This is a genomic window from Vibrio sp. Vb1755, assembly GCF_033338635.1.
Lineage (GTDB): Bacteria > Pseudomonadota > Gammaproteobacteria > Enterobacterales > Vibrionaceae > Vibrio > Vibrio alginolyticus.
In genome coordinates, this window is record NZ_JAWOTA010000007.1 from 1 (window position 1) to 57,671 (window position 57,671).

Annotated in this window: 50 protein-coding genes (1 of these 50 running past the window's edge); 24 read left to right on the forward strand and 26 right to left on the reverse strand. The window is 43.8% G+C overall.

All coding sequences use genetic code 11. The features are described from left to right. Together R7E00_RS08550 and R7E00_RS08555 are read left to right on the forward strand one after the other, a co-directional pair. The coding region (locus R7E00_RS08550) for a flagellin (protein WP_206958538.1) at window positions 1–570 on the forward strand (570 nt) is incomplete at its 5' end. Window positions 571–686: 116 nt separating this feature from the next. Beyond that, a complete protein-coding gene (locus R7E00_RS08555) occupies window positions 687–1,811 on the forward strand; it encodes a flagellin (RefSeq protein WP_262606273.1) in 1,125 nt (374 codons plus the stop codon). A gap of 96 nt (window positions 1,812–1,907) precedes the next feature. Here R7E00_RS08555 and crr read toward each other — a convergent pair whose 3' ends face one another. From crr to cysZ, 5 genes are all read right to left on the reverse strand, one after another. Then, window positions 1,908–2,417: a PTS glucose transporter subunit IIA gene (gene crr / locus R7E00_RS08560; RefSeq protein ID WP_005382041.1), complete on the reverse strand. Its 510-nt coding sequence runs from the start codon at window positions 2,415–2,417 to the stop codon at window positions 1,908–1,910. A gap of 121 nt (window positions 2,418–2,538) precedes the next feature. After that, the gene (gene ptsI, locus R7E00_RS08565; protein WP_005389298.1) at window positions 2,539–4,263 is read right to left on the reverse strand and encodes a phosphoenolpyruvate-protein phosphotransferase PtsI; all 1,725 of its coding nucleotides are present in this window, start codon (window positions 4,261–4,263) and stop codon (window positions 2,539–2,541) included. A gap of 140 nt (window positions 4,264–4,403) precedes the next feature. Further along, the gene (locus tag R7E00_RS08570; protein ID WP_005382043.1) at window positions 4,404–4,661 is read right to left on the reverse strand and encodes an HPr family phosphocarrier protein; all 258 of its coding nucleotides are present in this window, start codon (window positions 4,659–4,661) and stop codon (window positions 4,404–4,406) included. Window positions 4,662–4,961: 300 nt separating this feature from the next. Further along, window positions 4,962–5,930 carry a cysteine synthase A gene (cysK, locus tag R7E00_RS08575; protein WP_005382045.1) on the reverse strand — a complete coding sequence of 323 codons (969 nt, stop codon included), beginning with the start codon at window positions 5,928–5,930 and terminating at the stop codon, window positions 4,962–4,964. A 164-nt stretch (window positions 5,931–6,094) separates the two neighbouring features. After that, a complete protein-coding gene (gene cysZ, locus R7E00_RS08580; protein ID WP_025998633.1) occupies window positions 6,095–6,838 on the reverse strand; it encodes a sulfate transporter CysZ in 744 nt (247 codons plus the stop codon). A 251-nt stretch (window positions 6,839–7,089) separates the two neighbouring features. Between cysZ and zipA the strand changes: the two genes are divergently transcribed. The 3 genes from zipA to R7E00_RS08595 all read left to right on the forward strand — a co-directional run bounded on the left by zipA (window position 7,090) and on the right by R7E00_RS08595 (window position 12,069). After that, window positions 7,090–8,046 (forward strand): cell division protein ZipA, encoded by a 957-nt coding sequence (zipA, locus tag R7E00_RS08585; protein ID WP_042523140.1) that lies wholly within the window; start codon window positions 7,090–7,092, stop codon window positions 8,044–8,046. Between the two features lie 90 nt (window positions 8,047–8,136). Further along, window positions 8,137–10,149, forward strand: a complete 2,013-nt coding sequence (gene ligA / locus R7E00_RS08590) for an NAD-dependent DNA ligase LigA (protein WP_017819968.1) — start codon at window positions 8,137–8,139, stop codon at window positions 10,147–10,149. Between the two features lie 510 nt (window positions 10,150–10,659). Further along, window positions 10,660–12,069: a hypothetical protein gene (locus tag R7E00_RS08595; RefSeq protein ID WP_005382055.1), complete on the forward strand. Its 1,410-nt coding sequence runs from the start codon at window positions 10,660–10,662 to the stop codon at window positions 12,067–12,069. An 840-nt stretch (window positions 12,070–12,909) separates the two neighbouring features. Here the strand turns inward: R7E00_RS08595 and R7E00_RS08600 are convergent. From R7E00_RS08600 to bcsE, 5 genes are all read right to left on the reverse strand, one after another. Further along, window positions 12,910–13,371 carry an NfeD family protein gene (locus R7E00_RS08600; RefSeq protein WP_017634826.1) on the reverse strand — a complete coding sequence of 154 codons (462 nt, stop codon included), beginning with the start codon at window positions 13,369–13,371 and terminating at the stop codon, window positions 12,910–12,912. A gap of 3 nt (window positions 13,372–13,374) precedes the next feature. Then, a complete protein-coding gene (locus R7E00_RS08605) occupies window positions 13,375–14,292 on the reverse strand; it encodes an SPFH domain-containing protein (RefSeq protein WP_005382060.1) in 918 nt (305 codons plus the stop codon). Window positions 14,293–14,445: 153 nt separating this feature from the next. Beyond that, window positions 14,446–16,071, reverse strand: a complete 1,626-nt coding sequence (bcsG, locus tag R7E00_RS08610; RefSeq protein WP_262606274.1) for a cellulose biosynthesis protein BcsG — start codon at window positions 16,069–16,071, stop codon at window positions 14,446–14,448. Further along, complete coding sequence (locus R7E00_RS08615; protein WP_017819966.1) at window positions 16,071–16,247, reverse strand: hypothetical protein; 177 nt, start codon at window positions 16,245–16,247, stop codon at window positions 16,071–16,073. Before R7E00_RS08615 ends, bcsG begins: the two co-directional genes overlap by 1 nt. Continuing rightward, window positions 16,244–17,827 carry a cellulose biosynthesis protein BcsE gene (gene bcsE / locus R7E00_RS08620; protein ID WP_053303303.1) on the reverse strand — a complete coding sequence of 528 codons (1,584 nt, stop codon included), beginning with the start codon at window positions 17,825–17,827 and terminating at the stop codon, window positions 16,244–16,246. Before bcsE ends, R7E00_RS08615 begins: the two co-directional genes overlap by 4 nt. 470 nt (window positions 17,828–18,297) lie before the next feature. Here bcsE and R7E00_RS08625 point away from each other — a divergent pair, with 470 nt between their 5' ends. Genes R7E00_RS08625 through R7E00_RS08650 form a run of 6 tightly spaced genes read left to right on the forward strand, consistent with a single transcriptional unit; the run spans window position 18,298 to window position 29,044 of the window. After that, on the forward strand, window positions 18,298–18,495 hold the full coding sequence (locus R7E00_RS08625; protein ID WP_021034149.1) for a hypothetical protein: 198 nt from the start codon (window positions 18,298–18,300) through the stop codon (window positions 18,493–18,495). Further along, complete coding sequence (bcsQ, locus tag R7E00_RS08630; RefSeq protein WP_005382068.1) at window positions 18,492–19,271, forward strand: cellulose biosynthesis protein BcsQ; 780 nt, start codon at window positions 18,492–18,494, stop codon at window positions 19,269–19,271. The genes R7E00_RS08625 and bcsQ overlap by 4 nt, the downstream gene beginning before the upstream one ends. A gap of 3 nt (window positions 19,272–19,274) precedes the next feature. After that, a complete protein-coding gene (gene bcsA, locus R7E00_RS08635; protein WP_262606275.1) occupies window positions 19,275–21,908 on the forward strand; it encodes a UDP-forming cellulose synthase catalytic subunit in 2,634 nt (877 codons plus the stop codon). Then, window positions 21,898–24,183 carry a cellulose biosynthesis cyclic di-GMP-binding regulatory protein BcsB gene (bcsB, locus tag R7E00_RS08640; protein ID WP_053303301.1) on the forward strand — a complete coding sequence of 762 codons (2,286 nt, stop codon included), beginning with the start codon at window positions 21,898–21,900 and terminating at the stop codon, window positions 24,181–24,183. The genes bcsA and bcsB overlap by 11 nt, the downstream gene beginning before the upstream one ends. Then, window positions 24,183–25,289 (forward strand): cellulose synthase complex periplasmic endoglucanase BcsZ, encoded by a 1,107-nt coding sequence (bcsZ, locus tag R7E00_RS08645; RefSeq protein ID WP_161441528.1) that lies wholly within the window; start codon window positions 24,183–24,185, stop codon window positions 25,287–25,289. The genes bcsB and bcsZ overlap by 1 nt, the downstream gene beginning before the upstream one ends. After that, window positions 25,280–29,044 (forward strand): cellulose synthase subunit BcsC-related outer membrane protein, encoded by a 3,765-nt coding sequence (locus R7E00_RS08650; protein WP_161441527.1) that lies wholly within the window; start codon window positions 25,280–25,282, stop codon window positions 29,042–29,044. The genes bcsZ and R7E00_RS08650 overlap by 10 nt, the downstream gene beginning before the upstream one ends. Window positions 29,045–29,104: 60 nt before the next feature. Here R7E00_RS08650 and R7E00_RS08655 read toward each other — a convergent pair whose 3' ends face one another. The 3 genes from R7E00_RS08655 to R7E00_RS08665 form a co-directional block, all read right to left on the reverse strand. Then, window positions 29,105–29,959: a co-chaperone YbbN gene (locus R7E00_RS08655; protein ID WP_005388628.1), complete on the reverse strand. Its 855-nt coding sequence runs from the start codon at window positions 29,957–29,959 to the stop codon at window positions 29,105–29,107. Between the two features lie 472 nt (window positions 29,960–30,431). Then, window positions 30,432–31,259 carry an SDR family oxidoreductase gene (locus R7E00_RS08660; protein ID WP_064353702.1) on the reverse strand — a complete coding sequence of 276 codons (828 nt, stop codon included), beginning with the start codon at window positions 31,257–31,259 and terminating at the stop codon, window positions 30,432–30,434. A 44-nt stretch (window positions 31,260–31,303) separates the two neighbouring features. After that, the gene (locus R7E00_RS08665; RefSeq protein ID WP_047102894.1) at window positions 31,304–32,218 is read right to left on the reverse strand and encodes a TIGR01777 family oxidoreductase; all 915 of its coding nucleotides are present in this window, start codon (window positions 32,216–32,218) and stop codon (window positions 31,304–31,306) included. A gap of 255 nt (window positions 32,219–32,473) precedes the next feature. Between R7E00_RS08665 and R7E00_RS08670 the strand changes: the two genes are divergently transcribed. The 6 genes from R7E00_RS08670 to yfcE all read left to right on the forward strand — a co-directional run bounded on the left by R7E00_RS08670 (window position 32,474) and on the right by yfcE (window position 35,719). Continuing rightward, window positions 32,474–33,208, forward strand: a complete 735-nt coding sequence (locus tag R7E00_RS08670) for a DUF1538 domain-containing protein (RefSeq protein WP_017634823.1) — start codon at window positions 32,474–32,476, stop codon at window positions 33,206–33,208. Continuing rightward, on the forward strand, window positions 33,205–33,996 hold the full coding sequence (locus R7E00_RS08675) for a DUF1538 domain-containing protein (protein WP_005382078.1): 792 nt from the start codon (window positions 33,205–33,207) through the stop codon (window positions 33,994–33,996). Before R7E00_RS08670 ends, R7E00_RS08675 begins: the two co-directional genes overlap by 4 nt. After that, a complete protein-coding gene (locus R7E00_RS08680) occupies window positions 33,986–34,336 on the forward strand; it encodes a P-II family nitrogen regulator (protein WP_005382084.1) in 351 nt (116 codons plus the stop codon). Before R7E00_RS08675 ends, R7E00_RS08680 begins: the two co-directional genes overlap by 11 nt. Beyond that, on the forward strand, window positions 34,333–34,740 hold the full coding sequence (locus R7E00_RS08685; protein ID WP_031781352.1) for a CBS domain-containing protein: 408 nt from the start codon (window positions 34,333–34,335) through the stop codon (window positions 34,738–34,740). The genes R7E00_RS08680 and R7E00_RS08685 overlap by 4 nt, the downstream gene beginning before the upstream one ends. 148 nt (window positions 34,741–34,888) lie before the next feature. After that, on the forward strand, window positions 34,889–35,098 hold the full coding sequence (locus tag R7E00_RS08690; RefSeq protein ID WP_005382086.1) for a hypothetical protein: 210 nt from the start codon (window positions 34,889–34,891) through the stop codon (window positions 35,096–35,098). A 75-nt stretch (window positions 35,099–35,173) separates the two neighbouring features. Beyond that, window positions 35,174–35,719, forward strand: a complete 546-nt coding sequence (gene yfcE, locus R7E00_RS08695) for a phosphodiesterase (protein WP_017634822.1) — start codon at window positions 35,174–35,176, stop codon at window positions 35,717–35,719. 39 nt (window positions 35,720–35,758) lie between these two features. On the opposite strand, the gene R7E00_RS08700 is transcribed toward yfcE, so the two are convergent. From R7E00_RS08700 to R7E00_RS08715, 4 genes are read right to left on the reverse strand one after another with little or no spacing between them, the layout of a single operon-like run. Beyond that, a complete protein-coding gene (locus R7E00_RS08700; RefSeq protein ID WP_005382088.1) occupies window positions 35,759–36,037 on the reverse strand; it encodes a SelT/SelW/SelH family protein in 279 nt (92 codons plus the stop codon). 21 nt (window positions 36,038–36,058) lie between these two features. Further along, window positions 36,059–36,814 (reverse strand): sulfite exporter TauE/SafE family protein, encoded by a 756-nt coding sequence (locus R7E00_RS08705; protein ID WP_047102891.1) that lies wholly within the window; start codon window positions 36,812–36,814, stop codon window positions 36,059–36,061. 47 nt (window positions 36,815–36,861) lie between these two features. Continuing rightward, window positions 36,862–37,377 carry a transmembrane regulator ToxS gene (toxS, locus tag R7E00_RS08710; protein ID WP_005382091.1) on the reverse strand — a complete coding sequence of 172 codons (516 nt, stop codon included), beginning with the start codon at window positions 37,375–37,377 and terminating at the stop codon, window positions 36,862–36,864. Between the two features lie 11 nt (window positions 37,378–37,388). Then, window positions 37,389–38,267: a transcriptional regulator gene (locus tag R7E00_RS08715; RefSeq protein WP_025766992.1), complete on the reverse strand. Its 879-nt coding sequence runs from the start codon at window positions 38,265–38,267 to the stop codon at window positions 37,389–37,391. Between the two features lie 271 nt (window positions 38,268–38,538). On the opposite strand from R7E00_RS08715, the gene htpG reads away from it, so the two are divergent. From htpG to hemH, 3 genes are all read left to right on the forward strand, one after another. Continuing rightward, window positions 38,539–40,443, forward strand: a complete 1,905-nt coding sequence (gene htpG / locus R7E00_RS08720) for a molecular chaperone HtpG (protein WP_053303298.1) — start codon at window positions 38,539–38,541, stop codon at window positions 40,441–40,443. 320 nt (window positions 40,444–40,763) lie between these two features. Further along, window positions 40,764–41,408 carry an adenylate kinase gene (gene adk / locus R7E00_RS08725; protein ID WP_005382094.1) on the forward strand — a complete coding sequence of 215 codons (645 nt, stop codon included), beginning with the start codon at window positions 40,764–40,766 and terminating at the stop codon, window positions 41,406–41,408. Window positions 41,409–41,575: 167 nt separating this feature from the next. Continuing rightward, window positions 41,576–42,538, forward strand: a complete 963-nt coding sequence (hemH, locus tag R7E00_RS08730; protein WP_053303297.1) for a ferrochelatase — start codon at window positions 41,576–41,578, stop codon at window positions 42,536–42,538. 49 nt (window positions 42,539–42,587) lie between these two features. On the opposite strand, the gene R7E00_RS08735 is transcribed toward hemH, so the two are convergent. After that, window positions 42,588–43,976 (reverse strand): peptide MFS transporter, encoded by a 1,389-nt coding sequence (locus tag R7E00_RS08735; RefSeq protein ID WP_065274256.1) that lies wholly within the window; start codon window positions 43,974–43,976, stop codon window positions 42,588–42,590. 333 nt (window positions 43,977–44,309) lie between these two features. Here R7E00_RS08735 and rfaH point away from each other — a divergent pair, with 333 nt between their 5' ends. After that, window positions 44,310–44,810: a transcription/translation regulatory transformer protein RfaH gene (gene rfaH / locus R7E00_RS08740; protein WP_054576697.1), complete on the forward strand. Its 501-nt coding sequence runs from the start codon at window positions 44,310–44,312 to the stop codon at window positions 44,808–44,810. Between the two features lie 115 nt (window positions 44,811–44,925). Here the strand turns inward: rfaH and asnB are convergent, their stop codons facing one another. The 4 genes from asnB to nagA all read right to left on the reverse strand — a co-directional run bounded on the left by asnB (window position 44,926) and on the right by nagA (window position 50,845). Continuing rightward, complete coding sequence (asnB, locus tag R7E00_RS08745; RefSeq protein ID WP_005382100.1) at window positions 44,926–46,590, reverse strand: asparagine synthase B; 1,665 nt, start codon at window positions 46,588–46,590, stop codon at window positions 44,926–44,928. A gap of 230 nt (window positions 46,591–46,820) precedes the next feature. Beyond that, window positions 46,821–48,410: a cation:proton antiporter family protein gene (locus R7E00_RS08750; RefSeq protein WP_005384981.1), complete on the reverse strand. Its 1,590-nt coding sequence runs from the start codon at window positions 48,408–48,410 to the stop codon at window positions 46,821–46,823. Window positions 48,411–48,491: 81 nt separating this feature from the next. Beyond that, window positions 48,492–49,706, reverse strand: coding sequence for a DNA-binding transcriptional regulator NagC (gene nagC / locus R7E00_RS08755; protein ID WP_005382105.1), 1,215 nt, complete (start codon window positions 49,704–49,706; stop codon window positions 48,492–48,494). A gap of 2 nt (window positions 49,707–49,708) precedes the next feature. Next, on the reverse strand, window positions 49,709–50,845 hold the full coding sequence (nagA, locus tag R7E00_RS08760) for an N-acetylglucosamine-6-phosphate deacetylase (RefSeq protein WP_005384983.1): 1,137 nt from the start codon (window positions 50,843–50,845) through the stop codon (window positions 49,709–49,711). Window positions 50,846–51,334: 489 nt separating this feature from the next. On the opposite strand from nagA, the gene nagE reads away from it, so the two are divergent. Beyond that, the gene (gene nagE / locus R7E00_RS08765; protein ID WP_005384985.1) at window positions 51,335–52,828 is read left to right on the forward strand and encodes an N-acetylglucosamine-specific PTS transporter subunit IIBC; all 1,494 of its coding nucleotides are present in this window, start codon (window positions 51,335–51,337) and stop codon (window positions 52,826–52,828) included. A 276-nt stretch (window positions 52,829–53,104) separates the two neighbouring features. Further along, window positions 53,105–54,775 (forward strand): glutamine--tRNA ligase, encoded by a 1,671-nt coding sequence (gene glnS, locus R7E00_RS08770; protein ID WP_005382124.1) that lies wholly within the window; start codon window positions 53,105–53,107, stop codon window positions 54,773–54,775. Window positions 54,776–54,997: 222 nt separating this feature from the next. Here glnS and fcrX read toward each other — a convergent pair whose 3' ends face one another. Continuing rightward, window positions 54,998–55,447 carry a ferric iron uptake transcriptional regulator FcrX gene (gene fcrX / locus R7E00_RS08775; RefSeq protein ID WP_005382141.1) on the reverse strand — a complete coding sequence of 150 codons (450 nt, stop codon included), beginning with the start codon at window positions 55,445–55,447 and terminating at the stop codon, window positions 54,998–55,000. A gap of 200 nt (window positions 55,448–55,647) precedes the next feature. Between fcrX and R7E00_RS08780 the strand changes: the two genes are divergently transcribed. After that, window positions 55,648–56,151, forward strand: a complete 504-nt coding sequence (locus R7E00_RS08780) for a DUF4442 domain-containing protein (protein WP_005382144.1) — start codon at window positions 55,648–55,650, stop codon at window positions 56,149–56,151. A gap of 52 nt (window positions 56,152–56,203) precedes the next feature. On the opposite strand, the gene fldA is transcribed toward R7E00_RS08780, so the two are convergent. The 3 genes from fldA to R7E00_RS08795 form a co-directional block, all read right to left on the reverse strand. Beyond that, window positions 56,204–56,737, reverse strand: coding sequence for a flavodoxin FldA (fldA, locus tag R7E00_RS08785; RefSeq protein WP_005382146.1), 534 nt, complete (start codon window positions 56,735–56,737; stop codon window positions 56,204–56,206). Between the two features lie 48 nt (window positions 56,738–56,785). Then, window positions 56,786–57,007 (reverse strand): DUF2788 domain-containing protein, encoded by a 222-nt coding sequence (locus tag R7E00_RS08790; protein ID WP_005393038.1) that lies wholly within the window; start codon window positions 57,005–57,007, stop codon window positions 56,786–56,788. A 112-nt stretch (window positions 57,008–57,119) separates the two neighbouring features. After that, window positions 57,120–57,671 carry the 3' portion of an alpha/beta fold hydrolase gene (locus R7E00_RS08795; RefSeq protein WP_017819953.1) on the reverse strand. It continues 216 nt past the right edge of the window, so only the last 552 of its 768 coding nucleotides appear in the window; its start codon lies beyond the right edge, outside the window — the gene reads right to left on this strand; it ends in the stop codon at window positions 57,120–57,122.

Here is a 57,671-nt window from a genome sequence, read left to right on the forward strand (position 1 = left end):
GCTGAAGGTAAGAACGACCTAAAAATCAACCTAACGGACAGCTACGGCCAAGAGCAAGAAATCAACATCAGCGCAAAGGCGGGTGACGATATCGAAGAGCTTGCGACTTACATTAACGGCCAAACTGACCTAGTGAAAGCCTCAGTAGACCAAGACGGTAAACTGCAAATCTTCGCTGGCAACAACAAAGTTGAGGGCGAGGTCGAGTTTTCAGGCGGTCTATCTGGTGAACTAGGCTTAGGCGAAGGCAAAAAAGTAACAGTAGATACTATCGACGTAACCTCAGTTGGTGGCGCACAAGAATCTGTTGCTATCATCGATGCGGCACTGAAATACGTAGACAGCCACCGCGCAGAGCTAGGTGCATTCCAGAACCGTTTCAACCACGCAATCAGCAACTTGGACAACATTAACGAGAACGTGAATGCGTCGAAGAGCCGTATCAAAGATACAGATTTCGCGAAAGAAACGACGGCAATGACCAAATCACAAATTCTATCGCAAGCGTCAAGCTCAATCCTTGCGCAAGCGAAACAAGCGCCTAACTCAGCGCTAAGTCTGCTAGGTTAATCAATTTAACAAAGCAAGAAACCAAAGCCAGGCTCATCCCTGGCTTTTTGCTTATTGGCTATAACGATTCAGATGTGTCCTGACAGTATGTTCGATAAGGCATTCATATCGATTAGATGATCTCTTTAAATTCCAATGTTTCTGCGATGGTGGCGCAGAGACACCTGAGTCAAGCAGCTGCGCAAAATGTTGAGTCACAACGCAACCTAACTTCGGGGTTTCGAATCAACTCGGCGAGCGATGATGCGGCAGGTTTACAGATATCGAATACTCTCCATGTACAAACGAGAGGGCTTGATGTCGCCTTAAGAAATGCGCACGACGCTTTTTCTGTTGCTCAAACAGCGGAGGGAGCATTGCACGAAAGCAGTGACATATTGCAACGCTTACGCTCTCTGGGGCTTCAAGCAGCAAACGGCAGTTATGACTCAAGTGATCGGCAAAGTATTCAATATGAGGTCGTAGCGCTGCAAGATGAGCTTGATCGTGTCGCGATCACGACAACATTTGCGGATAAAAACCTGTTTGATGGATCTTACGGTTCACAAAGTTTCCATATTGGCGCGAACGCTAATTCAATCTCTTTGACGTTACGTAACATGCGTAGCCATATCCCAGAGATGGGAGGGCAGCATTATGTTGGTGATGCGGTCGATAAAGATTGGCGAGTCACTAAAGATAACCAAACCCTAAAAGTCGAATACCAAGACAGTAAAGGGCAAACCCAAACGGAATCCATTGGACTCAAATTGGGTGACCGCATAGAACAGGTCGCCACTTACATCAATGCTCAACAATCGATAGTGAATGCTTCAGTAACGGAAAACAACGAACTGCAATTCTTCGCTTCTACGATGAAGGCGCCAGAGGGTGTGGTTCTCGAAGGGAGTTTAGCGGATGAGCTTGATGTGAGCGCTGGTCAATTAGTCACAATGGATGACATCGATATGTCGACGGCAGGTAAGGCGCAGCTTTCAATTGGGGTGATTGATGCAGCAATTAAGTATGTTGATTCGCACCGGAGTGAAATTGGCAGCTTTCAGAACCGTGTAAATGGTTCGGTGGATAACTTAAATACTGTGAATCGGAGTGTTACAGAATCCAAGAGTCGAATAAGAGATACAGACTTCGCAAGAGAATCTACGGAAATGGTGCGTTCTCAAGTGCTCCAAGATGCGACAACTGCATTACTCGCTCAAGCGAAGCAAAGGCAGAGTTCGGCACTTGGATTACTTAGCTGAGCGGATTTCATTGATGTAAGTCGATCAGAAACAAAATTTCAGGTAATAAAAAACGCTGCCAATGGCAGCGTTTTTTCGTGTTCGATTAAGTAAAAATTACTTAGTTACACGTAGAACTGGAGTTTCACCAACAGTTACAGAACCAGAAAGCTTGTTTAGCTCTTTGATTTCGTCCATGTTAGAGATAACAACTGGAGTTAGCGTTGACTTCGCTTTCTCTTCTAGAAGAGCTAGATCGAATTCAATTACAGTGTCGCCAGCTTTAACAGTTTGACCTTCTTCAGCGATACGCGTGAAGCCTTCGCCTTTTAGTTCAACTGTGTCGATACCGAAGTGAACGAAAAGCTCAACACCGTCGTCAGACTCGATAGAGAACGCGTGATTAGTTTCGAAGATCTTACCGATAGTACCGTTTACAGGAGCTACCATTTTGTTGCCTGCTGGCTTGATAGCAATACCGTCACCAACGATTTTCTCAGCGAAAACAACATCTGGCACGTCTTCGATGTTTACAATCTCACCAGAAAGTGGCGCGATGATTTCGATAGCACCAGCGTCAGCGCTGTCATCAGATACAAGCTTCTTAAGTTTGTCAAACAGACCCATTGTGTCATGCTCCTAAGGTTTGGTTTTATTCTGTCGAATTATAGTATACCAATATAGCTCATTAGACGACTTTTTTCGCCGTCTAATGGCCATTAAGTATTGAATTACTTGGTACTACCGATTACTGAGCTTTCTCAGCAATAAACTTTTCTACCACGGCTTCGATTTCTTCTGCTGTCGGTAGAGAAAGGGCTTCTTCAGCCATTGCTTTCACTTCTGCGAAGTTAGAGTTACGAACAACTTTCTTCACTTTAGGGATTGAAATGCCGCTCATTGAGAACTCGTCCAGACCCATACCTAGAAGTAGAAGTGTTGCACGCTCGTCACCTGCAAGTTCACCACACATACCAGTCCATTTACCTTCTGCGTGAGAAGCGTCGATAACTTGCTTGATCACTGTAAGTACAGCTGGTGATAGTGGGTTGTATAGGTGAGAAATCATCTCGTTACCACGGTCAACCGCTAGCGTGTACTGAGTTAGGTCGTTTGTACCGATAGAGAAGAAAGACACTTCCTTCGCTAAGTGGTGTGCGATCGCAGCAGCAGCAGGAGTTTCAACCATAACACCGATTTCGATGTTTTCGTCGAACGCGTGGCCTTCAGCGCGTAGCTCTTCTTTGTACTCTTCGATCGCTTTCTTAAGCTCACGGATTTCTTCGACAGAGATGATCATTGGGAACATGATACGCAGTTTGCCGTGTGCAGAAGCACGTAGGATGCCACGTAGCTGATCACGAAGGATTTCACGACGATCTAGACTGATACGTACAGCACGCCAACCTAGGAATGGGTTCATCTCTTTTGGAAGATCCATGTATGGGAGATCTTTATCGCCGCCGATATCCATAGTACGGATGATCACAGCTTGGCCGTTCATTGCTTCCGCAACTTCTTTGTACGCTTGGTACTGTTCTTCTTCAGTTGGTAGCGCAGTACGGTCCATAAATAGGAATTCAGTACGGTACAGACCAACACCTTCACCGCCGTTACGAAGGATACCGTCACAGTCTTTCACTGTACCGATGTTACCGCAAACTTCTACACGGTGACCGTCAGTCGTTTCTGCGTGTAGGTCTTTCAGTTTCGCTAGCTCTTCTTTTTCAGCTAGGAATGCTGCTTTAACCGCTTTCGCTTCTTCTAGCTCAGCTTCTGATGGGTTAACAACAATCTTGTTGTTCATTGCGTCAAGAATCAGCATGTCGCCATTCTTAACTTTCTTCGTGATGTCGTTAGTACCAACGATAGCTGGAAGCTCAAGTGAGCGAGCCATGATTGAAGTGTGAGATGTACGACCGCCGATATCACAAGCAAAACCAAGCACGTAGTCTAGGTTGATTTGTGCAGTTTCAGATGGCGTTAGGTCGTAAGCAACAAGAATTACTTCTTCGTTGATATCGCTAAGCGAAACAATGTTGATGCCTAGTGCGTTCTTAACAAAACGAGAACCGATATCGCGGATGTCAGTTGCACGCTCTTTTAAGTATTCGTCGTCTAGAGACTCAAGAGCACATGCTTGCTCTTCGATCACTGAGTGGATAGCGTGATCAGCAGTCATCTTGTCGTTTTTGATAAGTGCTAGGATTTCCTCTTCTAGCTCTTCGTCTTCAAGAAGCATGATGTGACCTTCAAAGATCGCTTCTTTTTCTTCGCCAAACGTTTCAAGCGCTTTTTGCTTGATAGTTTCTAGCTGAGCTGCAGATTTGTTACGAGCGTCAAAGAAACGCTGAACTTCAGCTTCTACTTGATCGTCAGAAATAGTGTTTGTGTTTAGGACAATTTCATCTTCTTGAAGTAGTAGTGCTTTACCGATTGCAATACCAGGAGATGCTAGGATGCCTGAAATCATAGCCTTACCTTAAGTTTGGTCAACTTTATAAAACGGGAGAATAATGGGTGCGCTAACGAATAGTTTTAGCTTAGTTTTGAGCCTATTTCCAACGAAGCCATTTTGCTTTCACAAAATGGCTTCTGGAGTAGGAGACCGGATTAGTGTAGTTGGTCCATTAGAGCAACTAGGTGGTCAACTGCTTGCTGAGCTTGTGGGCCTTCAGCAGAAATAGTAACTTGAGTACCTTTTACTAGGCCTAGTGTTTGTAGTTTGAACAGGCTCTTAGCGCTAGCGCTTTTACCGTTAGAAGTCACAGTGATGTCTGCGTCGAATGCTTTTGCTTCTTTAACAAACTGTGCAGCTGGACGAGTGTGAAGGCCGTTTTCTGCTGTGATTTCTACTTGCTTCTCGTACATGTGATATACCCCAATAAATGTATTTTTTTGTTAGTTTGTGACCAGATTTTAGCTTAACTGCTTTACATCTTGTGCGCTAGCACGGGAAGAGTTCAAAGCGCGTCAGTTCTGATACTAGTCAAAAGTTTGGTAACTACGCAACTGTTTGCGTGCGTAATCACTTTGAAACCTTTTTGTGTTCTGCTTCTTTATTTTGAAGCTAGAAATAAAACACCCTGATATTACCAAAGGTAGGGCAGGGATCAACAAAAAAGCCCCTAAACGGGGCTTTTTTAAACTAAAAATTGATTTGAACACATATTATTGTTGGTTCTCTTTTTCGGTAAAGATACCTGCAAAGAGTGCTGTACTTAGGTAACGCTCACCGGAACTTGGCAAGACAGTTACAATTGTTTTTCCTTCAAATTCAGGTAGTTCCGCAAGTCGGTTCGCTGCAACAACCGCTGCGCCAGATGAGATACCAGCTAGGATACCTTCCTCTTCCATTAGGCGACGAGCCATCTCAATCGCTTCTTCTGAGGTAACTTGCTCAACACGGTCAATAATGTCTAAATCGAGGTTACCAGGGATGAAACCAGCACCGATACCTTGAATTTTGTGTGGGGCAGGTTGGATTTCTTCGCCAGCAAGTGCTTGTGCAATAACCGGAGACTCTGCTGGCTCAACTGCAACAGAAGTGATGGCTTTGCCTTTTTCACCTTTGATGTAACGGCTAGTACCTGTGATAGTACCGCCCGTACCAACACCAGCAACGAATACGTCGATTTCACCGTCTGTCGCTTCCCAAATCTCAGGGCCCGTAGTCTTTTCGTGGATTTCTGGGTTCGCTGGGTTGTCAAATTGTTGAAGAAGTAGGTACTTCTCAGGGTTGCTTGCTACGATTTCTTCTGCTTTAGCAATCGCCCCTTTCATGCCTTTCGCCGCTTCAGTCAGCTCAAGGTTCGCGCCTAGTGCTTTTAGTAGCTTACGGCGTTCTAGGCTCATTGATTCAGGCATGGTTAATGTTAGCTTGTAACCGCGAGCAGCCGCTACGAATGCTAGAGCAACACCAGTGTTACCACTGGTAGGTTCTACAAGCTCTACACCTGGCTTAAGAAGGCCCGCTTTCTCTGCTTCCCAAATCATGTTTGCACCGATACGGCACTTAACACTGAAGCTAGGGTTACGCGCTTCAATTTTTGCGAGAACTTTGCCTTTACTTACTTTGTTTAGACGAACGAGAGGTGTATTACCAATAGTAAGAGAGTTATCTTCGTAGATTTTGCTCATAGTGATGTTCCTTCATTACACGTTGTGTGAATATGGATAGAAGAATATGCGGTATGAAAAAAAGGGAAAAGGATTAAAAAGTTATATCTTATTAGGTTGGCCCAGAACTTGATAAAAGAAAAGGGAAAAGCTGGCGCTGATCCCTTTCCTTAATCTCTAATCGACTATCGTTGGTGCTTAAACTCCGCGACCCACATAGCGGTTGCACCACATATTGCTACAGGCATGACAATGAGGTTCAAAATTGGGATCGTCGTAAACACAGACACCAATACCCCAAAGCCATAGGCCTTACCTTGCTTTTGTTTCAATTTGTAACGCATGTCGTTAAATGGGATTTTATGGTTATCAAACGGGTAGTCACAATATTGAATCGCGAGCATCCAGGCGGTAAAGATAAACCATAAAAATGGGCCTACTGTTTGTCCAAGGGCAGGGATGAGCAATAACAGGAATAGGCCTATTGCTTTAGGTAAAATGTAAAGGAGCTTTCTCCACTCACGAGCTAAAACGCGAGGAACATCTTTCAGGACGGCAGTGAAACCATCATCATTTACCTTTTGTCCCGTTAAGTACTCTTCCACTTTTTCAGCCAAGAGGCCATTGAATGGCGCGGCGATAAAGTTCGCGAGCGTGCTGAAAAAATAGGAGAAGGTAGCGAGTATCGTCAGAGCGAGTAAAGGCCAAAGAATGTAAGTTAACCAGGATAAAAACTCAGGCAGCTGCCCAATCCAGCCTTCTATCCATATATTAAGGTTTGAAAATAGATAGAAGATGGCACCACCTACAAGCAAGATATTTGCAAGTAGAGGTAAGATGACAAAGCGCCTGATTTTAGGGGCAAGTGCCAATTGTATCCCGTATAGAAAATAACCGAACCCGGTTCTCTGCTGATTGTTTTGCTTCATGTCTATTTTGGCTTCGTGTAAATGAAAACTCATTGTACCTGTGAGGACTTTTCTTTCAATGCCCTGACAAATGACGTCTTGTTAAGTGGAATCGTGGCAAGAATCACAACAAAAAACGGAACTTCTTGCATTAAGTTGTTCTAAATCTACATATAGTTTTGGTAAAGTAAACGTATCATTCAGATTTATTGCACTTGGGTTGCTGCTCAAGGAACTGCGAGTAGTAAAAACAAGTATATTGAGAGTAAATAATGCAGGAATTGCGATTCGTACTCATTGTTGTTGGCGCATTAGCCATCGCGGCATTACTGTTTCATGGTTTATGGAGCAGTAAAAAAGAAGGCAAAGCAAAGTTTGGTAACAAGCCACTTGGTAAGCTGGATGTTGACCAAGAAGACAAAAATGATCTTGTTGAGAAAGAACGAGACTTCGCTCCCGCTCCTGAAGATGACTTTGAGATCATTCGCAAAGATCGCAAAGAACCAGATTTTGGGATGGCGAGCTCTTTCGACAACAAGTTTGAATCTGACCCGTTATTCGGTGGTCCATCTGAAGTCAAACAGACGCAGCAGGAGCCGGATGACATCCCTTCATTTGTTGCAGAAAAAGATAAAGAAGAGGACGTTGAGCCTGTTGTTCAAGCAACAGTAGCTGAAGAGCCATTCCAGCCTGCTGTGGAAGAAGACGTTATTCCCGCCGCGTTTGATATTACGGAGAAAGAACAGCAAGTCGAAACGGTTAGTGAGCCTGTCGTTGCAGAGCCTAAGGAAGAGCCAAAGCCAGAACCTGAAATGCAAGTGATTGTATTGAATGTGCACTGTGCTGGTGAAGAGCCATTTGTTGGTACTGCTTTATTTGAAAGTATGCAACAAAACGGTCTAATTTATGGCGAGATGGATATTTTCCATCGTCATGTTGACTTGTCCGGTAACGGCAAAGTGCTGTTTAGCGTCGCTAATATGATGCACCCTGGTACGTTTGAGCATGCTGATCCTGCTGAGTTTACAACGAAGGGTATTTCATTCTTCATGACATTGCCTTGTTATGGCGAGGCTGAACAGAACTTCAACTTAATGCTCCGAACTGCGCAGCAAATTGCTGATGACTTAGGTGGTAACGTACTTGATGACCAGCGCAACTTAATGACGCCAGATCGTTTAGCATCTTATCGACGTCAAATAGTTGAGTTTAATGCCGCTAACGCATAATCTTAACAGCAAATAATAATAGGGCTCCGGATGGAGCCCTTTTTCTTGGATTTCCCAACCTCACCGATTGAAAATACACGGGGCTTTACTATGTCTGAATCAGTACTTCAGCGACTAGAAGAACTAAAAGAGTCGTTGCATTACCACGCTGTGCGTTACTACGTGGAAGATAACCCAGAGATCCCTGATGCCGAGTACGACCGTTTAATGCGAGAGTTACTGGATATTGAAGCTGAGAACCCTGACTTAATAACCGTAGACTCGCCAAGCCAACGTGTCGGTGGACAACCTCTCTCTGCGTTTAGCCAAGTGACACATGAAGTACCGATGCTTTCGCTTGATAACGCGTTTGATGATAGTGAACTTGATAGTTTCCACAAGCGCGCACAAGAGCGCGTGGGCAGCCAGAGTGTGAAAGAATACTGTTGTGAGCCTAAATTGGATGGACTCGCCGTAAGTTTGTTATATGAGAATGGCGTATTAGTTCAGGCGGCCACTCGAGGCGATGGTACTACGGGTGAAAACATCACAGAGAATGTGCGTACGATTAAAGCCATTCCTTTAAAACTCAGAGGTAATGACTGGCCAAATCGTCTTGAAGTTCGTGGTGAAGTCTTTATGCCGAAAGCTGGGTTTGAAAAGCTCAATGAATTAGCAAGGAAGAAAGGCGAGAAAATCTTTGTTAATCCACGTAACGCTGCGGCAGGTAGCTTACGACAATTGGATTCACGTATTACGGCTTCTCGTCCGCTTAGCTTCTATGCATACAGTGTAGGCGTGGTGCAAGGCGCAGAATTGGCAGCAAGTCATTACGAACGCTTTTTGCAAATCAAATCTTGGGGACTGCCAATGTGTCCGGAAACTAAGCGAGTTGAAAGCTTGGCGGATGTAAAAGCTTACTACCAAGATATATTGCAGCGTCGTGATGCCCTCCCTTATGAGATCGATGGTGTCGTTATTAAAATTGACGATATTGCCGTGCAAGAGCGTCTGGGGTTTGTTGCTCGCGCTCCACGTTGGGCGATTGCCTACAAGTTCCCAGCACAGGAAGAAATGACGACACTGAATGAAGTGGAGTTCCAAGTCGGTCGCACTGGTGCGATTACACCTGTTGCTAAACTAGAGCCTGTATTTGTTGGCGGGGTAACGGTAAGTAATGCGACGCTTCATAACGCAGATGAGATAGAACGTCTGCAGGTCAAGATTGGTGATCACGTTGTGATCCGCCGTGCTGGCGATGTTATTCCGCAAGTCGTATCTGTCATCAAAGAGCGTCGACCAGAAACAGCTCGAGATATTGTTTTCCCAACTCAGTGTCCTGTTTGTGGTTCGCATGTTGAGCGGATCGAAGGAGAAGCGGTAACACGTTGTATGGGGGGCTTAGTTTGCCAAGCCCAACGCAAACAAGCGCTAAAACACTTTGTTTCTCGTAAAGCGTTAGACGTTGACGGTTTAGGCGATAAAGTGATCGAGCAGCTTGTTGATCGTGAGATGGTGAAAACTCCTGCTGACTTATTTAAGTTATCAGCGGGGATTTTAACCGTACTAGATCGCATGGGGCCAAAGTCTGCGCAGAATATTGTGAATGCGTTAGAAAAATCCAAAGAAACAACTTTACCTCGGTTTTTGTATTCACTGGGGATCCGTGAAGTTGGCGAGGCAACCGCAGCAAACTTAGCAATGCACTTTAAAACGTTGGGAGCGATCCAAAATGCTACCGAAGAGCAGTTGATTGAAGTGCAAGACATCGGTGCTGTGGTTGCTCAACATATTACGACTTTCTTTAGTGAAGAACAGAACCAAGCGGTGGTTAAAGATTTGCTTGAACAAGGAATTCATTGGCCAGAGATTAATACTACTGAGCAGGTGGGGGAATTACCATTAGAAGGTAAAACAGTAGTATTAACGGGAACACTTTCTCAACTGGGGCGTACAGAAGCCAAAGAAGCCCTCCAAGCACTGGGGGCTAAAGTGACGGGTAGTGTTTCTAAGAAAACCGATATTTTGTTTGCTGGTGAAAATGCAGGTTCGAAGCTCGCAAAGGCACAAGAACTGGGTATCGAAATTAAAACAGAACAAGACTTACTCGAACTGATGAATTAAGTCTTCTCAAAAAAGCTAAAAAATAACTAAAAGCCCCGTATGGTAAGCATGCGGGGCTTTTTATTGTTCATAATTAAGTGTTTTTTTATTGAGTAATTGATGCCTTTGTTCTTTTCAGTGATCAAGATCGAACCTTGGGTTATTGGTTTTTTTGGCTTTTTTAGTCTGCGAGTGACTTCAAGTTGATACTTTTAAGTTCAATTTAAGTGTTTGATTTTAAATGACAATTTGTTGTGTTGTGTTGCTGTTGTTAAAAATAAGATCTGGATCAATAAGTTATATGGAACTTTGGAGTGGCTCATATTTTTTTAGAAAAAAAATAAGTTCCATTTGGATGTTTTTAGCTGCGAAGTTAGTCTTAATCACGTGGATACACGGTGTGTATGCAGGAACTAAAAAAAGCCAAATTAGAAATAATGAGGTTTGATCAGGAATTTACTTCTCTCCTTCGGCGGCCAACTAAAGGTGAGATAGAAAAATACAGCTATATCCATTTTTAGGAGTTTTTCCATGGACAAATTTTTTAAGGTTTCAGCGTTAACCGCAGCAATGTTTGGTGTTGTTGCTGTCGCTCCAGCTACAGCGTCTACTGAAAGTGCAGCAGGTGGCGAGTACGTAGAGAAAGTGAACGAATTTATGCAAGACTCAAGTCTGAATGCATTATTCATAGTTGATACTCGTTCACGAACTCGTACAACAGGTAAGCCCGGCGGTGAAAATGGTGACCGTTGGAGTCGTCTAAACTACTCTTCTTACAACGCAATTTTAGACTTCACTTCTGGCTACCACGATGGTTGGGTGGGCGCAGATGTTGCGGCTTACTACTCTGGCGATCTTTACAACGATAGTCTTTACAATTCAAACGAAGGCTACCTATGTAACGAAATCTCAACTTGTAACAACCTAGACTGGGGTGCAGGTGATGGTCAGCAGCTTAAAGTTTACAAAGCAGCGCTGAAATTCAAAGCAAACGAAAACTTTAATGCTCGTTTCGGTATGTTACAGGCTGGTGGTAACGGTACAATCGGTAACGTTTGGAGCTTTGTACCTGGTACTTACCGTGGTTTCGAACTAAACGCTAAACTTGGTGATTTCAACCTAAGCTACTTTGGCGCAGACCAATTTACAGCACCTTGGCTGCTTCACGAAGATGATTACGCACCAGCGCTTTGGTCTGACACTTCATGGAGCTACCTACACTCTCTAGGCCTAAACGGTAACCTAACTGACAGCTTGTTTATGCAACTTGGTTTGGGTCAAGCTACTGGCGTTCAATATGCAAATGGTGTTGACTGGGGTGCAGGTCAAGTAACTAGCTACCACAACGAAACTGACAACACTTCTTACAAGGCTTACTTGAAGTACACTGTTAGTGACCGTACAACTCTAGCATTTGATTTCTACGGTGTTGACGATGATGTGAAATACGATGGTCTAGGTTTCCACACTGGTCTATCTTTGAATCAATCTTTCGGCAAGCTAGCTTGGATGTCTGAGTTGCGCTACACAGACACAGATAACCGTGCGGACTTCGTTCCTCGTACTATTCATACATATGGTATGAACAATGGTACTTGGTCTCAGTGGTGGGACGCGCTGTCTGACTGGAACAAAGCGGGTGAGCTAGCATGGTACAACCGTCTATCTTACAACCAAGGTAACGGCTGGAACTACTACCTAGGCTTTGGTTACGGTACTGGCGCTGACTCTGCAGCAAGCGGAGCATCAGGTGACTGGGATTACGAAAGCGAATACGCAGTTAACGCAACAGTATCTTACTCACTACAAAGTGGCGCGCTTAAAGGTTCTACCATTCGTTTACACGGTACAATCCTAGAACGTGATGAGTACGCAGGTGCTGGCGATGCGGATGAAACAGACTTACGTCTACAAGTTCTTATCCCTTACAGCTTCCACTAATACTTAATGAGATAATAAAAGGAGCCGCTAGGCTCCTTTTCTATTTCACTTCTCGGCCGTCGTATATTTTGCAATATAACGGTGGCAACATATGTACATTACCGTTTGGCAACTCACACTTTATCTCTGGGCCTAACGTACGACCACCGGATGCACCATTAGCATGAGTGGTTAACGGAATTATGGCAAAAGATATTACTAATAGACCAGATAAAAATCTCATAATAATCACCTTAATATAAACTTTAAATATCTACGTGCTTGTATAAACCGTGACTACGCAGAAAGGCAAGGTTGAATAGGGCTATTATATCAAACTAAGCTCTTACTTCTTTACTATTCCCATTCCCCACCTCTAAATCGACACATTTCACTTGGAATATTCGTAACGTCGCCACTTGGCATCTTACATTCGACTATAGGTCCCAAATTAGTTGTACCGCCGTTTCCGTTGTTGTAGGCAAAGGAAGAAAAAGAAAAAATACCGCACAACATTAAAAAGAGAAGCTTATTCATAGTACATCCTCTTACTTACCAAATAAAAAGCACTCAACTTAAATGCTTATGCGTTAAGTATGTATCCGAGGATAAAAAGATCAAAAAATAATTCAATAAAGTTTTATTTTTTAAAATAAATTTAGATCGATAATTTACCTAGATATATTTCTATCTTATTGATTGTCGTGTGTTGAATAATTAAATAATAGGAAATGGTAGGTAGGGTATTAATAATATTACTAATACTTATTTTTTTCTCGATTTTAATTAAGGTAATGAAATGAAAGCAGTTGTTTAGATTAAAGTAATGGAGCATGATTTGCCCCATTACTTTGGCATAAATTAATTAGAATCAGGCTCAATGATTAAAATAATACCTTCAACATCGGTGATTCTTACGCGGGTACCGGCTGGAAGTGCTTGATCCGATTGTGCGGACCATGTGGTATCGGCTACCTTGATGCGATTGAGCCCGACGGAAAAGTCTTCTTCAAGGATAAGAGTACGCCCAATTAACTGCTTGTACTTTTGGTTCAGATCTCTTTCTTGGTCTTCTTGCTTGTCTTTAGACCATTGTCGTCGCCACCAAAGCCAGGTGGTGATTAAGCTGAAGCTTGCAAAGCAAAGCCATTGCAATTGCCAGCTCATTGGCAAAACGGTCATGAGTGCTCCAACGATAAGTGCAGACATCCCGAGCCAGAGAAAATACCCTGCGGTACCAAGTAGCTCAACTGCTAAAAGAGCAAAGCCAAACGCTAGCCAATGCCAGAAAGAGATACCTTCCAACAAACTAAAAAAGTCCATAAATTATTCTTTATCTTGCTGTTTAAACATTTCTGCTATCCCTGCAACCGAGCCCATTAGTCCGGTTGCTTCTAATGGAAGCATAATGATTTTACCATTTTCGGCTTGACCAATGCTCTTGATCGCTTCGGTATAACCCTGTGCAATGAAGTAATTGACGGCTTGCATGTCACCTTTTGCAATGGCTTCGGAAACCATGTAAGTCGCTTTTGCTTCTGCTTGCGCGGCACGCTCACGTGCTTCTGCATGGAGAATAGCAGACTGCTTTTCGCCTTCAGCTTTTAATATCTCTGATTGTTTATGACCTTCGGCCTTTAATATCTCAGCTTGGCGAACCCCTTCTGCTTCAAGAATTTCCGCACGCTTATTACGCTCGGCTTTCATTTGCGCATTCATTGCAGCGGTCAGATCGGCTGGTGGCTGGACATCTTTAATCTCAATTCGTGTGACTTTTACGCCCCAAGGGTTTGTTGCTTGGTCAACAATCGCCAACAGCTTAGAGTTGATCATGTCGCGTTGGCTCAGCATTTCGTCCAGTTCCATTGAACCTAAAACGGTACGAATGTTCGTAAGGGTCAAGTTTCTAATAGCGTGTTCTAAGTCGTTGACTTCATAAGCCGCTTTTGCAGCATCGATCACTTGAACAAATCCGACAGCGTCAATAACCACGTTAGCGTTATCTTTTGAAATGACCTCTTGCGCAGGAATATCGAGAACGCGCTCCATCATGTTTACTTTTTGACCAACTTTATCAACGAATGGAATGATCAAGTTTAAACCCGGCTTTAATGTGTGGGTGTAGCGTCCGAAGCGTTCAACTGTCCAGTTGTTTCCTTGCGGAACCGTTTTAATGGCTGAAGATAAGATAACGACAGCAAGAACGACGAAAATACCGATGGTGATCAGTGAATCAATTGGCATGAGTTATTCCCTTAAGTGCATAATATTCGATCCATTTTTACCTATTTATAGACAATAGACAATTGAAGTTCTGAGACCTTTGAGAGGTTATTGGTTTTTTATATGACAAAGGCCGGAAACACCGGCCTTTGTCATTGCATGGTTTTACTCTCGCTATTTTGCGGGGTATTCAATCCAACTTGAACCATCAAGAGAAACATAATATTTCCCTTGTACTTCAATCACAGTAGAGCCTGAGTTCTGCGCGACAACTCGTGTTTCTGGTAGGTTCTCTGTCAATATTGAAGGGCTAAACGTCTTACTTTGATAAATGTTTTTATCCAGGATATTCGAAACGAGCTGCGACAATGCCAGATAGCTAGATGGCTCGCTTACGTGTTCGGTGTCGCCCTGACGCTGAATTCCTTCTCCGAAGATTTTAATTCCTACCGGTGTATGAATGATTGTCGGTGCAGGAATTTCTCGCATACCCGAAATTTGCATGCGGTCTCCTCGCATTCCACCACCATGTTCTGGTACCAAAGCGACAACGATGTTGCGTTTTGAGGACTCTAAGGTTTTAAAGAACGCGTGGAGATCATCAAGCAAATTCTTAAGGCGCATTTGGTAGCTAGCAATAGATGTGCTTGAATTCGCATTGATGATCCTGTTGCCATCATGTAGTGAAATTGAGTTGTAGAGTGCCACGACTTTGTCGTCACTACTGTTAAGTCTTTGCTGCCACCAGTTATCCAATACTTGCTTATCGCGGAAGATCGAAGAGCCATCAAAAGATTTTTGGTAAGGAGTTAAGTCTTCTTGAGACATAAGAGCCGCTTGTAAGTCGCCGTCTTTTTTGATCAATTCAAGGAAGCTATCAAAGACACCATTGTGGTTCATCAGTAAATTTTCTGTGAAGCCTAGCTCTTTCAAACTTTCGAACAAGTAGCACTGCTTTGATGGTGCTGGCTGGAACAGTTGACTGTGTTCCTGTTGACCACAATTGGCTCGTAACAGACGAATGACCGCAGGCCCGCTGTATGACGTTGCAGAGCTAAAGTTGTCGAACATGATGTCAAATTCTTTGAATAGAGGATGATCGGCCAGTCCTGCAATTTCGATGTCATCCCACGCGACCGAGCAAATACTCAAGAACAACAAATCGAAAGGAGCATCCATTGCGCTGTTGGTATCGAATGCCACACGTCGAGAAGCTTCTTTAGAAAAGAAATCTGCAGTTAACGTGTTGAAACTGGCATCATTAATTTCCGTTATTTGAGGTTGTTTGCTAGCAGTAACCTCGGTTGTCGGCTGTTGTTGAGCTACTTCTGCAGCCACTGTTGTCTGGGGTTCAGTCGTCATAGGAATACTTATATAGACCATCGCAATAACCACAAAGACTGAAACTCTAACGAACTTGCTCAAAATAAAGTACGCACCACACAAAGCGAGCAATCCGAGTATTGCTTGGAATGATAAAAATCGTCCCAAAAGCTCGACCAGATAACTCAATTCAAACTGCATTAACTGTCCCGCTTGAGCCCAAAGACGGTCTAGAGGAGGTAGGTAAGAATCGTAATGCAAGAGCCACGCTGCGGCGACAAATACAACGATATGACGTACCGCATTTAGGCTTTTCATCGAGATAGGAAGCAGGATGAAGATCAACAGCGCAAAGTTTTCTATTGGATGGAAATCGATGATTCCTTGAAAATAGAGCGCTGTTTTTGCGATAAAGTAAATATTCCACCAGCCCAATCCTATAGTAGAGGGGGTAGAGTCATGAGAATGCGATATCATTACTTAAGCTTCTTAGTATTAGTGGCTGATGTATCTAGCTCAAAATAGCGCGAGCGTTTTAAGTGCTTGTGGTAAAAGCGTCGGGTAGCGTTTACTAGGTCACGGATAAAGTATCCTAGGAGTAGGCCAATACCTGAGCTGATAATCACGGTCAGTAAAAAATCGTTAATATTCATGAACGCTCCTTGAGCTCGATGGTTTTTTTCACAGCAAACAAAGGAGGAACATCAGTAATGGAGTTAGTGGCGGTATGGAATATTTTCCTCTCTGTCGCCAGAGCTGAAACGTCGTCGGATATGACGGCTTCATCTTGAACGATGAATTTTAACTCTGTTTCGATATCTAATTGAGTATCAAACGTGTGAGTTGAATGAAATAAGTCTCTCACTGGGAACTCAAATATATTGTTGAGTGCAATATCAATATCGCTATGTCGAATAGCACTGAACAAGACATATAGAGCTTTGTTGCAGGCTGTCACAACGTCGCCATCTCTTCGAATATGGCAAAGACGTAAACATTCCTCTGCCGTCATACCTGGTAATAAGTTCAGCTTGATAAGCGCAAAGTTCACATTTGAGTGTGTTGAGTGGGAAATGACGTCAATACAGTATTGGCTAAAGTCCTGGTTTTGTAAGTAGCCTTTGCTACCAAACTTAAGGTCATACTTTAAGAGCGCCTCTAAACTGTCAGGAATTGGGCGTGTAAGCATCTGGCCTTGAATTGCTTCAACCTGAGTCATAAAGCGCATTGGGGGGATTTGCGCGTGAGAAATGAAGTTTGCCCCCGAGCGAAGTAAGAACTTTTCATCTGCATATCTCAGACATTGTTGGGTCTCCCTGACAATAATCTTTAGCTGACGGCCATACGCGGACCTTAAACGGTAGCAATCTAACGCGATCTGTTGAACTTCGCTTTGGTTATCACAGCTGAAAACAATAGTTGAAGAGCGAGGGTTGTCTAGCATCGCTATGAGTCCTTGATTGCTCTCTGCCACACGCATCCCTTTTGGGGCTTTCACGCTTTCTCTGAAAGCTCTTCTGCTGACATAGATTCTATCGCTATCCGATTTGTCTTCTGGCATGACATGAGATTGATGCGTTTCGTAAGACGTTGCTTTTAGTGTTTTATCTTTAGTTTTAGTGAGAATGTATTCGTGTTGGGTAATTACACCGTGTTTATTGGACCAAAAATCCACAAGATAGCAGTAGCGAGCGTCATCTAATGATGTCATGGTCGCCAAACCTGCAATGTGTCTATTATGAGAAATAAGAATGGGCTTTAATAGTGAAGTCGTCAGATGCCCATATATACAAACACTAATAGTGATTTTTTTATTATTTGCCAGCTCATTTAAGCTTTGTAGAAAGACACTTATAAAATCATCATTAGTTGATGATAGTAGCGAGTCTGGAACAACTAATAGACATGTAGAAAACTTCTTTATGTTCGTTTGGTGAATGTCTTTAGCAAGATTTATAGCTTTGGGTGTTTTTTTTGTGAATTTATGACTAAGAAAAAAACACTGTTCAAGGTGGGTTTTAGATAAGTCATTGAATTTCATTAAGGCTTCATCATTCAATGTGGACAAAAAAGTTTCTTTGTCTGTAAAGCTTGTAAGTGAAGTGTTGTCATTTTCCGGTAGTGTACTGAACAAATAATCAATAAGCATCTGTTTATGAGTAAATAAGTTTACATAAACAGAGTTTATCTCTCGTTCGTTTTTAATAGCAGATGATTCAGAGAGTGATGACATAAAGAGCCTTAAATCAATAACTTAATGTGTTTTGTGAAGCTCACAATCCGTTGTATGCTAATCGTTACAATTTTGATTTTCTTAGTGACAAGAAAATGACGCTAAGATATTAAACGAAATTGATCAGAAATTAAAATAGTTATAGCATGTGCTTCACATGATGTTTATGAGTTTAAAATCAATAGTCTCTAAGTCTATGATTCTCATTTAAAATATTTAAATTTCTTATGTGTATTAAATGGATGGTAACAATTCATTATTGTAATCCTTTTTTCTGAAGTTAAATATTATTTAGGCCTTTGTTATTTATATGGGCTATAAATAAACTTATTCACATTCATCATCGTTCTATAAATATGAGACGCATAGGTCGATGCGTCAATTTTTTAACAATGGAATTTATACTGAAAATGATAGTGGCGGGATTGCTGTTATCTCAGTTTAAGCTCCGTTACATTGTGAAAAATTCTATGACTGAGTCTGCAAAAGATATTAATTCGATCTACTCTTCTTATAACTTAACTCAATACACGTATATTGAAACAACAGAAAACGAGTCTTACGTACAAGTTAAAAATAAGTGGCAAGTCTTCAAAGCCAACGGTGCTCGTAATGTTCTATCTTTGGTACGTAATACGCAGAAAAATTCAGAAACGGAAGCGATATGAAGCGCCTTCTATTTGTTAGTTTAAAAGGCGGCTGTGGCTCAACGACCGTCGCTGCGAATTTGGCACAAGCGTTAGTTAAGATAAATAAACAGGTACTGGCCATTGAGGTGGTGCCTAATAGTTTACTGCAAGCTCATCTTGGCTTGCCGAGGGAAGAGCAAGGAGGCTGGGCGAAACAACTTCTTTTAGATAAGCCTTGGACCCAGGCTGGTTATGAAAGCCCACAAGGTGCACTTTTTTTACCGTTTGGCCATCTGAATTCTGAGCAGTTAAAAGCGTTTTTTAATGAGCGTTCTCACTATCTATCAATGCTAGGTGAAATGACGTTGCAAGTGAGCGAAAACCGTGGTGAGCAGTGGCTGCTTTTTCACGCCGACTTAGCAGAGCTTACTGATCCTGAAGTGCGATCTTTTGTCGACTCAATGGATATGATTGTGGTGGTGGTAACGGCAGACGCCCTGAGTTATCTCACTCTTCAATCTTGGCTACAACATGAAGAGCTATCGAGATTGCTTCGCTCTGACAAATTACGTTTTTTGGTGAATAAGTATCAGCCAGAAACCGAAATTGGTCGTGATTTCATGTTGGTGCTGAAAAAGGAACTTAGCGAATCCTTGATTCCTGTTTCGATTCATCGAGATACGGCATTGCTTGAATGTGTGGCAAACCTGACGACCGTTCAACACTATTCGCCATCGAGCCAAGCCGCAAAAGATTTTCAGTCTTTTGCTTTTTGGTGTGTATCAGCGTTATCAAGCGCTCAGGACCAAAGCTAATTTATGCGAAGTCTTAATCTGATTTTCCAACGTTGGGTAGTGGATCAATTCAGACTGCAGAAGAACGCTTACGAGCAAGCCTGGAATTGTAAAACAAACTGGGTTGGTGAGTGTGCTTTGTCTTTTTGGTTTTCATTGAGTTTTGTATTTTTAAAGCCGGTTATTTCGGGTGTTCCCTCATGGAAACTGCCTTTGGTTTACTATCCAAACGTTAATTTTGCTGCGCCAAGATGGTTTGATCCTGTACGTTTTATTATCCAAAGCGTGTGGTTGCTTTGCTTCAGGCAAAACGTAAATACAGCATGGTCCAAAAAAACCAGCAGCTTAGCGATGACTTTAGCCGAGCAAATTCGCAATGCGTTCTACTTGCCATTTGAAGTGGTTGCAAAAGGCGTCCGCTGGTTAGAACAGACAGCGAACAACATCAAAGATCCACAAGTTCGAGAGCGTATTAAAGCAAGTAAGTCCGCGATGGCGTTGAACTACACTTTGCTGTTTTTCGTGGTGTTAATCGCTTTGCTTTGTTTTACGGTGCCATTTGGTTATCAGGCTCAGACTGTCTTTGTGCTGTTACTCTGGGCATTAGCGATGATGGTCCGTCGCATGCCGGGTCGTTTTCCTACCATGCTTTTGATCATCTTGTCGGTTACGGCCTCATGTCGATACTTGTGGTGGCGTTATTCGTCTACCCTGAACTGGGACGATCCTGTTGCTTTGTTTCTAGGGGGCGTTTTACTTCTAGCTGAGACGTATTCTTGGATTGTGCTGATGCTTGGCTATTTCCAAAATATCTGGCCATTGAATCGCAAACCAGTATCGATGCCACCGGATCAGTCAACTTGGCCAACCATTGACTTGATGATCCCTACTTACAACGAAGATCTCGATGTTGTGAAAGCGACGGTTTATGCCTCGTTAGGTGTCGATTGGCCGAAAGACAAACTTAACATCCACATTCTGGATGACGGCAAGCGTGATAGCTTCCGAGATTTCGCCAAAAGTGTAGGGGTGAACTACATCCGCCGCCCAACGAATGAACATGCGAAAGCCGGTAACATTAACTATGCGTTGAAGCAGACCAACGGTGAGTTTGTTGCGATTTTTGACTGTGACCATATTCCTACACGAGCATTTTTTCAGCTCACAATGGGGATGTTCCTGAAAGATCCAAAGTTGGCGCTTATTCAGACGCCGCACCATTTTTTCTCACCGGATCCTTTTGAGCGTAACTTATCGAACTTTCGTAACGTGCCAAACGAAGGCAACTTGTTTTACGGCCTGATTCAAGATGGTAACGACTTATGGGATGCGACTTTCTTCTGTGGCTCGTGCGCTATTTTACGTCGAGAGCCTTTAGAGGAAGTCGGTGGTATTGCAGTCGAAACCGTGACGGAAGATGCGCACACGTCTCTGCGCATGCACCGTTTAGGCTATCGTTCTGCATATCTTAAGCAGCCGATTTCTGCTGGTTTGGCGACAGAAACATTGTCTGCACATGTTGGGCAACGCATTCGTTGGGCTCGCGGGATGGCGCAGATATTTAGGGTAGATAATCCATTGACTGGAAAGGGGCTTAAGCTCTCTCAACGGCTTTGTTACGTCAATGCCATGCTGCACTTTCTATCTGGTATCCCGAGGATTGTATTCCTGATCGCACCCTTGGCTTATTTGTTGCTGCATTCCTACGTGATTTATGCACCAGCGCTGGCGATCATTTTGTACGTATTACCCCACATGATTCACGCCAGCATGACCAACTCTCGTATGCAGGGTGACTACCGTTATTCGTTTTGGGGTGAGGTATACGAAACCGTGCTTGCTTGGTATATCGCAAGGCCAACAACGGTGGCTTTGTTTGCGCCCCATAAAGGGACATTCAACGTAACGGCAAAAGGCGGTTTGGTTGAAAAGTCTCACTACGATTGGGTGATCTCTCGACCATATTTGGTTTTGGTTGCACTCAACATTTTGGGCTTCGCTGTAGGGATTTACCGAATGGGGTGGGGGCCTCAAAATGAAATCGGTACAGTTATCGTGAATCTCGTATGGACGATGTACAACCTGTTGATTTTAGGTGCTGCCGTTGCGGTTGCAGTAGAAGCTAAACAAGTGCGAAAAGATCACCGAGTAGAGGTGGCGATTCCTGTCGCGGTTAGGCTTAATTCTGGGCATTTAATACAAGCGCAGATGAAGGATTTCTCTTTGGGGGGCGTGCGCATAGAAATTGACGGGGTCGATGAACCAACCTGTGCTTACTTACTCGGTCAAACCTTAGAAGTGATCCTCAATCGAGGTGGCCAAGAATTCGTGTTCCCTATGACGGTTGCCTATGCTCATAAGGGGATATTTGGTTTACAACTCAACGAATTGTCTCATCAACAACGAATCCAATACGTCCAATGTACATTTGCACGTGCAGATACATGGGCGAAATGGCAACAAGGTTATCAATCAGATAAACCTCTATCGAGTATGCAGGCTGTACTGCAAGTCGGCTTTAATGGATACAAACGCTTGCTGCAACATTGTCCTAAGTTTGTTCAGGTCAGTGTGAATGCACTTTTATTTTGTATCGAATTTATTTGGTCACTAAGACCTCGTTATGTCCCAATCAGGACCTCAAGTCATGCTAAATAATAAAAAACTAACAGCGTTGACAACGGCTATCACTCTCATGTGTATGTCGTGCAGTCTCGCGGCACAAGAAGTAAGTCAGCAACAAGCAACGCCTTTGGCACAGCAAGATGCTGAAGATTCGACCGTGTTTAAGCGCGTCATCCCATTTAGTCAATTAGGTTACAGTGGTTCAATTGCTATCCAAGGTAGTGAGGCCAGTGCTTATATTGGTTTCGGTTCGCGACTCGATGAGGTGGTATCTAAAGCAACGTTGCACTTTGATATCACACCTTCGCCAGCGTTGCTCTCTTTGGTTTCTCACGTCAAAGTGTATTTGAACAACGAACTTATGGGAGTAGCGTCAATCGTCGATGGCCAGCAAGGCAAAAAGTTGAGCTTATCTATGCCGCTGGACACTCGTTACTTTAGTAATTACAACCAAATTCGCTTTGAGTTAATAGGGAATACTCAGAAAGACTGTGCTAATCCCAATGACTCGAGCATTTGGGCTGAGATTAGCCAAAGTAGTCGAATTGAGATGCTTGCTCAAAAGACAGTGCTGGAAAGTGACTTGAGTTTGTTACCGGCTCCTTTTTTTGATGTCCGTGATTTCAGCCAGTTAAATCTGCCTGTCGTGATGGGTAGCAAATACGATTTAGATGATGTCAAGGCTGCCGGTGTCTTGAGCTCTTACTTTGGTGCTCTTGCGGGTTGGCGTGGTGCTCAATTCCCTTTTAGTGTCGACACGTTACCTAAGCGCAACGCCATTGTCTTTGTTACCAATGACAACAAACCTGAGTTTCTGAGAGATTTTCCAGACACGGATGGCCCTCGTCTTCAAGTCATCACTCATCCAACAGACCCGTACGTGAAGTTTCTTCTGGTGACAGGCCGTGACAGTAAGGATCTTAACATTGCGGTGCAAGGTTTGGCGTTGGGAAACCAACTTCTTACTGGACCAATCGCGAAGATTAATGAAGTCAAACAAATCAAACCACGAGTCCCGTACGATGCGCCAAACTGGGTGAGTACGGCTCGTCCTGTTGCATTGTCTGAGTTAGTCGAACAAAAAAGCATGCTGCAAGTGGAAGGCCGAACGCCTCCACCAATCAACGTAAGTTTGCGTTTACCACCCGATCTCTTTACTTGGCAAAGCCGTGGTATACCGATGGATCTTAACTATCGTTATTCACCGCCTGCTGCGGATCATTCCGGCTCTCGTCTGACTTTGAGTATTAATGACCAATTCATTGAGGCGTTCAACCTAACCACAAAAGGTCAAGGTGGAGAATCTAACCGTATACGTGTTCCTTTGTTAGATGATGGCATTCTAAGTGGTGATACGTTTGTTCGCATTCCGGCTTTTAAGGTGGGTAGTCAAAACCGAATCGAGTTCGAATTTGGCTTTGCTTCGGTGACCGATGGGCAGTGCCAGGTAACGCAGCCAAGTAAGCAATACGCGGTTATTGATGGTGACTCTACGGTTGATTTTAGTGGTTTCCCCCACTACATCGAAATGCCAAATATGCGCGCTTTTGCTACATCCGGTTTTCCTTACACTCGCATGGCTGATTTGTCAGAAACTGCTATTGTTGTTCCAGAGAGTGCTCCAAAAGAAGTGTTGCAAACCTTCTTAAACGTCATGGGGTCATTGGGACGTGACTCTGGGTACCCAGGTATTCAGGTGCTTTTGACAGATAAATGGAATGCTGAGCAACTAAAAAATAAAGATATCCTGACGATTGGTGTTGTGGATGCATTAGAAGAAGCCGCTAATAATCCTGACCAAGTTAACTTAGTGGTTAAAGAGGGTCAGAGACAAATTCGCCTACCAAGCAAAAATGAAAAGCAGCTCGGAATGAACTGGATGAGTCCAAGTGATGCTCGTCAAGCCGCCGCAGATTATGTTTCTGTCGAGGCAGAAGGCTCTTTTGCTGCTATTTATGGTGCAGAATCGCCATTTACGAAAAAACGCAGCGTCATTTCTATTATGGCGGCTCACCCGTCAGATTTTTCGTCGGTTGATCGCGCGTTGGCTGACTCCGGTAAAGTGGAGCACATGTTTGGCTCGGTGGTGACGTTGAGAAATAACGAAGTAGCAAGCTACAACGTGGGTTCGCACTACTATGTCGGTAAGCTTCCTGTGTGGCAGCTCGTTTGGTATCACTTCTCTAATCACCCAGTCATCGTTGCGTGCTTTGCCGCCTTGCTAGTGGTGATCGTAACCATTGTGCTTTGGCGCGTATTACGTCAAGTCGCGTCTAGACGTTTAGAAAAAACTGAGGAAGAGGAATAATGAAAAAACTCATCTCGTTCCTTATGTTGTTCGTGTCTCCTTACTTGTGGGCTAACACCTGCGAGTGGCCACAATGGGAAACATTTAAGTCGGTATACATGGAGCAAGGCCGAGTCGTTGATGGCAGTGACGAGCGTATGATTACAACCTCGGAAGGCCAATCTTACGCATTGTTCTTTGCCTTGGTTGCCAATGACCCTAAAACCTTCGATCAGGTTTTAAAATGGACTCAATCACATTTGGCTGGTGGGGATTTGACGGCAAGGCTTCCTGCTTGGTTGTGGGGAAGAAAAGAAAATGGTCAGTTCGGAGTCTTGGATTCTAACCCAGCGTCAGATTCAGATTTGTGGATAGCTTACTCCCTTGTTGAGGCGGGGAGATTATGGAATAACTACTACTATCAGACCCTTGGACATCTGATCGCGAGTCGTATTTTACGTGAAGAAACCGTCAACATAGCGGGAGTTGGAACGGTATTGTTGCCAGCTCCAACGGGCTTTGATGCCGACGGCCAGTACCGTGTGAATCCGAGTTATGTTCCGTTACAACTGATTGCTCGTATGCAGTCGCTGTACCCGCAATACAACTGGGATTCAATGTACAAGGCAAGTGTTCACATGCTAGAGAAAACGATGCCAGCTGGCTTTAGCCCAGACTGGGCAGCATTGAGAAATGGTCGTTATAGCTCAGATGTGGTTACAGGGCCGATGGGCAGTTACAACGCGATCCGCACTTATCTTTGGGCGGGTATGCTAAATGACCAAGTTTCAGAAAAAGCAGTATTAGTACAAAAAATGCAGCCGTTTGTCGCGGCAACCAAAGCCCTTGGTGCGCCAGCGAGAGAAGTAAATACTGAAACGGGTAAATATACCCAAGCAGGAAGCGCAGGTTTTTCTGCTGCGGCTCTTCCGTTACTCGCGGCTTCTGGTGAATCTACGCTGTTGGAGACGCAGTTTCGTCGTGCTCAAAATGAACTTGTGGTGGACAAAAACGATCATTATTACGACAACGTATTAAGTCTATTTGGGCTTGGTTGGCATGAAGAACGTTACCGTTTTGGTGTGCAAGGTGAATTGCTTCCTGTATGGAGCGAGAGATGTCAGTAACAGGACGCGTGTTATGGTGGATTCCACTGGTTGCTTTGGCGGCTGGTGGCGTCGGCACTGTGCATGCAGAAAGCTTTAGCTCAAAACCTCTGACAAAGTCGCAGCTCGCACAGGTCTACAAGCCTATCGAGCTGGTTCAATTTTCCACATCATTAGCACGAGTTGACTCGGTTGAGTGGTTGGTTGAGCAGCTAAAACTGGCGGATGCGATTGGCCGAGATGATATTGTCGAGAGTACTCTGGAGAGGCTGTTCGCGATTGAAGAAAGCAATCCAACGGGGCTTTTCTATCAAGCGAATATGTATCTGAAACGTAAGCAGCCAGAATTAGCAAAACCGGTATTTGAGCGCTTAATCAGACAGGCGCCTCATTCGACTCAAGCGAAAAACTTGTCATCGATTATGGCTATTCAGGGAGAGAAAAGAGCGGATTATCAGCGCGCTCAGTTGCTTGCAAAATCTGGTCGTTACGATGAAGCGATTCAAGCTTACAAAGCCCTTTTCCCAAATGGAATGCCATCACCAGCGTTACAACTGGAATTCCTACAGTTGCAAAGTAATTTGCCAGGCAGTTGGAGCTCGGTAAAACAGGGACTGGAACGTTTAAATGCAAATTATCCTAGTGTTCCGTCTTTTCAACTCGCGTTAGCCAACCACATTCGCAAAGAGAATCCTGCTGATCCATGGATTCTCGATACCTATAAAAAGTTAGCGCTTGCTCCTTCGGTTGGAACAAATGCGGCAACGTCGTGGTTGCGTGCATTGGATCAATTGCCTATTTCAGATCAAGTTGTTCAGCAATATGCCATCTTAGCTAGCTACTACCCGTCTGACATGGAGATACAAAGAGCGAATCAAAGCGCGAAAGATCGCTGGAAAAAGGAAAAGGAACTACGCAAAGACCCCACTTATCTCGCCAAGCTCAAAGGGTTAGCGTTGCTCGAGGAAGATAAAACCGGCCAAGCAGAAGCTCAGCTGCGTTATGCGTTGACGACTCGTCCGCAAGATCCTGAATTGCTTGGTGCTATGGGTAAGGTTTATCTACGTAGAGGGCAGCAACAAAAAGCGCTCGGATACTTTAAACAGGCTCAGCACTTAGATCATAATCCTGACTCGGCCTCAAAATGGGCAGCGCTAATCGAGACTTCTCAATATTGGGCGTATCTTGATCAAGGTGATGCCTTGGTCGAAAAAGGCCAGTTTAAGCAAGCAGAAAGCGCTTATCAAAAAGCGATTCAAGTAGATAAATCCCAACCTTATGCTTATTCATCATTAGGCTCTTTGTATCTGGTACAAGAAAATTATGCCGCGGCAGAGAAGGTTTTCAAACAAGCTTTGCAACTGGATAGCAGCAATAGCTCTGCATTGCGTGGTCGCTTAGATGTTCGTATTCAGCAGCAAGATTGGTCTGGCGCGGAAGCACTCGCGCGCAGTTACTCAGCCCCACAGCAGAAAGTGGTCGCTGAAAAAATAGCGAGCATCAAGTCGGAAGTTATTTTGACTCGTCTGCGGATCGCAATCGCTCAAAATGATCAGGCAACGATGAAAGCGTCCGTAGAGGAATTGATTGCGCTACAGCCAACCTCCCCATGGTTAAGGCTTGATATTGCTGACGTGGTTCATTCAATGGGCGACAAAGTACGCGCGGATACGCTGATGTCCGATTGGGCTACATCTAGTAATGACCCTGAAATGAAATTTGCTTACGCGCTTTATCTCGCGCAGGACTTCAACGTGAATGAGGCCATCGCTGAGCTAGAGAGTATCGCACAACATGACATGACAGACGCAATGCAGCGCAATTTAACCCGCTTGAAGCTTGATGCTCAGTTGAGAGACATTCAAACGCGTTACTTAGCTTCTCCCGAATCAGTAATGGCGATATTACGTGCGCTAGAGTCTGATTATCAAGGTCAAATTCAACCGCTCGCTCGTCTAGTGAGTGCGTGGTTAGACATTGATGAAGTTAAGGAAGCTGAGAGGATTTTCCAAAACATTTCGCTTTCAGAAGATTGGTCAACCGATGACAAACTGGCTTACGGCAGCATGATGGTAAGCTTGAATCACTTTGAAGATTTTGATCGTTGGTACGCGGACTTAGCATTAAATTCCGCAACACAAGATTTAAGTGCTTCGGAAGCATTACAGCTTGATGAACTCAAAACCCGTCGACTGTTGAGTCAAGCGGATCTGATGCTGGTTAATCAACAGCCTAAGCTTGCGTTGGATTTGTATGAACAAGTTTCTTTAAAGCCTGAGCCATTTAAAACTCAAGCAGAAATTGGCATGTTGCAAGCTAGTGCTTTGACTGGGTATGAAGCGACGTATCACGACATGCACCTCATTTTGAATAAAAAGCGCGATAGCTTAACTGCGGCACAGTTGATGACAGTGGCCGCGGTGTTTAATCAACAAGGCTATCGAAATGACGCTAATGCGCTAAATCAGTTGTTGGATGCGATGCCTGATGCTGACGCATTAGCATTTCGCAATAGCATGTCTATAGCAATGGAAAATCAACAGTGGGCGTTAGCTGAAACACGCGCCTATCAAGCCTTAAATCGTGACCGAATGGATAAAAATCGTGAACCTGAAGAGGCGAAAAAAGAACCCCTAAGCTTACGCGAGCTATATGATACTGCTGACGACTACTGGTTGACTCGTAACGTCAAATCGGACATCGATAAACTGCATGATCGGAGTGATGGGCATGTCATGATTGGCTGGGATTACAGTGCACGAGATGGCCGTAATACTTCGAATCAAGTGCCCATAGAAGCCCGAATCCCGATAGAGAGCTGGGATGGGCACCTGTTGCTAAAAGCCGATTATGTTTCTATCGATTCAGGTCAGTTGGACTATTATGAAAAAACCACCGATTCTGACAGCACTTCGTTCCAAAATGACGCATCAGGTATGGCATTTGGAGTGGGCTGGCAGGCTGAAGATTGGTTGGTCGATATCGGCACGACACCAATTGGTTTCGACCATACCACATGGGTTGGTGGTGTGCGCATCAATGGGGACCTGGGTGAGTTCGGTTGGACGGCAGAAGCTTCGCGTCGCCCTGAGACCAGTAGCGCGCTTTCTTATGCTGGAATGTCTGTCCCTAGCGGCACGACTGACCCTCAAGGGACTAAATGGGGCGGAGTTGCTCGTACTGGTGTGAAGTTGAGCTCAAGTTGGGACATTGGTGGCCCTTACGGTTTTTGGAGTAGCTTGCAGTATCATGTTTTGACTGGTGAAAAGGTTGAGGACAACACTCGTTTAGGCGTGCTAGGTGGAGCGTACTACAAGTTAATTGCAACGGATGACCAGCGTTTAAGTATAGGTACGAACTTAATGTACCTTGATTACGACAAAAATCTGGGTGAGTACACGCTAGGTCACGGTGGCTACTACAGCCCGCAAAGTTACTTCTCGGTGTCTTTACCTATCAACTTTTATGGCCGATACAACAGTTCTTGGTCATATCAATTGAGTGCATCCGTCTCTAACTCTTGGACTAAGGAAGACGCGCCATACTTATCGACAGTAGCGGAGTCAGACAAGGGTGGTGGTTTTGGTACGTCGTTGCAAGCGGCGGTGGAAAAGCGAGTCAGCAAACGTTGGTATCTTGGTGCGTTAGTCGATGTACAACGTTCTGAGTTTTATACACCAAACCATTTCATGCTTTATGCCAAGTACACCTTTAATGATCGTTGGCAACCAATAGAGTATCCGCCAGCAGCACCAACGTTGTATAGCGACTTCTAACAAAAAACAAAGGCCGGAAATCCCGGCCTTTGTTGTCTTATTCTTAGAAGAATGCGGCGCTTAGTACAAAATTGAGTAAAGCTGGCGACGATATTTGCTTGCTAATGCGTTACCTTGACCTAGTGCACTGAGAATATCCATAAAAGTCTTCTTCACGTCACCGTCTTGGGCGCCCAAGTCTTTTTTAAGAATATTCCACAGCAGTTCCAACGCTTCTTCATCCCGACCAACTTGGTTGTATTGTACCGCCAATTCACAAGCGAGTTCGAAGTTTGCCATGTCTGCTGCGTATGCTTGTTCTAGTCGCTGTAACTCAGGGCTATCTGCAGCCTGCAAATGCAGCTCGAGCTTGGCTATTAGGCTCTTGTAGTAGTTATCTTGATACTCGAGAGGGATAGCGTTCAGTAGTTCTTGGGCAATATCAAATTGTTTGGTTTCTAGCAAACAATCAGCCATCGCGAGTTTCACATCACCACGCTCTTGCAGCTCTGGCGGCAAAGTGTGGATGATGCTCAAAGCCTGAGCATGCTCACCTTGCTGAAGAAGTTCACTGACTTGTTTTAATAGTTGTTCATCTGGGCTTGGCAAATGCTTTTGTAGCATGGTAGCAATGGCATCAATTGGCTGGGGGCCTCCTAGACCATCGACGGCTTGACCATTTATAAACAGCGCGATAGTTGGCAATACTTGCACGCCAAATTGAGACGCTAAAGCGGGCTGATCTTCACAATTTAGTAGAGCAAGCGTAAATGCACCGTTGTACTGTTGAGCAAGAGATTGCAACTCAGGGAGTATCTGTGCGCTTTCTGGTTGAGCGTTGGCCCAAAAGTGGATCAAAACGGGCGTGTTCATTGATCCTTCAAGCGTTTCGCGAAAGTTCTGTTCTGTTATCTCAACGATAAATGGGGATTGCATCAGAGTATCCTTGCCTTGTGTCTTGTCGTTGATATTAGATATGGAGTTGATTTAGGTGAAATTCAAGCGACATTCACCATCAATAATGAATCATTCTATTTTGAGAAAACGTGAGGTAATAGAGTGAGGTTATTGCTGCTCAGGTGTTAGATAAAAAGAAAACGCTGCCGAAGCAGCGCAATTCTAATGCTATTTGTTAGTGCGGTATCAAAATAGGATGAACATGGTCAACACTACACCCACACTAAGCCAGTTAAGCTGATTTAATGTCATTGTTGCCTCGCAGTAGTATAAACATTGCTACAAAACGTAATGGGTGGCGATACCAAATCTAAGCAACTCAATCACTTTGGGCGAAAGAATCCCCGCTGAATTGCGTAGAAATTGATTCGTTTAGTTGAGGTTTTTTTAACCTACATGTTCATAATGACATCACATTGTTACGGTGAAATTACATTTCGACAAAACTTTTTTATGCAGCCTGTCGCAAAATTTTATCAAGTACACGGGTTGGTAATAGTCTTTTCAAGACTGCGAATAATTTAGTCGGTGTAGTAATTCGATAACGAATTTTCGGTGAAACGCTAGTTAATGCATGAAGAACTGGTGCGATGCAAGACTCTGCAGGCAAAACAAATCGATTATTAGACTTGTCGTTGTTGAGTCGCTCTCTTTGTCCTTCATAAGCATGACGATGGGGGCTAGATTCAATATCAACCCACTTCTCAAAGGCTCGTAATGCATTGTTTCTAAATTGAGTTTCGATCGGTCCTGGTTCTATCAATGCCACTTTGATATTCGTATCCGCAAGCTCTAGCCTGAGCGTATCTGTCCAGCCTTCTAAGGCAAATTTTGATGAATTATAGGCGCCACGGTATTTCATTGCGGCAAAACCAAGAACAGAGCTGTTTTGTATGATGCGTCCTTCGCCTTGCTGGCGCATATGAGGAAGCACCTCTCTGACCAACTGGTGCCAACCAAAAAAGTTGGTCTGAAATTGATCTTGAAGAGCCTCGGTGGGTAAGTCTTCCAGTGCTCCGGGCTGACCATAGGCACCATTATTGAACACTGCGTAAAGCTTACCTTCTGCTAACTCTAGCGCTTGCTTCACGCCCGAAGAAATGCTTTCTGGGCTATTTAGGTCTAGATTGATGCAGGTTAGCCCTTCATTAATTAGGCGCTGGACATCTTGTTCTTTCCTACAAGATGCAATGACATTAAATCCCTTGTTTTGTAGGGCGTGAGCGCACACGTAACCGATGCCGGTTGAACAACCCGTAATAAGAATCGACTTTTTCATAATTTAATTTAAGACTCAGAAACATTGATTGGAGCCATCATTCATCAGCTCCGGTCATGAAGCAAGTGCTTGAGTGCTGGCTCTATTCTGGAGTAGCTAAATTTAAAGCCCAGTTCGGTGAGTTTTTTGGGTTTGGCTCTCATGCTATCAAACAATAAGCAGGAAGATTCTCCCATTAGGAGTTCCATCGCCCATTTAGGCGTGAACAAGATATGCGGACGTTTTAGCGTTTTAGCTAGTGTGCCGCTGAATATACGATTAGTCACAGGATGGGGGGCGCACATATTGAATGCACCGTGAGCATGTGGTGTTTCAAGCAAGTACATGATGGCGCGGACCATATCTAGGATGTGAATCCAAGGCATGTACTGATTACCGTTCCCAAGTGGGCCGCCTACGCCAAGCTTGTAAGGTAATAGCATCTTTGCCAACGCACCACCATTAAGGCCGAGTACCACGCCAGTTCTCATTAGACAAACCCGTGTTTGTTCCGACTCTGCGCGCTTAGCTATTTGCTCCCACTTTGCACAAACCTCGTGAGGAAAGTCGTCGCTATTAACATGTAAGCACTCATCAAACGGATGATCTTGTTGATCACCATAGTAGCCAACTGCCGAGCCACTAATAAAAACAGAGGGAGGTTCGGTACTTGCGTGGATCAGCTCAACAATTTGCTCGGTAATTTTCCAACGACTTTTGCAGATTTTTTCTTTTTGCTCGCTGGTCCACCTTTTATCCGCAATAGGCTCACCTGCAAGATTAATGACGGCATCAACGTGATTGAGATCGGCGAACGATTCGAGCGAGTCAAGGTATTCGATATTACCCAGATCAGCATGCTGTAGGCGTTGTTTTGCTCGCTCTGGAGAGCGTGTAAGTAGCATAACTTGGTGAGTTGATAGCAGCTTGAGCAACTCCGAGCCAATAAACCCAGTGCCACCTGTGAGTAATATCTTCATGTTATCTCTTTGAATGTACACGTATTAGAACATTATAGTCGTTTTGTGCTTAGCTTGATCATCTCAACACCATTATTTCTAGGATAGTGACAAGCTGACAGAGAGGCTATTAACTTCACATATTAGTAAATATGTAACTAAATGTTATAGATGGCGCTAGTGTATTCACGGTAGAAGAGTGAAATCTATGCCAGACTAGAAGTTATCGCTCATTGGAACGAGCGTAATCAGTTTGCACAATCAAGGAGGATAGGCATGGAAGCATTTGTTGCGCTTTTTCGAGCGCTCCTCAATAGTGCTCGTGACTTATTACCCATCATCATTGTTATCACTTTTTTCCAATTAGTCGTTTTGCAAGAGCCGCTGCCCAACCTGGTCTCCATTCTTTTTGGCTTGTTGCTTGTCGTTTTAGGATTAACCTTTTTTATCTTTGGCCTAGAACTTGGTCTTTTTCCTATCGGAGAGAGTATGGCTCAAGCCTTTGCAAAAAAAGGCAGCGTGTTTTGGTTATTAGTCTTTGCGTTTTGTTTGGGGTTTGGCACCACGATAGCTGAACCTGCATTAACCGCGGTAGCAGAAGAAGCATCAGAAGTTGCGGCAGAAGGAGGGATGATCACAAACTCAGAGCAATCCATGCAGGATTATGGACAAGGGCTACGAGTAACGGTGGCACTTTCTGTGGGGATCGCTATCGTTATTGGCGTTCTGCGCATCTTAAAAGGGTGGCCAATTCATTACATGATCATTGGTGGCTATGTAGGCGTTGTAATACTGACGTGGTTTGCACCTGAAGCCATTATTGGCGTCGCTTACGATTCCGGAGGTGTAACCACGTCCACCATAACAGTACCTTTGGTCACTGCTCTGGGCGTCGGTTTAGCGTCTTCTATTAAAGGGCGCAACCCTATGGTGGATGGCTTTGGTTTAATTGCTTTTGCCTCGCTGTTACCGATGATGTTTGTGATGGTTTACGGAATGGTCGTAACATGATTTCAATTGATCATTTCCTAGACACTTTATTATCGACCGTTAGAGACGTCGTTCCCATCGCCAGCATTATTTTTGGTTTTCAGTTAGCCGTGTTAAGGCGTCCTGTTAGCAACCTTAAGAAAGTTTTGCTTGGGTTCGTTTATGTGATTTTCGGGTTAGCTCTTTTTTTACTTGGATTAGAAATGGCGTTGTTTCCACTTGGGGAGACGATGGCTGTGCAATTAACGGCGCCGGAGTTTTTACAAGAGTTCAAAGTATCGGTAGGGAAAGCCTTAATGTGGGTCGACTATTATTGGGTTTACACCTTCGCCTTTTTTATAGGCTTTAGTACCACGATTGCAGAGCCTTCTTTAATCGCTGTAGCGATAAAAGCAAACCAAGTCTCTGGAGGCAGTATCAGTATTAACGGCTTGCGCGTAGCCGTTGCGTTTGGGGTGGCAATTGGTATTGCATTAGGGAGTTACCGGATTGTCGTGGGCGATCCCATTCATTATTACATCATCGCGGGTTACATCGTCGTTGTGATTCAAACGTTTTACGCTCCTAAGCTTATTGTTCCACTCGCCTACGATTCTGGAGGCGTAACAACTTCTACCGTCACTGTCCCACTTGTAACTGCATTAGGGTTAGGGCTTGCTTCGACCGTCCCTGGAAGAAACCCAATGATTGATGGCTTTGGCTTGATCGCGTTTGCCAGTCTATTTCCTATGATCTCTGTGATGGGCTATGCGCAAATAACCCAGTGGCTGAATAAAAACGTCTCGGAGGAAGAAGAAAATGCGCTTTAAATTGATACTTGCGTTTGTTGAAGACAGCAAAACAGACAAGGTGCTGGACGCTGCACGCGATGCTGGTGCGACCGGTGCAACAGTGATTAACAATGCTCGCGGGCAAGGTTTAAATCAAAAGCGAACGTTTTTTGGTTTAACGCTAGAAGTGCAAAAAGATGTGCTGCTGTTTGTGGTCGAGGAACATCTCTCTCGACACATATTAGAAACCATTAATGAGGTTGGTGAATTCGACAGAGAGTCGGGGCAGGGCATTGCTATTCAGATCGATATTGAAGATGCAGTCGGTGTCGCGCATCAAGTAGAAACGTTGACCAAAGTGGTTGAGGATGAGTTATGAGCAGTCAAACGATAATTAGAGTTCGAGATGTTATGGCGGCAACGTATGTGATGGTTGATGGACTGATGACCGTATACGAAGGCATAACGCTAGCGAAAAAATACCAAGTCAAAGCGCTGGTGGTGAAAAAGCGAGATGATAATGATGAATATGGCATCGTGTTGATGAATGATATCGCCAAAAAGGTGCTGGCGAATAATCGTTCTCCTCAGCGCACAAATATTTATGAAATCATGACCAAGCCCGCTTTGTGTGTCGAACCAGATATGAACGTAAAATATTGTGCCCGTTTGTTTGAGCGATTTGGCATAAGCAGAGCGCCGGTCATTGAAAGTGGCGAGGTCATTGGGATGGTGAGTTATAACAATATTGTCATCAATGGTATGGTGCGAGAAGAAGTGTAATAGGTTGATATAAATGAAAAATCAACGATTTTTTCTCAAGTCAGCGACTGTTACAAAGAACTAAAATATTTAATATATGTTAGGTTGCATATGTGTTGATTCACCATTATTCTTTGCGCCCTAAGCCTAATGTCGAGGAATCTGTATCATGCCTTTAGTCTCTTGCCCCGTGTGTGAGAAACAAATCTCAAAACGCGCTCATGCATGTCCAGGATGCGGAGAGCCCGATCCGCTGCACCATCTAGCCAAATCAAAATTTATGTCGATGGTGTTTTGGATACTGGTGTTGGTTGGAACAGCGTATGCAGCATGGTTCTATGTTTTGCCTATGGTCATTGAATCATTGCGCTATCAGTAGTATTCAAACCGTCGTAGGTTGAGCTGCTAAAAAAATGCCGTAGAATGACCTCATACTTTTTGAGGAGACAATGTCGTGAAACTATTTTTTGCCTCAGACCTGCATGGCTCTTTGCCAGCAACTAAAGAAACCATTGAGCTATTTCTGGCCTCTGGTGCGCACCACCTGATTTTGCTAGGAGATACGCTAAACCATGGGCCGCGAAACCCTATTCCGGAAGGCTACAACCCTCCACAGGTAGCAGACTTATTGAACCAATACAGTGATCAAATTATTTCTGTACGTGGCAACTGTGATAGTGAAGTGGACCAAATGCTATTGAAGTTTCCAATGATGATGGATTACTCATGGGTGCTACTTGAATCTGGCAAGAGAATCTTTTTGACTCATGGTCACTTGTACAACTCTGAAAAACGGCCGCCACTGCGCGAAGGTGATATCATCGCCCACGGGCATACACATGTTCCCGTCGCAGAGATGCAAGATGGAGCCATTATATTCAACCCAGGCTCGATGACATTCCCACGTAATGGCTTACCGAGAAGCTTTGGTACTCTAGAAGACAATAAGCTAACGGTAAAAACGCCAGAAGGCGAAGTATTAGCACAAACCATGATTTAACGGTTTTACTAAGTAAAAAAATAGGGAGCGAATTGCTCCCTATTTTGTGTCTGAATGTCCTAAATCGCGTTCTGGGTCGATAATGTCTCTAACGCGCTGTTTTAGCACCTTGGCTTCAGGAAAGCCGCTGTCTTTTTTCCGTTCCCAAATTTGCTGGCCATTACAGAAAATTTCGAAGCGACCACCTGTGTCTGGGTGTAAGCTGATTGTTTCTATTTCTTCACTAAAAGTATGCAGTAATTCTTGCGATAGCCAAGTTGAACGCAACATCCAGTTGCACTGGCGGCAGTAATAAATATCAATGATTGCTTTATCCATGAAACTTTCCTTTTAATCTTTTTAAACCAGCAACTTGATGCCCACCGCAAACGTGAGAATTTCGAATGCAACTTTAATCACTCTGTTACTGTATCGAGTCGCGGCCCATGCGCCTAAACTGCCGCCTAGAAAAGAGCTTAACAATAAAACAGGTAACCAAGCCCAGTGAATAGGCGCCCCTGCCTGTACGACGGCAATGCCTCCAATGCCATTCCAAAACAGGCCGACACAAATCATGGTGTAAGCAACGGCTTGTTTGTAGTCGTAACCAAACCAGCGCACCAAAAATAGTGTCACGAGCAAACCAGAACCTGCGGTAAGAGATCCGTTAATGATGCCGATGAACAGCAAGCCAATTCCACCAATAACCCAACCAATAGGATGACGGTTGCGTATTACTTCAGCTTGGCCTAGCGATGTCTTAAATCGCGAGTAGATACCCAGCGCTAGGATCATCGTACCGAGCATCTTTTCCGCGATACCATCAGGGATCTGTACAATTAAGTTAGCCCCTAAAATCACGCCAATACTACCGGACAAGATAAGGTAGAGCGCGATTTTCCATTTAATAGTGCCTGATCTTAAATGCGTGCTTGCTGCGCCTAAGCCTAAAGCGACCGAAGCCACCTTATGTGTGCCTAGCGCAACGGAGAACGGTAAGCCGAGAAAGATGAGTAAAGGGAATTGAAGCAAGCCTGCTCCGCCACCGGAAAGTGAAGCCAGCGTGTTGGCGATTAGTGAACCGAAAAAGAGAGTAGTGGTATCTAGCCAATCCATAAGCAAAACAAAGGGGGCGTCTTGCCCCCCTTATCATCCAATCAAAATTAGTTTTTAAACAGTACCGAAGAACCGTGGTTCAAGCTAGTGAGCAAGAGTGTTTTTTCGTTCACGACGTCAATACGACGACTTTGCTCCGCATCTAGCTTAAAAATTTGAGTAATTAAACGTAGCTGTGCTTCGGAAAAGTCTTTTGATTGAGAAGATGAAATATCTTTAAACTCCGAAGGCGAGACCAACAAATAGTTGTCACTTACTTCCCAGCGGCCTTTTTCCGAGATATTTATCGTTGATTCTGCGGTTGAACCTTGAGCGAATAGTTTTATATTTGCTACGCGAATATAGTCACCATTAGGGAGATATTTCACGTTTGATTCAACATTAACTCGGCGTAGTGGGCCGACAGTATCGTCAGGCAAGCTGTCTGTAATGACTGTCACCATGGTCGACTGCCATTCGTTTGCTGTGAGGAGCTGCTCCACTTTTAGGTCACTTCCCCAATACAACCAACTACTGAAAAGAACGGATACGGCCAAAACCGCAGATGCTAATTTAATCTTCATATTGGCCTCCTTTATTTGCAGATGTCTGTTGGATCGTTTTGACCTGCGAAAATACGCAGTGTTACGTTCTCGTAAGAGTGGTTACTGTCATGAATGTAGTTCAGAATCAGCTGGTTATTTTGTCCACCAGTGGCAATCACTTCCACTGGCAACGAGTCTTCTGCATGGTGCTTCACGTAGCGCTCAATGCATTGCTCTATTGAAGGCAACCAGTTGTTGATTTGAGGGTGATTTACAGGTGTCATCACCGGTACACTTTGATACTCACCAATCTGACGGAATTGGGATTCCGCAGGGTTCGTGAATAACAATACGCAAACAGGAAGCAGCAGAGACAAAAAGATAATGACACGCGGTAGCCAGTTAATCGTGTTAGATGCTGGCTTCGGCTGAGTTTTAGTCGGCTCTACTTGAGGCTCAAGATCAGCAGTAGTATCGGTCACTATCTCTGTTGGTGGTGTATCGCTCGCTTCTAACTCCACTGCTGGCGCTTCGTGTTCAGAAGCGGTTTCTTCAACGTCAGTGTTAGAGTCAGTAGAAAATGGGCTCAAGCGTTCCACTGAACAAATGAGTTGGTAGCCACGTTTAGGTACCGTTTTAACAAACTCTGGAGATTTTGTTGAATCCTTCAACATCTTACGCAGAGTAGAAATCGCTTGAGTCAGGCTTGAGTCATCCACCTCAAAACCTTGCTCACGCCAAACAAACTCGTGAAGCTCGTTACGGGTTAAAACTTCGTTTGGTCTCTCTGCCAACATCAGAAGTATACGGCTTTCGTTGCTTCCTAATCGTACAACGTCGTTGCCGTTTTGTTGGTCAGCGAGCGAATTACTATTTGGATCAAAGGTGAACCTTTGAGCAAGTAGAAATTTGGTGCCAATGTTAGTCATTTAGTTCTTCTTAGATGGATGATGTTGTAATTATGGTGATTTATGTCACAAAATTACCGGGGCGCTTGGAGTGCGCACGACATTTTAGATGCTTTTAGACGGGTAGGATAATTAAAATTTTCTAAAAAAACACCGTTTTTAGCAATATTGACCTTGAATTTACATTTGTCAGCCACATGTTAAATGACATCTCGGTAAGGTGATTTCAAGGGGAAAGTCACAAACTTGTCCCTATGAAAAAGCCAATTAGTTTAGATGTTATGGAGCACACATGAGCGAAACCGTATCTCAAAATAAAGAAACTCGTGGTTTTCAATCAGAAGTAAAACAACTACTGCATTTAATGATCCATTCTCTTTATTCAAATAAAGAGATCTTTTTGCGCGAGCTGATCTCTAACGCATCAGATGCATCAGACAAACTGCGCTTTCAGGCGTTATCTAACCCAGATCTATACGAAGGTAATGCAGACCTTTGCGTGAAACTGTCGTTTGATGAAAGCGCAAATACCTTAACCATTTCTGATAACGGTATCGGTATGAGCCGTGATGATGTGATTGAGCACTTAGGAACAATCGCAAAATCTGGAACAGCCGAGTTTTTCTCAAAGCTATCTGAAGAGCAGAGCAAAGACTCTCAGCTTATTGGTCAGTTTGGTGTTGGTTTCTACTCGGCATTTATCGTTGCTGACGCCGTTACCGTGCGCACTCGCGCTGCGGGTCTAGCCGCTGATGAAGCGGTACAATGGCACTCAGCGGGTGAAGGTGAGTACACCATCGAAAACATTACCAAAGAGTCACGTGGTACCGACATCATTCTTCATATGCGTGAAGAGGGTAAAGAGTTTTTGAATGAGTGGCGTCTACGTGACGTTATCAGTAAGTACTCTGATCACATCGGCATTCCTGTTTCAATCCAAACTGTCGTTCGTGATGACGAAGGCAAGGAAACAGATGAGAAAAAGTGGGAGCAAATCAACAAAGCCCAAGCACTGTGGACGCGTAACAAATCTGATATTTCAGAAGAAGAGTATCAAGAGTTCTACAAGCACGTATCACATGACTTTGCCGATCCATTGGTCTGGAGTCATAACCGTGTAGAAGGTAAAAACGACTACACGAGCTTACTATACATCCCATCGAAAGCACCTTGGGATATGATGAACCGCGACCACAAATCAGGCTTAAAACTTTACGTACAGCGCGTATTCATTATGGACGATGCAGAGCAATTTATGCCGTCATACTTACGCTTCGTACGTGGTTTAATAGACTCAAACGATTTACCGCTAAACGTATCGCGTGAGATTTTACAAGACAATAAAGTGACTCAGTCTCTACGTAATGCTTGTACTAAGCGCGTGCTAACGATGCTCGAGCGTATGGCCAAGAATGACGAAGAGAAATACCAATCATTCTGGAAAGAGTTTGGTCTTGTGATGAAAGAGGGCCCTGCGGAGGACTTTGCAAACAAAGAGAAAGTTGCAGGTTTATTGCGCTTTGCTTCAACTGAAGTGGACTCTTCTGAGCAAACTGTGGGCTTGGCGTCTTACGTTGAGCGCATGAAAGAAGGTCAAGATAAGATCTACTACTTGACGGCAGACAGCTATGCAGCTGCGAAAAACAGCCCTCACTTAGAACAGTTCAAAGCGAAAGGCATTGAAGTTATCTTGATGTACGACCGCATTGATGAGTGGCTGATGAACTACTTAACTGAGTTTGATGGTAAACAGTTCCAGTCAATCACTAAAGCTGGGCTTGATCTAAGTCAGTTTGAAGATGAAGCAGAAAAAGAGAAGCAAAAAGAAACCGAAGAAGAGTTTAAGTCGGTTGTAGAGCGCACGAAGTCTTACCTAGGCGATCGTGTGAAAGAAGTTCGTACCACCTTCAAACTCGCATCTACGCCTGCTGTTGTGGTAACGGACGATTACGAAATGGGTACTCAAATGGCGAAGCTTCTTGCGGCAGCTGGTCAAGCTGTGCCGGAAGTGAAATACATCTTTGAGCTAAACCCTGAGCACAAATTGGTTAAGCGTATGGCTGACGAAGCCGATGAAGAAGCGTTTGGTCGCTGGGTTGAAGTTCTGCTTGGTCAGGCAATGCTAGCGGAGCGAGGCTCTATTGAGGATCCAACAGAGTTCTTAGGAGCCGTTAATCAACTTTTGACTAAGGTGTAATAACCTCTGCAAATCAAAAAGCTCGCATTTCGCGAGCTTTTTGTTTGTTGTCGCAAAATTTTGCATCTCAAGTGCTGAGTTAATAATCAATAGGGCGTGAAAGAGGGTACTGTTAACATTCTTTAGTCTTAATACACTCTTTGCTCAGAGAACCTGTGATAGAATCTGCGACTTGAATGTGAGTAATAAGGCGTGTATTTTTGCTCGCCTATATACGTTATACCGAAACTTATCGTTGCAGGTGCTTCTCAGGTTTGATGTCTAAGAGGTCAGCTATTGTGAGCTTCGGTATAAATCTTAAATATTAAAGAGGATAAATCATGCGCATCATTCTTCTAGGTGCTCCAGGTGCAGGTAAAGGCACACAAGCAAACTTCATCATGGAAAAATACGGTATTCCACAAATCTCTACTGGTGATATGCTTCGTGCTGCTATCAAAGCAGGTACAGAGCTTGGTAAACAAGCTAAAGCTGTTATTGACGCTGGTCAGCTAGTTTCTGATGAAATCATCCTTGGTCTTATCAAAGAGCGTATCGCTCAAGAAGACTGTGCAAACGGTTTCCTACTAGATGGTTTCCCACGTACTATCCCTCAAGCTGACGGCCTAAAAGAAATGGGCGTAGACGTAGACTACGTTATCGAATTTGACGTTGCAGACGATGTAATTGTTGAGCGTATGGCTGGTCGTCGTGCTCACCTTCCTTCTGGTCGTACTTACCACGTGGTTTACAACCCGCCTAAAGTGGAAGGTAAAGATGATGTAACTGGTGAAGATCTTGTTGTTCGTGATGACGACAAAGAAGAAACAGTACGTGCTCGTCTAGGTGTTTACCACGAGCAAACTGCGCCGCTAATCAACTACTACGGCAAAGAAGCTGAAGCAGGCAAGACTAAGTACCTTAAGTTTGATGGTACTAAGCAAGTAGCTGAAGTTAGTGCGGATATCGAGAAAGCACTATCTTAATTTGCTGAAGTCAAAAATTTAATATTTTGATATATTGAAAGCGGCCCAAGTGGTCGCTTTTTTTAGTTTACTCGTAAACATATATCTAATTAACTTCAGCTCGGCTATTCGTTACTTCGAGGTTACTTAAATATATGAACCAAGCCGTTTACCATGAATAGGATGTTATGAAAGAGAATAATAAACAGGGTGTACTCCTAGTTAACCTGGGAACTCCTGACGCACCAACCGCTCCTGCCGTAAAGCGCTTTTTAAGTCAGTTTCTTCATGATCACCGAGTGGTAGACATGACTCGATGGCTTTGGTGTCCACTATTGCACGGCGTTATCCTTCCTATCCGAGCTCCTAAAGTTGCCAAACTCTATCAATCAGTATGGATGGAAGAGGGCTCGCCGTTGATGGTGTACTCTAAACGCCAAACGGAAAAGTTAGCACAAAAGCTTGATATACCTGTAGAGCTTGGTATGACGTATGGTAACCCAAGTTTGCAATCAGGCTTTGAAGCCCTATTGGCGCAAGGCGTTGATGAAGTCATTGTTTTACCTTTGTATCCGCAATACTCGGGCACAACAACGGCAGCGGTTTCTGACGGAATCACTAAAGCATTTAAAAACCTGCCGGTGATGCCAGGCTTTAGCTTTATTCGTGATTATTACAATCACCCGAAATATATTGAAGCGTTAGCGCATTCAGTTCGTGAACATTGGCAAAAGAATGGTCAGGGAGATTACCTGCTGTGTTCTTATCATGGTATTCCAAAACGCTATGCTGACAATGGTGATGTTTACCCACAGCATTGTGAAGAGACGACTCGCTTGCTTGGGGAAGCGTTAGGTTTAAGCGACCAACAAATTGGCATGACGTATCAGTCCCGATTTGGGAGAGAAGAGTGGCTTCAACCTTATACCGATAAGACCCTAGAGGCACTTCCTGCAAAGGGTGTGAAAAATATTAATGTTGTGACCCCTGCATTTTCGTCAGATTGTTTAGAGACGTTGGAAGAGATCTCGGAAGAGTGTAAAGAGATTTTCCTTGAAGCTGGTGGCGAAAACTTTACCTACATCCCTTGTTTGAACGATAGTGAACTTCATATCGAGATGATGGTTGAGTTAGTTCAATCTAAACTTTAGATACAAAAAAGGGTCGCAATAGCGACCCTTTCTACGTTTAGTTTAGCGATCAAGCAACTTGTACTTGCTGCTCTTCTACTTGCTCTGCCGTGCTGTGCGTATTTTCAGCGCCATGCATCCAGCGAACGAGTGTATTAGAGAATAGGAGCAAAATTACGCCACTTACGGTTGCGCTGACCGCAATACCACTAAAGATAGCCATAGCGCCTAACTCGCCTACGTGAGAGCCCACATAGCCCGCAACATAGTTAGCAACCGCATTACAGCCAAACCATGCACCCATCATAAGTGAAGCTAAGCGAAGCGGTGCTAATTTAGTCACCAATGAAAGACCAATTGGTGATAAACACAGCTCGCCTAATGTGTGGAAGAAGAAAGCGCCGACCAACCATAACATCGATGTTTTTACTGTTGTATCTCCACCTTGTTCTAGCACTGCGCCAACCATACAAAGGAAACCAATCGCCAAGAAAAATAGTGCCATCGCAAATTTCACTGGCGAAGTAGGTTCACGTTTACCCAATTTTACCCAAAGGACAGCCAGAACTGGCGCTAGAGTAATAATGAAAAATGGGTTTAGTGATTGGAACCACGCAGCAGGAACTTCGAAGCCACCAATCATGCGATCAGTATATTGTTGAGTGTAGATGTTCATCAGACCACCAGCTTGTTCAAAGCCTGCCCAGAAGACAATAGTGAATAAGCTCATGACCAGAATTACTTTTAGTCGATTCACTTCTTCTTTGGTGAGTGGCTGCTTCGTGGTGGCGTTTTTGTTGTTTAGATCTCGTTTCGCCGCTGGTTCGCGACCAATATCACCAAGCCATGATTGAGCCAGTACCATTTGCATCACTAGGCTAACCAGCATACCCACACCAGCGGCAACAAAGCCAGCTTTCCAACCGTAAGAGGTTGTCACAGAGCCAGAAACGACGCCGGCAAGTAATGCACCTAAGTTGATACCCATATAAAAGATAGTGAATGCGCCGTCACGACGGTTGTCACCTTCTTGATAAAGGTCGCCAACCATGGTTGAGATATTTGGCTTAAAGAGACCGTTACCAGTGATAAGTAGGCCAAGACCTAAATAGAAACTGTGTAGCGAACCAATACCTAAAGCATCAGCAGGAAGTGCAAGAGTAAACTGGCCGATGGCCATTAACGCGCCACCAAGCAAAATTGAGCGACGTTGACCTAAATAGTTATCTGCTAGGTAACCACCGATAAGAGGCGTGATATACACAAGCCCTGTGTATATGCCGTATAGGTCTAATGCGTCTTTGGTTGACCAGCCAAGGCCGCCATTCATTGTTGTATCAGTAAGGTAAAGCACGAGAATGGCACGCATTGCGTAGTAAGAAAAGCGTTCCCACAGTTCAGTACCGAACAATAAGAACAGGCCACGTGGATGACCAAAATATTGATGTTGGTTTGACATAAGCTCTTCTAATAATAGTTATTACATTTTTTAACGACTTCTACGTATACAATGCAATTCAATGAGTGACAAATAATAAAATTTTGCCATTCGACTATTTTTGTTTGTTAAGTAGCTGTTTTTGATTGGATTTGCAGATTATATGATGGTGTATTGGTTGTGTTACAAACTTAATTTCCATTTTTGCCTATGGACTTCTTTATCGTAAGTTGCTGAAAAATGTCGTTAATGCGAGCGATGTATAATCATACTTTTATAGATAAACTGAATATCAATGACTCAACTTTGGCTTAATGCTAGGATAAAAACAAAATAGAATTGGCTAGTAAAAAGATGAAACGTTGGTATCTACTTTATTGTAAACGTGGGGAGCAGGTTAGGGCGAAACAACACCTTGAAAATCAAGGTGTAGAGTGCTTTTATCCAACTGTAGGAGTTGAGAAGATTTTGCGCGGGAAAAGACAAAAAGTCGAGGAACCGCTGTTTCCTTGTTACGTATTCGCTTACTTTGATTATGAGCAAGGGCCAAACTTCACCTCAGTCCGCTCTACTCGAGGTGTTGTTGACTTTGTGCGTTTTGGTGCTCAACCGAAAGAAGTTCAAGGTGACTTGGTCTTCGAATTGATGCAGCTAGAAAAGTGTTGTAATGACAATACCGTTTCTGAATGTATGCCAAAACCAGGCGATCAAATTAGAGTTAAAAGCGGTCAATTTGCGGGCATAGATGCCATCTTCCAAGAACAAGATGGTGAGAAACGCTCAATTATGCTAGTTCAGATGATCACCAAGCGTGTGCCTGTCAGCATAGACAATAGTGATTTAGATTTAAAATAGCCTAATTCCATCAAACATAAAAAGAGGTGCAAAAGCACCTCTTTTTGATCGTATCTAATTTTTTGTCTGTTTTAAAAGGGTTGGACGAACCAACCCTTATCTTTATCGTAGAGAATTAGTATGAGTCGTTGTGAACGGTCTGTACTGCACGACCTGATGGGTCAACACAGTTTTGGAACGATTCATCCCATTCAATCGCCTTCGCTGAAGAACACGCTACTGAAGGGCCTCCTGGTACACACTCTGCTGCTGATGGAAGTGGGAATAACTCTTCAAAGATTTCACGGTACACGTAGCCTTCTTTTGTCGTTGGCGTGTTGTATGGGAATCGATATTGAGCTGTTTCCATCTGCTGGTCTGTCACTTTCTGTTCTGCTACTTCTTTCAGCGTATCGATCCAGCTGTAGCCAACGCCATCAGAGAACTGCTCTTTTTGACGCCATGCGATCGATTCTGGCAGGTAGTGCTCGAAGCACTCACGAAGGATGTGTTTCTCCATTTTACCGTTGCCACACATCTTGTCTGCTGGGTTCAAGCGCATTGCTACATCAATGAACTCTTTATCTAGGAAAGGTACGCGTCCTTCAACTCCCCATGCTGCCAGCGACTTGTTAGCACGAGCACAGTCGAACATGTTCAGAGCAAGCAGTTTACGCACAGTCTCCTCGTGGAACTCTTTCGCGTTTGGCGCTTTGTGGAAGTAAAGGTAGCCACCAAAGATTTCGTCAGCGCCCTCACCAGACAATACCATCTTGATACCCATCGCTTTGATCTTACGACCCATTAAGAACATAGGTGTTGATGCGCGGATAGTCGTCACGTCATACGTTTCAATGTGGTAAATCACGTCACGAATCGCGTCCAAACCTTCTTGAATCGTGTACGTCATTTCGTGGTGAACGGTACCAATTTGGTCGGCAACTTCGCGAGCGGCTTTCAGGTCAGGCGCGCCTTCTAGGCCAACAGCAAAAGAGTGCAGTTGAGGCCACCAAGCTTCAGACTTTTCATCATCTTCAATACGCATCGCTGCAAAGCGTTTTGCTACCGCAGATGTAATAGAAGAATCTAGACCGCCTGAAAGAAGTACACCGTAAGGCACGTCAGTCATTAGTTGGCGTTTAACAGCCGCTTCTAGCGCTTCCGTCAATTCTTCTTTGCTAGTGCTGTTACCTTGTACTGCTGCGTACTCGTTCCAGTCACGAACATAGTAACGTGTTGGCTGAGTATCTTTAGAGCTGTAGTAGCTACCAGGAGGGAATTCACTTACTGTTTTACATACTGGAACAAGAGCCTTCATCTCTGATGCCACATAGTAGTTACCATGCTCATCGTGACCTTGATAAAGAGGGATAATACCAATATGGTCACGGCCGACTAAATACTCATCTTTTTCTTCGTCGTAGAGCACAAAAGCGAAAATACCGTTTAGTTCTTCAAGGAGATCTGCACCCATATCTTGGTAAAGTGCAAGAATGACTTCACAGTCTGAATCGGTTTGAAATTCGTACTTTCCTTCGTAACGAGCACGAATTTCTTTATGGTTGTAGATTTCACCATTGACGGCAAGGATGAGCTTCTTATCAGGGCTGTATAGCGGCTGTGCACCACTATTTAGACCAACAATCGCCAAGCGCTCGTGCGCTAAAATAGCACGCTCTGAAGAGTAAATCCCAGACCAGTCTGGGCCACGGTGACGAAGTTTTTTCGACATCTCTAATGCGATAGGGCGCAATGCGGCTGCATCGCTTTTAATGTCTAAAATGCCAAATACTGAACACATACTACATCCTTACTAAACTAAACAATTTCTAATCGGTATGGTTTAAATTTGCCATTACTAATAAAAAAAGCAACGTTTTGTGATTAAAAAAATGATAAAAGGCCTTGTTGTATGGAAAATATTTAACTCAACCGTTGTTTTGGTGAATGAGATCAAGGTTTGGTATAAAAACTATACAAAAAAGGCTTTCTATCAATAGAAAGCCTTCCGAAAAATATCAGTGCTGTTGCTTATTTAATTGGTGTGAATTTAGGTTGAAGTTGTTTACAGACGTGTCGAGCAAAACCGCTACCAGCTTCACTATAAATATTGAATGCTGCGTCAACGCCATTTTCAAGTAAGCCTTCCAATTGATCTGGGTATTCGGCGATAGCGGCAATTTGCCCCTTATATTTTCTGCGTTTAAGCTGCTCAAGTGCTGTTTGGTTACCTTGATGATGTGGCATTGCAAGCAGAACCAGTTTTACATGACCTGTATCTAAAATTCGCTCCCAGAAATCCGGGTCGGTGGCATCACCAGAAATCACATTTCTTCCTTCTGAACGATGATGATGTGCAGCGTCTTCACGAATTTCTATACCCAATGAAATTTTGCCATAGCGTGAACGTAGCTCATCATAAGCGCCCGTTCCAATACGCCCCATACCTAAGATCAATACTTGGGCATGACCTGGGTTGATGAGTTGGTCGCGTTGATTGAGCTTTTCTACCGCTGTCTCTTGCAGCCACTTACCTGAATGTTGATAAATTTTATGGCTAAGGCGGTTAAGTGGCGCGGAAATTACAAAGGATACCGACACCGCAACCGCAATCGCAGCAAGCATATCACTTGGCATCCAGCCCATTTTATAGGCCAACCCAGCAACAATAAGACCAAACTCACTGTAGTTAAATAGTGATAAAGAGGCGAGCAAAGAGGTACGTACTCGAAACTTAAAATGATTAATAGTGACGAAGTACAAGAGTCCTTTGATTGGTAGCAGTAAGATAAATAGCAGGGCGAGAACGACGCCATTCACGCTCAATGAGGCGGATAAACCAATGTTCAAAAAGAAGCAGACTAAAAAGAGCTCCTTCATATTGAATAATGACTTGGATAGTTCTGAGGCTTTTGGGTGACCTGCGAGTAGCATGCCTAAAATTAGCGCGCCCAAGTCTGGTTTCATCCCGACCAACTCGAATAGCCCAGCACCGACAACAAGCGCGAAGAAAATACCGAATAGCACCAGCATTTCGCCGTGGCCAACTTTATCGAGCAGCTTATAGAATAGGGGACGAAGGAAAGGCAGTGCGAACAAACCGATGGCATACCATTCTGGGACTTTTCCGGTTGAAGCAGTCAGGAATACTACGGCAAAAATATCTTGCATAACCAAGATACCGATCGCGAGTGTGCCGTAGGTCGCGTTCATTTCGCCTTTTTCTTGCAATGCTTTTACGGCAAAAACGGTACTAGAGAACGATAGTGCAAAAGCTAAAAGCAGGATTTGGCTGCCGTCCATACTGGCTAGCGAAGTCAAGCCCAGTAGTTTTAAGCCGGATAACGCTAGGGCAAAAAAAGCGGTAGAGAGTATGTTGTGGGCGGTTGCCCCTCCCCATATTTCTTTGGACAGCAGGGTTTTTACATCGAGTTTGAGTCCAATAGTAAACAGAAGAAGAGTAACACCAAGATCTGCGAGAGTGACAATAACGTCATTGCTTTGGTAACCAAATGCATGCAAGCCAAATCCAGCTAGTAGAAAACCAACGAGGGGAGGGAGGCTGCATTTAAGCGCAATAAAACCAGCTAAAAAAGCGGCTGTAATTAGAATAATTTCCATACTGTTGAGCTGTATTCCTGATATACAAAAACGGGCTGTGAAAACACAGCCCGAGATTGTAACTCAATTGGTTGTATAAACTTAGTCTTCCAGTAACTTTTGTAACAAAACTCCGTTTAGCATAGCGCGTTTAATCATCGCAAATGCGCCCATCGTTGGCTGCTTATCAATGTGAGAAGCCACGATAGGGAGGTCGTTATGGAAAGTTTTAAGAGATTGATTCTCTACGTTGCGTTGAATTGCAGGGAAAACAATATCTTGTGCTGCAGTAATATCGCCAGCAATTACAATTTTCTGTGGATTAAATAAGTTAACCGTAATCGCAATCGCTTTACCTAGCTGGTTGCCCACTCGCACTAAACTCTGTTTCGCAAGTTCATCACCATTCATTGCGTGCTGACATACCGCTTCAATTGTGATGTTTTCAAGGTCGGTTAAGCTTGATTCGTATCCTTGAGTAATCAGTTGCTTCACTCGTTGAATAATCGCTGGGTTTGCAGCTACGGTTTCTAAACAGCCAAAGTTTCCACATTGGCATTGCTCACCAAGCGGGTCAATTTGGATATGACCAATTTCACCGACGTTGCGGTTAAAACCAAGAAAAACCTGGCCGTTAACGATAATACCTGCGCCAGTACCGCGGTGGACGCTAACCAAAATAGAATCCTGGCAGTCTTGGCTTGCTCCAAAGTAGTGCTCAGCCAACGCCATGCCACGTACGTCGTTGCCAACAAAGCATGCTGTATTAAACTTCTCTCCAACAATTTCACCGAGAGCAAGATTATCGATATCGGTATTAGGCATGTATTCGACCACGCCAGTTGTTGGGTTAACAAGGCCCGGTAAAGTGATGCCGATAGCGATGAGTTGATCAATTTTGTCTTCGCATCGGCTTACGAAATCTTTTAATAAATCGATAAGTCCTGCGATTAAGTCTGCTTGGTTAGTGTAGTGCAGTTCATGCTGATCTTCTGCCAGCGCGGTACCACCTAAATCGTATAAACTGAACTGTACGTAATCTCGACCTAAGCGAACGGCAATCGAATGAAAAGGTTTGACTTCAGTAGTCAAAGAGATCGCACGACGACCACCAGTTGAAGCTTGTTGGGCGACCTCCTTAATAAGGCCGCGCTCTAAAAGTTGGCGGGTTATTTTGGTAACACTAGCAGGCGCGAGCTGACTCACGTCCGCGACTTGAATACGGGAGATAGGACCTTGCTGATCAATCAGCCTATATACCGCAGCGCTGTTAAGCTGTTTTACTAAATCTACATTACCAATCTGTCCGCCATTCATGCTTAATTTTGCTCGTATTGTCCGTTAACAACCGTCGCTTTTACTTTAAAGTCACGATCGAAAATAGTCAGGTTTGCAACCATCCCTTTTCGAACTCGGCCAAGGCGATCCTCAACACCAATTGCTGTTGCTGGGTATAACGTGGCCATTCGTAGAGCTTCGTCTAAAGCGATCCCCGCGTGCTCAACTGAATTCTGAACTGCTTCAATCATTGTCAAAGCTGAGCCGCCTAGCGTGCCATTTTCATCAACACACTTACCATCTCGGTAATATACTTTCTTACCGACAAAAATAAAGTGATCAATGTTAGCACCTGCTGGAGCTGTGGCATCCGTCACCAAAACAAGCTTTTCACCTTTGATTTTATGAGCAATTCGGATGTTTGCGTAGTCGACGTGAAAACCATCAGCAATAATGCCAGCATAAACGTCAGGAGTATCGTAAATTGCACCAACAACTCCTGGTTCACGACCAACCATTGGTGTCATTGCATTAAAGAGGTGTGTAGCAAAAGTAATGCCTGCTTCAAAGCTTTTACGTGCTTCGGCGTAGGTTGCATTTGTGTGGCCAATTGAAACCACGATGCCAGCAGCCTTTAATCGCGCAATATGCTCTGGGTCGTTATGCTCAGGTGCTAGTGTTACTTTCGCTACGATATCGGCGTTTGCGCAGATAAGGTCGATCATGCTTTCGTCTGATGGGCGAATAAAATCGACGTTATGGATGCCTTTTTTCGCGACGTTAAGGTAAGGACCTTCGAGGTGTAAACCAAGCGATTGATTTTGATATTTGTTGTGGTACTCACGAGCTGCGGCAATTGCAGTTCGCATATCTTCATCAGATGATGTAATGAGTGTTGGCAGGAAGCTAGTACAGCCAGATTTGAGGTTTGCCTGGTGCATGATTTGCATGGTTTCAGGGGTAATTGCATCGTTTAGCATTACACCGCCACAACCGTTCAACTGCAGATCGATAAAGCCTGGACTTAGATTAGCGCCTGCAAGGTCTTTTACTTCGATGCTTTGAGGTAGCTCAGAAACCGGCACAATAGATTGAATAAGATCGTTTTCGATGATGACCGCATGATCGGTAAGAACATCACTACCGGTATAAATTTTACAGTTACTTAGCGCGTACATAGTCAGCTAGTCCTTATAGATGAGAATTCAATTTCTATATCGTTATCTAAGTAGAGACTGCTTCAGTCATATGGGTACTTAGTTTGTATCACTGAATTAGATAACGAGTCACATACAGCAAGTCGCGTTTTATCGATGTTATTGTCATAGTAACTAACTGAAAAGTAATAATTGTATGGTTTTTTATGATTCTTTTTCAGAGCAAAGTTACAGTGATTTACCCGCCTAGATACCAAAATAACACTGATTCTGCCTTGCATAAAGTGCGAGAATATTATCTTTAAAACGCCATTTTTTCGTATAATAAAATAAGTTTTATGATCTCGCTAGCAAAAACCTTCCGAAAGGGCAAATTGTGGTGATTATGATCACAAACGGTGAGCTTTTAATTTGCGGAGCAAAATTAATATCATAAACTTAGGATGACTAAATTGGACGGCTGAAATAAGTCATTCAACATAACATCTAATCCTATAGGGGGAACTTAAGGTGAACATTCTCGGATACTTCCAGAAGGTGGGTAAGGCGCTTATGGTGCCGGTTGCCACACTTCCTGCAGCAGCAATACTCATGGGTATTGGCTACTGGATCGACCCAAATGGCTGGGGCGCAAACAGTGCACTTGCTGCATTTCTTATTAAAGCTGGTGCAGCGATCATTGACAACATGTCAGTATTGTTCGCTGTTGGTGTTGCTTATGGAATGTCTAAAGACAAAGATGGCGCCGCTGCACTTTCAGGCTTCGTGGGCTTCTTAGTTGTCACAACGCTTTTGGCCCCTGGTGCAGTATCACAAATTCAAGGCATTGACCCAAGTGAAGTACCTGCTGCATTTGGTAAAATCAATAACCAGTTCGTCGGTATCTTGGTTGGTATTGTTTCTGCTGAGTTGTACAACCGTTTTTCTCACGTAGAGCTGCACAAAGCACTGGCGTTTTTCTCTGGCAAGCGTCTTGTACCTATCCTAACGTCTTTTGCTGGTATCGTTATTGCGTTCATCCTGATGTACGTTTGGCCATCAGTTTACGGCGGTCTGGTAAGTTTTGGTGAAAGCATTCAAGGTATGGGTGAAGCAGGTGCAGGTGTTTACGCATTCTTCAACCGTCTTCTAATTCCTGTTGGTCTGCACCATGCACTAAACTCAGTGTTCTGGTTTGATGTCGCTGGTATTAATGACATTCCAAACTTCCTTGGCGGTGCGAAATCATTAGCTGAAGGCACGGCAACGGTAGGTGTTACGGGGATGTACCAAGCGGGCTTCTTCCCAATCATGATGTTTGGTTTACCAGGCGCTGCTCTAGCGATGTACCATACTGCGAAATCAAAGAATAAAGAGAAAGTGGCATCTATCATGATTGCAGCTGCGTTTGCTTCATTCTTTACAGGTGTAACAGAACCACTTGAATTTGCATTCATGTTCCTTGCTCCAGGACTGTACGTTCTTCACGCAGCGCTGACTGGTCTATCAGTTTATATCGCGGCATCAATGCAGTGGATTGCAGGTTTCGGTTTCTCTGCTGGTTTAGTCGACTTAGTATTGTCGACTCGTAACCCGCTAGCGGTAAACTGGTACATGCTCATTGTACAAGGTCTTGGTTTCTTTGCGGTTTACTACTTCGTGTTCCGTACCGTGATTGTTAAGTTTGGCCTTAAAACACCGGGACGTGAAGATGATGAAGAAGCTTCATCTAACGTGGCTGGATCAAGCAATTCTTCAGAGCTTGCTCGTCAGTACTTGAAAGCACTTGGCGGTCATGACAACCTAAGTTCTATCGATGCCTGTATTACTCGTTTGCGCCTTTCTGTGAAAGATATGAGCGTTATCAATGAGAAAACTCTGAAAGATCTTGGAGCTATGGGAGTTGTGAAGCTAGGTACAAACAACCTACAAGTTATTCTTGGTCCACTAGCAGAGATTGTTGCTGGTGAGATGAAGAATGTATCTAAAGATGAAGACTTAAGTGGTGTTCAGCTACCAGCTTAACTGTTTAATAGTGGTGTGATTGTTTGTTATTGGTATTGCAAACAATTGATACTACAACATCGCAAAAGGCCTCCGCAGGAGGCCTTTTTTCGTTTAGGCCCTTTGAATCTGCTTTGCTTTCACGCTAACTCGATAAATATTGTCGTTTTAGAGCGAGTTCTTGTTGTCTAATTGCTTAGAATTGTGGATCATTAGGAACAATGTACTCTGTGAAACCATACTTGGATACAGGGTTCCGTTTTCTCTGACAATACTAATATTTTTGAGGTGCTATAGATGAGTGAAGCTGATGCTCGTCCATCAAACTTTATTCGCCAGATCATTGATAAAGATCTAGCGGATGGTAAACACACTAGCGTGCATACTCGATTCCCGCCGGAGCCAAATGGCTACCTGCATATCGGTCATGCTAAGTCTATCTGTTTGAACTTCGGTATTGCTCAGGACTACCAGGGTCAATGTAATCTGCGTTTCGACGATACAAACCCTGAAAAAGAAGACATCGAATACGTTGAGTCTATCAAGAAAGATGTAAACTGGTTGGGCTTTGAGTGGAGTGGTGAAGTATGTTACTCATCAAACTACTTCGATAAGCTTTACGAATATGCAATTGAATTGATTAACAAAGGCTTAGCGTACGTAGATGAGCTAAGTCCAGAGCAAATTCGTGAATACCGCGGCACACTAAAGGCGCCAGGTAAACCAAGTCCATACCGTGACCGTTCTGTTGAAGAGAACTTGGCGTTGTTTGAAAAAATGCGCGCTGGTGAATTTGAAGAAGGTAAAGCGTGTCTTCGTGCTAAAATCGACATGGGTTCTTCATTCATGGTCATGCGCGATCCAGTTTTATACCGTGTGCGTTTTGCTACGCACCACCAAACTGGTGATAAGTGGTGCATTTACCCAATGTACGACTTTACGCACTGTATTTCTGATGCATTAGAAGGCATTACGCACTCTATTTGTACGCTTGAATTCATGGATAACCGTCGTCTGTACGATTGGGTTCTAGACAACATCACGATCGAAAGCCGTCCACATCAATACGAGTTCAGTCGTTTAAACCTTGAATATACAGTGATGTCTAAGCGTAAGCTTAACCAGCTAGTTACTGAAAAACTGGTTAATGGTTGGGATGATCCACGTATGCCGACTGTCTCAGGTCTGCGTCGTCGTGGCTTCACACCTGCATCTATTCGTGAGTTTTGTAAGCGTATTGGTGTAACGAAGCAAGAAAATATGATCGAGTTTAGTTCATTAGAATCTTGTATTCGTGATGACCTAAACGAGAACGCTCCGCGTGCAATGGCTGTACTGGATCCTGTTAAAGTTGTTATCGAAAACTTTGAAGCAGGCGCAGTAGAAAACTTGACAGTTGCCAACCACCCAAATAAACCAGAAATGGGCGTGCGTGAAGTGCCATTCACGCGTGAATTGTGGATTGAGCGTGAAGACTTCCGTGAAGAAGCGAACAAAAAGTACAAGCGTTTAGTGCTAGGTAAAGAAGTTCGTTTACGTGGTGCTTACGTGATCAAAGCTGAGCGCGTTGAGAAAGATGCCGAAGGCAACATCACAACGATCTTCTGTTCTTACGATGCAGATACGCTAGGTAAAAACCCAGCAGATGGTCGTAAAGTGAAAGGCGTTATTCATTGGGTGTCAGCTGATAAAGCTCTTCCAGCGGAAATTCGCCTGTACGATCGTTTATTTACGGTGCCAAACCCAGGCGCAGCGGAAGATTTTGCTTCTACTATCAATCCTGAATCATTAGTTGTGATCAATGGCTTCGTCGAGCCTAGCCTAGCTTCTGCAGAAGCAGAAAAAGGTTACCAGTTTGAACGTATGGGTTACTTCTGTGCAGACTCGAAAGACTCTTCAGCAGATAATCTAGTATTCAACCGCACGGTTGGTCTACGTGATACCTGGGCAAAAATTGAGAATCAATAATCTCAATTAATGCTGAGAACGATGAAAAAATGCCAGCAAACGCTGGCATTTTTTATACCTAATCCCACAGAGTGCTATATAGATGTGCAAAACTGTGGAGAAAAAAGATGGGTGTTTAGTAGCTTTTGTTCTGTAACCAAAGTACTGACGTCTAAGGTACTGACTTCTAGAAACAAAAAACGCCAGCATGTGCTGACGTTTACTTTTTAAATTAACAAACCCTTATTTTTTCGGTTTGTGTGCATCTGGATTGTCTTTACAACCACCATCGCTACACTTGCCGTACAAGTATAAGCTGTGGTTTGTTAGTGTGACATTGTACTTAGCTGCAATCTCTTTTTGACGTTCTTCAATAAGATCGTCAGAAAATTCAATTACCTCACCACAGTCTAGGCACACTAGGTGGTCGTGGTGATGTTGAGTCGATAATTCGAAGACTGACTTTCCACCTTCAAAGTGGTGACGAGTTACAATACCAGCATCGTCGAACTGGTTTAGAACTCGGTAAACAGTTGCTAGGCCAATTTCTTCACCTAGATCAATCAACTTTTTGTACAAATCTTCAGCACTGATGTGCTGGCAGTCTGGCTGCTGAAGTACTTCTAGAATTTTTAGCCTCGGAAGGGTTACTTTTAAACCCGCATCCTTCAGCGCCTGATTATTATCTGACATATACTTTCCCGTTGGATCATCTGCAGCGATTTAACAGAATTCAATCTTCCTACCATTATAGGATAAGCGTTCGGAACATTAAACCACGAACTTCAAAGGGTTAATAGAATCTTTTTGTAAATTAGAAACAGGTCCATTATATTACAGCTCTGACCAGTTACAATTGTGTAACATTAAGCTTGGAGAGGGCAGGGATAGCGATGAATAGGCGACTAGCGAAGATATACAAACCAGGAATTGTAAAGTTCGCACTCAATATTTGGCCTCCTTTTTGGGGGGCGGGTATTAAAATCTTACATATTTCTCAAGACTTCCGTACTGTAAAGGTACGTTTAAAGCTTCGCTGGTGGAATAAAAATGCCAATCGCACCCAATATGGCGGCAGTATTTTCTCTTTAACTGATCCTATTTACTCGTTGATGCTGATGGGGATTCTACGAGAGGAATATTATGTGTGGGATAAAGAGGCAAGCATTAACTTTATTAAGCCGGGGCAAAGTGATTTGTTTGCAGAATTTGAGGTCACTGAAGGGATGCTGGAAAACATTTATCAAATGACACGGAATGGAGAAAAGTGTTTTCCTGAGTTTATTACTCATGTAAAAGATAAACAGGGGAATGTGGTTTCAGAGGTTCAACGCAAGCTTTATGTAAGAAAGAAACCTCAGTATCGCGAAGAGGAAGTACTTACCGATGCTGTGTGACAATACATACAAAAAGACCTCCAAGTGGAGGTCTTTGCATCATTCAATTTGATTAGCCTTCTAGCTCAGCTAAACACATCTCTTCATAGATCTGTTTAACCCAGCTTTCAACACGCTCGTCAGTCAATTCTGGTTGGCGGTCTTCATCAATACATAGACCTACGAATTGGCTTTCGTCACCTTCAACAAGTGCTTTAGACGCTTCAAATTCGTAGCCTTCTGTCGAGGTATGGCCAAGAATTGTGCCGCCTTTAGATTCAACGATATCACGGACTGTGCCCATCGCGTCACAGAAGTATTCTGCGTAGTCTTCTTGGTCGCCACAGCCAAAGATAGCCACTAGCTTAGTAGAGAAGTCGATTTGCTCAAGCTCAGGGAAGAAGTCATCCCAATCACATTGTGCTTCGCCGTAGTACCAAGTTGGGATACCTAGAAGAAGAAGATCGAAGTTATCAATGTCTTCTTTGCTGCTTTTCGCGATGTCTTGAACGTGAACTAGATGTTTACCTAGTTGCTTTTGAATCATCTTTGCAACGGCTTCAGTATTACCTGTGTCGCTACCGAAGAAGATACCTACACTTGCCATAGAGTCTATACCTTTACATTGTTTGTTATTGGCGATGTTACTAAGGGTTTAACCTAACCCTGAGCCTTCCCAAGTTAGCTGAATTACACCTTTTGCAATAAAGCCAGCACAGCCTAGGAAAAGGACTAACCACACAATACGACGACCAAAAACAGGTACATTGCCTTGCTTTAGCACATCTTTTATCGCCATCCCGATGAAAAAAAAGATAGCAGCAAAAAGAAGATCGAGCCCAATAGACTCGAGCATATCCATATAGTCGTAAAGCATTTTAGCCCTTCATGCCGAAAAATCTTGGGCGCACTATACCACTGTTAAACGGTAAAGTTAATGCACTACAAGAAGGGTTATTTCAATAATCTAGTGTTGCTTTTCGAATTTGTTAACTCGAAATGTATTTTCGAATGACTCTCATTACTTCTGTCGGTTTCTCGGCGTGTAACCAGTGACCAGTGCCAGCGATAATGTGTGCTTTAGCATGGTTAAATTGTCGCTTCACTGCCGGCTGATGTTCTGGCATTAAGTAGTCAGAGTCGCCGCCTTTGATAAATAAAGTTGGGATATCTGTTGGTGTGATTTCTTGCCAGCCAATAATTTGGTCATAATTCTCAAAAAGGCTCGGTACGTTAAACCGCCAATCCATCTTATCGCCATTTTTGTACAGTGATTTAGAGAGAAATTGTCTTACACCATCGAGTTCAATATGTTGAGCTAGGATATCCATGGCTTGCTGTCGATTTGCTGGTTTTTCATTAATAACAGCATGTAAGCCGTTAAAAACATTATCGTGGCGGTTCGTAGTGTAGGCTACAGGCGCCATGTCGAGAACGACTAACTGCTTGACTACATTTGGAGCAATGTCCACAAGAGCCATCGCGACTTTTCCGCCCATGGAGTGACCAATAACAATAGATGGCTCAACGTTTAAGTGCTG

Coding starts and splice junctions, on each gene's coding strand:
- R7E00_RS08715 (WP_025766992.1), bottom strand. CDS start 38,267: ATGACTAACATTGGCACCAAATTTCTACTTGCTCAAAGGTTCACCTTT.
- fcrX (WP_005382141.1), bottom strand. CDS start 55,447: ATGTCAGATAATAATCAGGCGCTGAAGGATGCGGGTTTAAAAGTAACC.
- R7E00_RS08780 (WP_005382144.1), top strand. CDS start 55,648: ATGAATAGGCGACTAGCGAAGATATACAAACCAGGAATTGTAAAGTTC.
- R7E00_RS08660 (WP_064353702.1), bottom strand. CDS start 31,259: ATGAAAAAGTCGATTCTTATTACGGGTTGTTCAACCGGCATCGGTTAC.
- R7E00_RS08555 (WP_262606273.1), top strand. CDS start 687: ATGATCTCTTTAAATTCCAATGTTTCTGCGATGGTGGCGCAGAGACAC.
- crr (WP_005382041.1), bottom strand. CDS start 2,417: ATGGGTCTGTTTGACAAACTTAAGAAGCTTGTATCTGATGACAGCGCT.
- R7E00_RS08670 (WP_017634823.1), top strand. CDS start 32,474: ATGGAAGCATTTGTTGCGCTTTTTCGAGCGCTCCTCAATAGTGCTCGT.
- fldA (WP_005382146.1), bottom strand. CDS start 56,737: ATGGCAAGTGTAGGTATCTTCTTCGGTAGCGACACAGGTAATACTGAA.
- R7E00_RS08790 (WP_005393038.1), bottom strand. CDS start 57,007: ATGCTTTACGACTATATGGATATGCTCGAGTCTATTGGGCTCGATCTT.
- toxS (WP_005382091.1), bottom strand. CDS start 37,377: ATGAAGATTAAATTAGCATCTGCGGTTTTGGCCGTATCCGTTCTTTTC.
- adk (WP_005382094.1), top strand. CDS start 40,764: ATGCGCATCATTCTTCTAGGTGCTCCAGGTGCAGGTAAAGGCACACAA.
- R7E00_RS08705 (WP_047102891.1), bottom strand. CDS start 36,814: ATGGATTGGCTAGATACCACTACTCTCTTTTTCGGTTCACTAATCGCC.
- R7E00_RS08595 (WP_005382055.1), top strand. CDS start 10,660: ATGGACAAATTTTTTAAGGTTTCAGCGTTAACCGCAGCAATGTTTGGT.
- R7E00_RS08675 (WP_005382078.1), top strand. CDS start 33,205: ATGATTTCAATTGATCATTTCCTAGACACTTTATTATCGACCGTTAGA.
- ligA (WP_017819968.1), top strand. CDS start 8,137: ATGTCTGAATCAGTACTTCAGCGACTAGAAGAACTAAAAGAGTCGTTG.
- bcsG (WP_262606274.1), bottom strand. CDS start 16,071: ATGATATCGCATTCTCATGACTCTACCCCCTCTACTATAGGATTGGGC.
- bcsQ (WP_005382068.1), top strand. CDS start 18,492: ATGAAGCGCCTTCTATTTGTTAGTTTAAAAGGCGGCTGTGGCTCAACG.
- nagA (WP_005384983.1), bottom strand. CDS start 50,845: ATGTACGCGCTAAGTAACTGTAAAATTTATACCGGTAGTGATGTTCTT.
- glnS (WP_005382124.1), top strand. CDS start 53,105: ATGAGTGAAGCTGATGCTCGTCCATCAAACTTTATTCGCCAGATCATT.
- R7E00_RS08750 (WP_005384981.1), bottom strand. CDS start 48,410: ATGGAAATTATTCTAATTACAGCCGCTTTTTTAGCTGGTTTTATTGCG.
- bcsB (WP_053303301.1), top strand. CDS start 21,898: ATGCTAAATAATAAAAAACTAACAGCGTTGACAACGGCTATCACTCTC.
- asnB (WP_005382100.1), bottom strand. CDS start 46,590: ATGTGTTCAGTATTTGGCATTTTAGACATTAAAAGCGATGCAGCCGCA.
- R7E00_RS08600 (WP_017634826.1), bottom strand. CDS start 13,371: ATGGACTTTTTTAGTTTGTTGGAAGGTATCTCTTTCTGGCATTGGCTA.
- cysZ (WP_025998633.1), bottom strand. CDS start 6,838: ATGAAGCAAAACAATCAGCAGAGAACCGGGTTCGGTTATTTTCTATAC.
- bcsE (WP_053303303.1), bottom strand. CDS start 17,827: ATGTCATCACTCTCTGAATCATCTGCTATTAAAAACGAACGAGAGATA.
- R7E00_RS08700 (WP_005382088.1), bottom strand. CDS start 36,037: ATGGATAAAGCAATCATTGATATTTATTACTGCCGCCAGTGCAACTGG.
- R7E00_RS08605 (WP_005382060.1), bottom strand. CDS start 14,292: ATGCCAATTGATTCACTGATCACCATCGGTATTTTCGTCGTTCTTGCT.
- R7E00_RS08625 (WP_021034149.1), top strand. CDS start 18,298: ATGACTGAGTCTGCAAAAGATATTAATTCGATCTACTCTTCTTATAAC.
- R7E00_RS08655 (WP_005388628.1), bottom strand. CDS start 29,959: ATGCAATCCCCATTTATCGTTGAGATAACAGAACAGAACTTTCGCGAA.
- R7E00_RS08615 (WP_017819966.1), bottom strand. CDS start 16,247: ATGAATATTAACGATTTTTTACTGACCGTGATTATCAGCTCAGGTATT.
- cysK (WP_005382045.1), bottom strand. CDS start 5,930: ATGAGCAAAATCTACGAAGATAACTCTCTTACTATTGGTAATACACCT.
- htpG (WP_053303298.1), top strand. CDS start 38,539: ATGAGCGAAACCGTATCTCAAAATAAAGAAACTCGTGGTTTTCAATCA.
- ptsI (WP_005389298.1), bottom strand. CDS start 4,263: ATGATTTCAGGCATCCTAGCATCTCCTGGTATTGCAATCGGTAAAGCA.
- nagC (WP_005382105.1), bottom strand. CDS start 49,706: ATGAATGGCGGACAGATTGGTAATGTAGATTTAGTAAAACAGCTTAAC.
- rfaH (WP_054576697.1), top strand. CDS start 44,310: ATGAAACGTTGGTATCTACTTTATTGTAAACGTGGGGAGCAGGTTAGG.
- R7E00_RS08570 (WP_005382043.1), bottom strand. CDS start 4,661: ATGTACGAGAAGCAAGTAGAAATCACAGCAGAAAACGGCCTTCACACT.
- R7E00_RS08665 (WP_047102894.1), bottom strand. CDS start 32,218: ATGAAGATATTACTCACAGGTGGCACTGGGTTTATTGGCTCGGAGTTG.
- bcsA (WP_262606275.1), top strand. CDS start 19,275: ATGCGAAGTCTTAATCTGATTTTCCAACGTTGGGTAGTGGATCAATTC.
- R7E00_RS08685 (WP_031781352.1), top strand. CDS start 34,333: ATGAGCAGTCAAACGATAATTAGAGTTCGAGATGTTATGGCGGCAACG.
- R7E00_RS08650 (WP_161441527.1), top strand. CDS start 25,280: ATGTCAGTAACAGGACGCGTGTTATGGTGGATTCCACTGGTTGCTTTG.
- R7E00_RS08735 (WP_065274256.1), bottom strand. CDS start 43,976: ATGTCAAACCAACATCAATATTTTGGTCATCCACGTGGCCTGTTCTTA.
- hemH (WP_053303297.1), top strand. CDS start 41,576: ATGAAAGAGAATAATAAACAGGGTGTACTCCTAGTTAACCTGGGAACT.
- bcsZ (WP_161441528.1), top strand. CDS start 24,183: ATGAAAAAACTCATCTCGTTCCTTATGTTGTTCGTGTCTCCTTACTTG.
- R7E00_RS08680 (WP_005382084.1), top strand. CDS start 33,986: ATGCGCTTTAAATTGATACTTGCGTTTGTTGAAGACAGCAAAACAGAC.
- R7E00_RS08690 (WP_005382086.1), top strand. CDS start 34,889: ATGCCTTTAGTCTCTTGCCCCGTGTGTGAGAAACAAATCTCAAAACGC.
- zipA (WP_042523140.1), top strand. CDS start 7,090: ATGCAGGAATTGCGATTCGTACTCATTGTTGTTGGCGCATTAGCCATC.